The sequence below is a fragment of the Maritimimonas sp. 2304DJ26-3 genome, assembly GCF_056591635.1.
Map to the genome: position 1 here is coordinate 1 of NZ_JBWQOK010000003.1, position 57,671 is coordinate 57,671.

Below are 57,671 nucleotides of genomic sequence, written 5' to 3' on the forward strand. Positions count from 1 at the left end.
TATGCAAAAAAGTTGCTAATTTGTTCATTGATTTTTTTTAATTTAGGAAGGAATAATCAAAACCTTCATCATGAAAACTAAAAAATCAAGAAGAACCTTCATCAAAAAATCTGCTATTGTATCTGCAGGAATTGGGTTGGCACCTAGCCTTACCTATGGTATGCATTCGAAGCAAAATGATAAAGTTAACATTGGTTTGATTGGAGTTGGCCTACGAGGTACAAATCATTTAAATAATTTACTTCAAAGAGATGATGTACTCATTACTGCTGTTTGCGATATAGATAATAAAAGAATAGATTTTGTGAAAGATATATTTAATAAGAAGAATATTCCACTACCAAAATTTTATTATAAGGATGAGCATGACTATAAAAATATGCTAGAATATAAAAATATAGATGCAGTGATTATCTCAACCCCTTGGTTGTGGCATGCTCGAATGGCAAAAGACGCAATGAAAGCTGGAAAGTATACTGGTGTTGAAGTTTCCGCTGCAAATACTATGGAAGAATGTTGGGATTTGGTAAACACACATGAAGAAACGGGGACTCATTTAATGATTTTAGAGAATGTAAATTATAGACGCGATATCCTTGCGATACTGAATATGATTCGACAAAATATTTTTGGAGAGTTGGTGCATTTTAGATGTGGATATCAACATGATTTACGTTTTGTGAAGCTAAATGATGGTAAGTCTGCTTATGGAAAAGGTGTAGAATTTGGAGACAAAGGAATATCTGAGTCGAAATGGAGAACACAACATTCAGTGTTAAGAAATGCTGATGTATATCCAACTCATGGTGTTGGGCCAATTGCCACTATGTGTAATATCAATAGGGGTAATCGCTTTTCCTCCATTACGTCTAATGCCACTAAAAGTATTGGATTGCACAATTATATTGTAAAGCATGGAGGGCGTGATCACCCGAACACTAAGGTAAAATTTAAACAAGGTGACGTTATAACTTCGACAATTGAAACTACAAATGGAGAAACCATTATTGTTACCCATGATTGTAATTTACCAAGACCTTATTCTCTTGGATTTAGAGTGCAGGGAAGTAATGGTCTCTGGGAAGTAGATGGAAATCGAATGTATATAGAAGGAAAGTCAAAACAACATAAATGGGATAATGCTGATGCTTGGCTCAATAAATATGATCATCCGTTATGGAAAAAATATGGAGAATATGCTGCCGGAGCAGGGCATGGTGGAATGGATTTTTTTGTATTACATGCATTTATAGAATCTGCGAAACTGAATGTTGCACCGCCACTTGACGTTTATGACGCAGCGGCTTGGAGTGCGATAACACCGCTCTCTGAAATTTCAATAGAAAATAACGGAGAACCGCAAGATTTTCCTGATTTTACAAGAGGAATGTGGATTAAAAGAAAACCCTATAACTGGATGAAAAACTCGTTTTAATAAGTGATATCTGGAAAAACCAATATTCACGTTTCTGCACCTGGTAGAATTTGCCTATTTGGCGATCATCAAGATTATTTAGGACTACCTGTAATTGCCTGTGCAATAAATAGATATATCTATTTGGAAGCATTCTTAAATAATGACACTTATTTTAAAATTAAAATGCCTGATATTCAGCAAGAACGGCATATCAATTTACAATCAGAATTTATTTCGATTGATGAGCGTGACTATTTTATTTCTTCATTAATAGTGTTGAAAAAGCATGGAGTTATTCCTGATAAAGGGTATGACATTATCATCAGTGGTGATATACCGGTGAATGCTGGATTATCAAGTTCTTCGGCGATAGTAGTCGCTTGGATTCGATTTTTACTAGAAGCCTTTGGAAGCTATGAAATGACCACTCCGTCATATGTCGCCAGATTAGCGTATGAAGCTGAAGTTTTAGAATACGGATCTCCTGGTGGATTGATGGATCAATACTCAATAAGTCTCGGAAATCTATTGTATCTAAATACGGTTACGGGAAGTCATAAAACGATTGATAAAACGGTGCAATCACTTATCATAGGAGAATCTGGTATTCCAAAAGAGACCCTCGGTGTTTTGTCGAAACTTAGAGGGAAGGCCTTAGAATCAATAGCACAAGTTTCAAAGAAAGCAGATTCTTTCGCGATTGAAGATACGACGTTGGAAGACTATTATTTACATGAGAATCTTGTTTCTCATGACTTAAGACCTATATTTTATGCCGCGATTAAGAATTACGATATTACTAAACGAGCTTTGCTTGCTTTTTCACAAGACGAATTAGATGTGTATTCTATAGGTAGTTTAATGACTGAACATCATGATGTTCTTAAAAATATATTGAAAATTACAGTTCCTAATATTGACCGTATGATTGATGCTTCTCTTAAGGCAGATGCACTCGGTGCAAAAATTGTAGGCTCAGGCGGTGGCGGATGTATTGTAGCCCTTACTAAACCAGAGAATGAAGAGAAAATAATTAATGGGATGCTCACCGCAGGGGCGAAAAGCGCTTATAAAATTAATATTGTAAATGGAGTTAAGGCTAAGAAGGATTTAGTATGACAGATAGTTTAATCATTTTGGCTGCAGGAATGTCTTCAAGAATGAAGAAAGACCTTAGTAGCGATATTATATTGTCAGAAAGAGAGAAAACTGAAGCCAATCAACGTACAAAGGGATTGATTACTATCGAATCTTCGGGCAGACCATTATTAGATTATATTTTGTTTAATGCTAAACATGCAGGTTTAAAAAACGTCTATATTGTAACTAGAGAAGAAAACAGCTTATTCAAAAAGTTCTATGGGAAAAAGTTATCAGGTAATATGTATAAAGGTGTTATGATAAACTATGCAATACAATATATTCCAAATAATAGAATGAAACCTTTTGGTACTGCTGATGCTGTATTTCAGACCTTAGAACAATACCCCGAATTAAAGCAATCTTCTTTTATCGTCTGTAATAGTGATAATTTGTATTCTATCAATTCATTCGAGCTTCTTAAGAATTCAGAGCAGAATATTTGTAGCCTTATTGCCTATGACAGAGCAGGATTGAGATTTTCTCAAGATCGAATTACCAGATTTGCAATTTTACATTTAGATGATAATCGGTTCTTAATAGATATTAAAGAAAAACCCTCCGATAAAGAAATGCAACAATTAAGAGATACTTTAGGAAAACAAAGAGTAAGCATGAATATTTTTAAGTTTAATGGGGCTCTATTTTTTAACTATGTAAAAGATTGCCCGGTAAACATCGAGAGAAATGAAAAAGAATTGCCAACAGCATTAATGAATATGATAAAAGATAACCCCGAGAGTGTTATTGGAATTCCATTGTCTGAACATGTGCCTGACTTAACTTCAAAAGAAGATATACCTATTCTTAAAGAGTATATAAATAAGATAAACCTAAAAGTATGGTAATTTCAAATGAATTATAATAGAACTTATCTGGTAAGATTACAGTTTTTAGGTTTTAGACTGCATGGGTGGCAAAAGCAACCTAATTTAAAGACGGTACATTTTATTTTAGATAAAACATTAAAGTTTGTTCTTGGTGACATTGATTTTAAAAGTATTGGGGCTAGTAGAACTGACGCAAAAGTTTCTTCGACAGATTATATTTTTCAATTATTTGTAGAAGCAGAGATAAATGAGCAAACATTTTTAGAAAATTTTAATAGAAATTCACCTAATGATGTAAGAGTTTTATCGGTTAAAGAAATTAATGATGATAACTTTAATATTATTCAGCATCCTAAAACAAAGGAGTATCGCTATTATTTTTCTTTTGGGGAAAAGAATCATCCTTATAGTGCAGCTTTTTTGGCTGGATTTTTAGAGGATTTAGATTTAGAATTGATGAAAGAAGGAGCAAAATTATTTGAAGGTAAACATAATTTTAAAACATACTGCACAAAACCATCTAAGCAAACTAAAACTATAAGGACTATCGAATATTGTCAAATAGAAAATAATATAGATTTTAAAGCATCTTTTTTTCCTAAAACTAGCTATATGTTAAAAATTAAGAGTAACGGATTTTTAAGAAATCAGATACGTCTAATTATGGGTGCTTTAGTCGAGCTAGGTAAAGGTAGTTACGATTTAGATTTTGTAAGAGAAAGTTTAAAAGGAAATAATAACAGTAAACTTATTAGAAATATTGCTCCAGCTTCTGGACTACATTTATATAAAGTAGATCTTATTACTCCTTTAAAACAGATCTAGAAATTACAATTTTTTGAATTTCTGAAGTTCCCTCGTAAATCTGTGTGATTTTTGCGTCACGCATTAATCGCTCTACATGATATTCTTTTACAAAACCATTTCCACCATGAATTTGAACTGCTTCAACAGATTGTTCCATTGCAACTTTTGAAGCATATAATTTTGCCATAGCACTAGATCTATCATAGTTATTACCTTGATCTTTATCCCATGCAGATTTCATTACCAAGTGACGTGCAGCTTCAATTTCTGTAGCCATATCTGCTAGTTTAAAAGCAATAGCTTGATGATTGCAAATTTCAGTACCAAATGCTTTACGTTCTTTAGAATACTTTAATGCTAGCTCATAGGCACCTGAAGCAATGCCTAATGCTTGTGATGCAATACCAATTCGTCCTCCTGATAGAGTCTTCATAGCAAATTTAAAACCAAAACCATCTTCACCAATTCTGTTTTCTTTAGGAACCTTAACATCATTAAATTGCAACGTATGTGTGTCACTACCACGTATCCCTAATTTATCTTCTTTAGGACCAATGTCAAACCCAGGTGCACCTTTTTCAACTATAAACGCATTGATTCCTCTATGTCCTTTATCTCGATCAGTTTGCGCAATAACTAAATAAACATCAGATCGACCGCCATTAGTAATCCAGTTTTTTGTTCCATTAAGTAAATAATGATCACCTTTATCTATTGCAGTAGTTGCTTGAGATGTGGCATCTGAACCAGCTTCGGGTTCACTTAAACAAAAAGCTCCAATAAATTCACCAGCAGCTAATTTTGTTAAATATTTTTGTTTTTGTTCTTCGGTACCGAAAGCTTCTAAACCATAACAAACTAGAGAATTATTTACAGAAACCATAACAGAGGCAGAAGCATCAATCTTAGATAGTTCTTCCATAATTAATACATACGAAATGGCATCCATTCCACTTCCGCCGTATTTAGGATCTACCATGATTCCCATAAAACCAAGTTCTGCCATCTTCTTTACTAATTCATCTGGGAATTGCTGTTTTTCATCACGCTCTATAACGCCTGGTAATAATTCAGTTTGAGCAAAATCGCGAGCAGCATCTCTAATCATTATATGCTCTTCGGTAAGGCTAAAATCCATTCTATATTCGTTATTATTATATTCGTAAAAAAATGTGCTCAAAGATACTTTTTTACTAGCATATTTTCAATAGAGTTTTCCTATTTTTACCAATATGCTAAAAGATAATTTTTACGCTATAGGATTAATGTCTGGTACTTCACTTGATGGAGTTGATGTAGTTTATGTAGAATTTGACTGTTACAAAGATTATCTTTTTAAAATTATTCATTCAACAACTCTGCCTTATTCAAATCTTTGGAAACAGAAACTCAAGGATGCTTTTACTTCTAAAGAGGAAAATTTAGAAAAACTAAATGTAGAATTAGGTCATTATTTAGGGAGTATACTAAACGACTTTATTAAGAAAAATCAAATAGATAAAATTGATTTTATTGCTTCACATGGACATACCATTTTTCACAATCCAAAAGAAGGGTATACCTTGCAAATTGGTGATGGTCAACAAATTGCAAACATCACTAACTCTAAAATTATATGTGATTTTAGAACTCAAGATGTAAAATTGGGAGGACAAGGAGCACCATTAGTACCTATAGGCGATCTATTGTTATTTAACGATTATGATTACTGTTTGAATTTAGGGGGTTTCGCAAATATCTCTTTCCAGGACAATCATAAAAGAATAGCTTATGATGTTTGTCCGGTAAATATTGTACTAAACCATTATGTCAATAAATTAGGTTTTGCATTTGATGATAAGGGACGGTTAGCATCTGAAGGAAATATTAATGATTCATTATTACAACAATTAGAACAGCTATCTTTTTATAAAAAAGAACCACCGAAATCATTGGGTTATGAATGGGTCGAAGCTCAAATTTTTCCTTTGATAGATTCTTATCATTTAGATGCGAAAGATATATTGAGAACTTTTGTAGAACATGTTGCTTTGCAAATAGCTAATCAATTTTATGCTCAAAAAAAATCAGTTTTAGTAACAGGTGGTGGCGTTTTTAATGATTTTCTAATTTCAAGAATGACAGAACTTAGTAAATCTAATATTGTAATTCCTGAAAAAGAAATAATAGAATACAAAGAAGCATTGATCTTTGCCTTTTTAGGATTGTTAAAAATACAAAGCAAAGTAAACGTATTGAGCTCTGTTACCGGTGCTGAAAAAGATCATTCTTCGGGGAAAATTTTCATTCCTGAGCTTTGCTAAAAACTTTATATTTGTTCGGTTTAATTCAAATAATTTTAAAATGAATCAGCTTTAACTTCGCTTAAGAAATATTATACAAAGAGAAAAGAAAACACAAACTAAAGTTAGAACAAGTTATAAAATTAGAAATGAAAGAACTATTACAGAAATACGAAAATAAACAACCAGAAATAGTTTTTAATTGGAAAGACCCAGAAACAGAAGCAGAAGGCTGGACAGTTATTAACTCACTTAGAGGAGGAGCAGCAGGTGGAGGTACTCGAATGCGTAAAGGTTTGGATATGAATGAGGTATTGTCTTTAGCTAAGACAATGGAGGTAAAGTTTACAGTATCTGGCCCTGCAATTGGAGGCGCAAAATCTGGAATAAATTTTGACCCTAGAGACCCTAGAAAACAAGATGTTTTAGAACGTTGGTACAAGGCAGTTGCTCCACTATTAAAAAATTATTACGGTACAGGTGGAGATCTTAATGTTGATGAAATACATGAGGTAATTCCTATTACTGAAGAAAGTGGTGTTTGGCATCCACAAGAAGGAGTTTTTAATGGACACTTTAGACCTACTGAGGCTGATAAGATTAACAGAATTGGTCAATTACGTCATGGAGTTATAAAAGTTATTGAGAGTGAACAATATACGCCAGATGTTTCTAAGAAATACACTGTAGCAGATATGATTACTGGTTTTGGGGTTGCAGAGGCAGTAAAACATTATTATTCCATTTACGGTGGTGATGTAAAAGGCAAAAGAGCGGTTGTTCAGGGTTTTGGCAACGTAGGTTCAGCAGCGGCTTATTATTTGTCTCAAATGGGAGCAAAAGTTGTGGGTATAATAGATAGAGCTGGTGGTGTTATTAATGAAAAAGGATTTTCGTTTGAAGACATTAAAGAGTTTTTCTTGAATAAAAAGGGAAATACATTAATAGCAGATCAAATGATCCCTTTTGAGGAAATGAATGAACGTATCTGGAGTTTGGAAACTGAAATTTTTGCACCTTGTGCTGCTTCTAGGCTGATTACGCAATCTCAAATTGATCAAATGATCAATACAGGATTAGAGGTAATTTCTTGTGGAGCAAATGTGCCTTTTGCGGACCCAGAAATCTTCTTTGGAAATATTATGGAGCATACTGATGCTAAAGTTAGTTTAATCCCTGATTTTATTTCAAATTGTGGTATGGCACGTGTTTTCGCCTATTTTATGGAACGTAAAGTTTCTATGAATGATGAAGCTATTTTTAACGATACATCAGAAATAATTCGTACTGCATTAGAAAAAGTTTATAAAAAGAAATCTTCAAAAAATAAGATAAGCGAAACTGCTTTTGAAATAGCACTTGAACAATTACTATAATTTTATATCTTTAAACAAAAAACTAACCAAATGGAATCTATCATTATTATAATCTTCGTCTTAGGCTATTTAGCAATTACCTTAGAACATAATTTAAAAATTGACAAGTTAATTCCTGCTTTGGCAATGATGGCTATATGTTGGGCATTAATAGCATTTGGCATAGACGAATTCCCAAATTGGTTTGATTCAGCTAAAGGTGCACTGGTAGATGGGTTTTCTTCGCTTTCTCATGATGATAAAATGCACTGGATGGAAGAAACACTGTTGCATCATTTAGGTAAAACTGCGGAAATATTAGTATTTCTTTTAGGGGCAATGACTATTGTAGAAATAATTGATTATTTCAATGGTTTTGCCACAATTAAAAGTTTTGTTAGAACAAAAAGTAAGGCGAAACTTCTTTGGATTTTTGCTTTTTTAGCATTTATCCTGTCTGCTATTATTGATAATTTAACAGCTACTATTGTACTGATAACTATTCTAAGAAAAATTGTATTGCAAAGAGAAGATAGAATTTGGTTCGCAGGTCTAATTATTATTGCTGCTAATGCTGGTGGAGCTTGGTCGCCAATTGGAGACGTAACTACCACTATGCTATGGATTGGTAAAAAAGTTACAACCGGAAATTTAATTATGTACTTATTAATTCCATCATTGGTTTGTATGATTGTACCCGTATTTTTTGCTTCAAGATTAAAAGCTTTTAAAGGAAATATTGCAGATGTAGAAGACACAGAAGGAGAGGCAACAAGACATGGTAAAATAATGTTTTATTTAGGCTTAAGTGCTATTGTGTTTGTGCCTATTTTTAAAACGGTTACACATTTACCTCCTTATGTTGGTATGATGTTATCGTTGGCAGTAGTTGCTACTTTTGCAGAGATTTATAGTAAAACAAAATTTAGTATCACCAATGTTGAAACTGAACCTTCAGCTCATGATGATCATGCAACACATAGCCCTGTGCACGGAGCTTTGTCAAAAATTGAAATGCCAAGTATTTTATTCTTTTTAGGTATTTTATTGGCGGTTGCAGCTTTAGAATCTCTAGGGCAATTATTTGGTTTTGCTAATTGGTTACAAGATACTATGCCAATGATGACGACTGAATTGGCTGGTACCAGAGTTTCAGATTTAGTAGTGATGTTATTAGGTGTTGGTTCTGCTGTTATTGACAATGTTCCTTTGGTGGCGGCAAGTCTAGGTATGTTTTCTGAACCAATGGATAATCCATTATGGCACTTTATAGCCTATTCAGCTGGTACAGGTGGTAGTATGTTAATCATAGGTTCTGCCGCAGGAGTTGTTGCAATGGGTATGGAAAAAATAGACTTTTTCTGGTATTTGAAAAAGATAAGTTGGCTAGCATTTATTGGCTTTCTGGCAGGCGCTATAGTCTTTATAATAATGAGAGGATTTTTATAAAAAATAAACCCGAGAATTTTCTCGGGTTTTTTGTTTGCAACAAAACAATTTTCTACTCGTATTTTCGTTAAGAAATAGTATTCCCCTTAATTAGACAAAATTTATGTTTTTGAGTATTCAAGATGGAGCACAATCTGCTCAAGATAACCTAGAAGAAGTTGTATCAGAAGAAAAAACATTATCTATCTATCAATTGATAATGGATGGTGGTCTAGGAGGACAAATAGTTATCCTCGTTTTACTAGTCTTATTAGTAATTGGTCTGTACATTTATTTCGAACGCTTTTTTGCTATAAAAGCGGCTTCCAAAACAGATAAGAATTTTATGAATCAGATTAGAGATCATGTTTCTAACGGAAAGTTAGAGGCTGCTCAAATCTTATGCGCGCAAGCTAGTTCTCCAGCCGCAAGGTTGATTGAAAAAGGAGTTTCTCGTATAGGTAAACCTTTAGAAGATATTAATAAGGCTATTGAAAATGCAGGTAGTTTAGAAATTTATAAACTAGAAAAGAATGTAAGCGTACTTGCGACTATTGCTGGTGCAGCACCAATGATAGGTTTCTTAGGTACGGTGGTTGGTATGATTCTTGCCTTTCATGAAATGGCTACTAGTGGCGGTCAAGCCGAAATGGGTTCGTTGGCATCTGGTATTTATACAGCAATGACAACGACCGTTGCAGGATTGGTTGTAGGTATTATAGCCTATATGGCTTATAACCACTTAGTAGTTAGAACCAATAAAGTGGTTCATAACATGGAAGCTAAGGCTGTTGAGTTTTTAGACCTTTTGAATGAACCAGCTTAATTCTTAAAAAATGAATTTTAAGAATCGAAATAAAGTTAGCCCAGAATTTAGTATGTCGTCTATGACAGATATTGTGTTTTTGCTACTCATATTTTTTATGTTAACGGCAAGTACACCTAATGCATTAGATTTACTCCTGCCAAAAGCAAAAGGAAAATCTACAAATACACAGCATATAGCTGTTAGTATTAAGAAGAATGAAAACTATTATGTGAACAATAGACAAACCGCAGAGGGTAATATTGAAGGAGAGTTAAGAAAACTATTAGCTGATAGAGAAAACCCAACTGTTTTGTTAAGAGTAGAAGAAACAGTGCCCATAGAAAAAGCAGTTTTAGTGATGGATATTGCTAATAGAAATAAATTTAAAGTAATTTTGGCAGTAAGACCAAAGTAGTATGGCATTATTAGATACCAGACATAAAAGAAAATCGGCTGTAATAACAACCATTATTATGGGATTATTACTGTTTATCATTTTTACGTTTGGTATGAAATATTTAGACCCGCCAGAAGAATTAGGAATTGCTGTTAATTTCGGAACAACAGATGTCGGTAGTGGTAATATTCAACCTACGGAACCAATAAAATCTGCTCCTCAAGAAGAAGTTGTAGAAGAAACAGAAGTAGAAGAGGAAGTAATTGAAGAAACACCTATAGAAGAATCAGTATCGGAAGCTGCAACCGAAAAAGTTGTAACTCAAGAATCAGCAGAATCCATACGATTAAAACAAGAGCAAGCAGAAAAGCGTAGAGTTGAAGAAGCAGCACGAAAAGCGAAGGCCGAGGCAGAACGTAAAGAGCGAGCTCGTAAAGCAGCAGAAGCTCGTAAAAAAGCAGAACAAGATGCCAAGCGAAAAAAATTAGACGCCTTAATGGGTGGTGTAAATAATTCAGATGGAACGGCATCAGGAGGTGAAGGTAATGACAATCAAGCTGGCGACAAAGGCAATCCAAATGGAGATCCTAATGCTAGTGGTTATTACGGAACTGGAGGAACTGGTAATAGCGGAAACTACAGATTGAGTAACAGAAAAGCTGTTTCTAAACCTAAACCAACTTACGATTGTAACGAAGAAGGTAGAGTAGTGGTAAGCATTTCGGTAGATAAATCTGGTAGAGTTATCGCCGCAACACCTGGTATTAAGGGTACTACGAATTCGGCTTCTTGTTTATTGACAAGAGCAAAAGAAGCAGCGTTAAAAACACGCTTTAATTCAGATAGTAAGGCACCAACAAAACAAGTAGGTTCAATTATTTATAACTTCTCTTTATCAAATTAAATTGAATTATCAAGAAACTTTAGATTGGATGTTTTCTAAGCTTCCAATGTATCAGCGTCAAGGTAAAACCGCTTTCAAAAAAGATTTAACAAATACACTGGCTTTAGCAAAGCATCTTGGTAATCCGCATCAAAAATTTAAAAGTATACATGTAGCTGGTACCAATGGCAAAGGTTCTACAAGTCATATGTTGGCTTCTATTTTACAAGAAGCAGGTTATAAAGTAGGCTTGTATACTTCGCCTCATTTAAAAGATTTTAGAGAACGTGTTAAAATCAATGGCAGGGTCATTTCTGAGCAAAACGTGATTGATTTTATTTCTATTAACCAAGAATTTTTAGATCAACAAAAATTGTCTTTTTTTGAAATGACTGTTGGCTTGGCATTTGATTATTTCGCTTTGGCGGAAGTAGATATTGCTATTATAGAAGTTGGTTTAGGGGGTCGATTAGATTCAACTAATATTATAACACCAGAAATTTCTGTAATAACAAATATAGGATACGATCATACCCAATTTTTAGGAGAAACCTTGCCAGAAATAGCTTTTGAAAAGGCGGGAATTATAAAAGAAAGTATTCCTGTGGTTGTGGGTGAAAAGCAAGAGGAAATAAAAGATCTATTTAAAAGAATTGCTAAAGAAAGAGATACCTCAATTACTTGGGCAGAAACGATAGAAGAAGATTTTAAAACTGATCTTTTAGGAAGCTACCAAACTAAAAATGTAAGAACAGCTGTTGCTACAATTGATCAACTAAGTGGATTTGAAGTATCTAAACAGCATATTGAAACGGGACTACTGAATGTAGTTAAGGATACAGGCTTATTGGGCCGTTGGCAAGTATTGCAAGAAAGGCCTAAAGTTATATGTGATACAGCGCATAATAAAGAAGGTCTTACTTATGTGTTAGGCCAATTATTAAATGAAGATTATAAAAATTTGCATATTGTTTTAGGTGTGGTAAATGATAAAAATTTAGAGACCATTCTACCAATATTTCCTAAAGATGCTAGCTATTATTTTTGTAGACCAGATATTCCTCGTGGTTTAAACGCCTATCAGTTACAAGAAATTGCTAATAAATTTAAACTAAAAGGTTCAAAATATGCATCCGTAGATAAGGCATATAAATCTGCTTTAAAAAACGCTGTTAAAAACGACTTAATTTTTATTGGTGGCAGTACTTTTGTAGTGGCAGAAGTTTTATGATATTTTTCATTAAAATCTTTGCTATAATTAAAAACTAAATTATATTTGCATCCGCTTAGGGCAATTAGCTCAGTTGGTTCAGAGCACCTCGTTTACACCGAGGGGGTCGGGGGTTCGAATCCCTCATTGCCCACCAAAATTAAATCCACTCAATTTGAGTGGATTTTTTGTTTGAGTAATTCTTTTTATTTGTTCGCTTATCGGTTTGTATATGGTTTGTTGCGTTTGGTTTAGCGACGAATTTAGTAAATAAAACTGCCGATAGTTCTTTTGCGAGTGATTTTCCGAAGGGAAAATCCGAAGCAATGAACTATACACGTTGTTGGGCACAGTAGTTTTATTTACATTCCTTCAGTTTTACTTTTTTAATTGAGTCAAATTTCTGGTCGTACTTGAATGTATATTCTTTCGACAAGTCAGTATAATTTGAAACATAAAACTCAAGAAATTTGTATTGTTCGTCTTTATTAGTTACTTCCCCCTTTTCATTAATCATACTTCCAATACTGCCAGTTCTTCCCCAATGAAAAATTCCCAGCTTGTCTCTAGATGGCTCATTTGGATTTTTCTCCAAAGTCCATTCTTCATTAAAATCTCTGACATCCATTTTCGGAATTTCAGTTCGATTTCCACTTTCGTCAACGTAAAAGTAAGAGTGATCTATTAGTCCAAATTTTAACTCATTGTCAAGAATTAGTATTCCGTCATTTGGAACTTTGTAAACTAGGCCTTCTTCTGTTTTTTCTAGATGTTTTCCGCAGCCTGGTTTAAATATTATATTCACTTTTCCATAATAATTTTCAGGAATCAGAAATGTTTCGGGTCCAACAGTCTTTATTGCTCTCCAAATTGGCCAAAATGCTATAATCGCAACAACAAATAGTCCGATAGTTATTAATCTCTGTTTCCAGGTCCTTTTTGAAGCGATTAAAATCAAGATAATTCCAAGTAGGAAAATAGGCAAACCAATTATAGCATAAAAAGCTGCGAAAGTCAGTCCAAATGCACCTAACGAAAGTAAAATTAGTCCGCAATAAAATAAAGTGTTGCTTGAATTTTCGGTCATTTTGATATTGTGCCCAACGTTTAGATATGGTTCCGTTTTAATGAACTATATCGGCTGATAAGCGAAGTTCGTAGATTTTTATTTAAGAATCAAGCTAAATTAAAAACCCACTCAATTTGAGTGGGTTTTTTAACTCTATTTAATATAGTTTATTAATACAATCTATATTGAGGTGCTTTAATACCTTGCATACGTAAACCTACTAATGCTTGCCCTCTATGATGAATCATGTGGTCTTTAATAAAACTAAAAGCTTTTTTCTTAGAAAATTCTGGCTGCTTAGGATCAAAAGGAACTTTAAAAGTTTCCTTCATTTGCTCTTCGCTCATACCCTTATAAGTATCCTTAATGTCTTTAAAAGTTGCAGTAATGGTAGCAATTACTTTTTCTTTATCTGCACCCATTTCTTTTTCCATTTTAGCAGCTTCAGCGAAAGCCTCTCTACTTGGCATAGGTGCGCCGTTAACGAACATGTCTAATAAAAATTTAGAAGACATACCTATATGCGCCATTTGCTCGCCGAAACTTCTAATAGAATCATGTGGTCTAAACGTATATTTATCGGCTGGCATAGCCTCTGCCAATTCAATGGTATAAGATTTAGTTTCTTCTAAAAGCTCCATAAATTCAGCTTTTTCAATATCAAAACTTGTTGCAGCTTTTTTAGTGCTTATAAAAGCAACAGTACTAATTGCAATAACAGCAATTAAAAGATAGTTTGTTAATTTTTTCATCGTTTCTATTTAGTTTTAGTGAATAGTTAAATTTAAGAAATTATTCTAACAATGTGATCACTTATTTCTATTTCTACACGCTAGGTCAGATTGCACAGTTTTAGATTTCTTTGTATCATTACATTCCTTTAATTAAACCCTATGAGCGACGATAATAATATTTCTGAGATTAAAATTGAAGATCAAAAAGTAATTGAAAACAAAGAGCTCAGCATTTGGGAAGCATTGATTCCGGTGATTGCACTGGTAATCATGTTGTTTTACAATGTATTTTTTGTTTATGGAGATGACGCTTTAAGCGGAAGTAATCAGTTTATATTATTATTAGGAGCGGCAGTTGCGGCCATAGTAGGGTTTAGAAACAAAGTGTCTTATAAACGAATGATAGAAGAAGTTGCCGAAAATGTAAAATCTACAACAGGCGCTTTACTTATTTTATTGATGGTAGGTGCTTTAGCGGGTACCTGGTTAATCAGTGGTATTATTCCTTCTATGATTTATTATGGATTACAAATATTAAACCCAACAATATTTTTAGCTGCATGTGTTATTATTTGTGCCATTATTTCTATAGCTACAGGTAGCTCTTGGACAACAGCTGCTACAGTTGGTATAGCTTTAATTGGTATTGGTAATACCTTAGGGATATCACTTGGGATGACTGCTGGAGCCGTGCTTTCTGGTGCTTATTTCGGCGATAAAATGTCACCTTTAAGTGATACTACCAACCTGGCACCAGCAATGGCAGGTGGTGAATTGTTCGACCATATTAAGTATATGGCTTATACAACTGTACCAACAATTACAGTTACTCTAATTGTTTTTATTATTATTGGCTTAACCATAGAAACAACAGGTAGCCCAGATATATCTGATAAATTAATTGCAGTAGATGGAGCTTTTAATATAACGCCTTGGTTATTTATAGTACCCATTATTGTAATAGCTATGATAGTTAAAAAAACACCCCCTTTAATTGCTTTAATGATTGGCACATTGTTGGGTGGCGCGGCGGCTATTATTGCACAACCTGATATTGTAGCAAGTGTAGCAGGTGCAGATTCGTTAAATTTTACATCTGCTTATAAAGGTGTAATGAATGCTATGACAGTTGACTCTGCCGTTGTAACTTCTAGTGCAGAATTAAATGATTTATTTTCTGCCGGAGGGATGAAAGGTATGCTAGGCACAATTTGGTTGATCATTTGTGCCATGGTTTTTGGAGGTGTAATGGATGCCATTGGTGCTTTAACTAGAATTACCGACGCTTTGTTAAAATTAGCAACTACTACATTTGGATTATTTGCAAGTACAGTGGCAAGTTGTTTAGCTCTAAATGTTACGGCTAGTGATCAATATCTGGCATTGGTAGTACCTGGAAAGATGTTTAAAAAAGCTTATGAGGATAAAGGTTTAGCACCTGAAAATCTAAGTAGAACTTTAGAAGATTCTGGTACTGTAACCTCCGTTCTTGTACCTTGGAATACTTGTGGTGCATATCATAGTGGTGTACTAGGTGTTCCAGTAGTAGACTATGCTTTTTATGCAATCTTTAACTGGTTAAGCCCTTTTATGACATTGCTATTTGCAGCATTTCATATAAAAATAAAACAGCTTACTACTAAAACAGTTGTTGCTTAAATAAAGAAGTTCCAAACAATTCCGAAACGGAAAACCACATCTCTATAAGGATAATTAGGTGCAGAAAAATAATCGTTTGTATCACCAAAACTAGAATTAAAGTGTTCTAATTTAAAATATAAACGTGTACGTTGTATTTGAGCGTTGATAAAGAAATCGAAAACAGGATATCCTCCAATTTCTTGTTCATTTTGCAAATAAAATTCTGACAGTACCGGGTTGTATGCATTGGCAAAATACTTGGAAAAATAGTTGAATGTCACCCCGGTTTCTATATATACCGGATCACCTTTAAACAAATGATCGGCAAAATAAAGAGAATTCCTAGTAACAAACTCTGGTACTCTAAAAATAGATTCTCCATCGGTAACTTTTTGATACATAATTGTGTTATCGAAGCCGAATTTTCCGATCCTTAAATCTTTGGATACTTTAATCTTTAGATAATTAATAGTTTCATCAGATTGTAATGGCTCTGTTTGCCCAGTTAGTGAGGTTGCAGCATCTACAAAATAGGTGTAATTATCTAATTGAGTTATTTGTGCTGAAGCATTTAATAACTTGTCTGATCTTAGATCAAAGATAAGACTACGAGTGATTTCATTTCTAAAATCATTATTCCAGTTGTAAGCAACGTAGCTACTTTGATTTAATAAAAAATTGAAATTTGGTGACCTATTGTTATTAAAAAAAGTTCCTTTAAAAGTAAAAAGACTATCCCGTACATAGGTTGCAGATGCTTTGATATTGTTGCCTGTAAGATCACCAGAAACTATAGTAGAAACATCGGCATCAATGTTGAATTTTTTTAATTTGGTTTTCCATTCACCACCAATGGCAATTGTATTCCCGCTAAGGTTATCTGGAATGAGATTTCCTGCAATAGTAGTTACACTAGCATATTTATGCTGAAAATCATAATAATCGGCTTTAAATTTTACCTCGCCCAAAACAATAGGCGATTTTAGAGCTAAATACCCTTGAGCTTTAAAAATTGTATTCTCTAACTTATCATTTACACTGGCATTAAAGGAATCGCCAAAACCCTCATAGTTATTTGTTTGTCTATAATCGTAATGTTTACTTTCAAAATTTAGAATATTACCAACCTTTAAATATGTTTTGGTATTGTTTAAAGAATCTTTCCGTTGCCAAATTTTATAGTCATGTTCTAAGTAATAACGATTTCCACGTAAGAGATTTTCAGCATCATTAAAATTTGTGGTTAGGCGAGCGCGATCATCAAAATTTGGGTCGTTGGTTTGAAAATTGATAAGTGATTCTGGACTTAACCCTCCGTTCTCATCATTGGTTAAATCTTGAGCCGCTATATGCGTTCTAAAGTTATAGACATCATCTTTTGTGCGATAATTTGTAGTAATACGTAGATTACCATGACTACTTAAAGAAGTACGATATTTACCTAAAGAACGTAATCCTTTATAGGCAATCGAAAAATTTAAGCGTTTAGATGTATTAAAGGTAAATAGTGCATCTAGAAATTGTCCTTGTTCCAATCCAGATCGATAAGCTAATTCTGTAGTTGGTGTAGCTACACGATAATAATTAATATCTTCAGTATTATAATAATTAAAATGCTTGGCACGAGCTCCAGAAGATGGATAAAGTGATGCATCATTAAAAGTATAAGCCAAACTATTAAAAGTTTGACCTTGATTGTTAAAAGGTAACAACTCGAAATTATCTTTACGTATATAATTGAACTTATTATATTTTAATTGTGATAGAGTAGTATCCACGTAAGTGGTATCATATTTATAAGAAATGACTTTATAATCTTTATACGTTGTTTTAGCTGAAAGTTTTATTTTTTGCTCTTTAGGATTTCTAAGGGTATCGTCTTGTTGAAAGTTATTAAAATTATCATTCCCTCCAGGTTTTCTAGGAACGATCTGAGCAAATGTAAAGTAGGTGGTTAGTAAGAAAAATAATACGAAAACCGATTTTTGCATACTCCTAATTATAGGATGACAAAGGTAAACTATTTACTTTAAAAGTTTTGCCAAAAAATAAAGCCATATTTTAACATTTAGGCTATTTTTGAGAGAACGATTTAAGATGCTATTACACAATTTTTCAGGGTATAAACTTGAGGCTGGAACTGACGAAGCCGGTAGAGGTTGTCTTGCGGGTCCAGTTGTAGCTGCTGCTGTAATTTTACCTAAAGAATTTGAACATCCATTTTTAAATGATTCTAAACAATTAACCGAAAAACAACGCTTAAGCCTAAAACCTTTTATTGAAGAACATGCATTATCTTATGCAGTAAATTTTGTTTGGCAAGGTGAGGTAGATACTATTAATGTTTTAAATGCTTCAATTGCCGCAATGCATCGTTCGATTGATGATTTAAAATTAACACCAGAATACATAATTGTAGATGGTAATAGATTTAAAAAGTATAAGGAAATAGAGTATCAAACTATTATTAAAGGTGATGGTAAATATTTAAGTATTGCAGCTGCATCGGTTTTGGCGAAAACCTATCGCGATGATTATATGCAAAAGATTCACGATAAATTTCCACAATATAATTGGAAAAAAAATAAAGGATATCCTACTAAAGAGCACCGAGAAGCTATTAGGCAATTTGGTATTACAGAGCATCATAGAAAATCATTTAGATTGTTGCCAGAACAGCTTACACTAGATTTTTAAACTTCAATGTTACATATGTTTAATATTCTGTTACATATGTTTATACTCTTATTATGTTTTGAGTTTACATTTGTAGTGTCTATGAAAAAGTACATTCTATAAAATTGTTATGAAGAAGAAATAGAGGAAAAACCCTGTGCTAAAACAGGGTTTTTCCTCTTGACTTTTCTATGTCTAACGGGTTACTTTTGACTAAATTTTAAAAGCATGAAAACTTCTATTGTTTTAATAGCATTTATTTTTATAAATATGTTCGCATTAATGACTGATTCGATTGCTAACTTTTTAACAGGTGTAAATATTTGGGTATTGTTAGCTGTAGAAGCTTGTGTAGTTCTACTTTTCTACATAAGTGGTCTAAAGAAGAACTTTGTTAAAACTAAAAAATAAGTTTTAATACAGTGGTATTTGTATTATCAATTTGGTACCCATTGCATTGTCGTTATTGTCTACAAGATCTTTATAGGTAAGGGAAAAAGTATTCTTAAAATTCTTTACAAAATTTTCTAATCGTTCACGTGTTAAATCTATACCTATAGATTTTCTATGTATTACTTTTTTCGCTTTAATTTTTGCAGATTCTTTTCTGCCAATTCCATTGTCTTCTATAGAAATCTCAACAAACTCTTTGTTAGACTTGTTTACAGAGATTAACACTTTTTTAGTTCCTTTTTTAGAAGACAATCCATGCCAAATAGAATTCTCTAAAAATGGTTGTAAGACTAGTGGAGGTACTTTAATAGTTTCTAAATTTATAGATGGGTCAACATTAATTTCATGTTCGATTTCATTCGAAAAACGTATATTCTCTATACTCATGTATAGATTCATAGTTTCTAGTTCTTCGGCTAAACTAGTTTCTTTAACCGATGATGCATCTAATATTTTTCGAATTAATTTAGAGAACTTATTAAGGTAGTGAACAGCATTTTTTTGTTCATTATTTATTATATATAATTTAATGGAATTAAGCGCATTAAAAATAAAATGTGGGTTCATTTGAATCCGTAAAAGATCTTGTTCAAGAGTTAGAATTCTTTTTTCATTTTTTAGCAATCGTTGTCTGTATAAGAAGTATAGAACTGCACCTAGAAGGGTTAAAGCAATTAAGCTTATCAACCAAATATTTCTATTCTTCCTAAGGCTTAAATTGGCAATCTCATTTTGTTTACCAAGTACTTCTATCTGGTTATTTTTCTTTTCACTATCATACTTTATAATAAGATCATTTACATATTGTGTTGTGCGCTCATCAGAGATTTTTTCATCAAATTCTTCAGCTAACTTATAATAAGCAAGGCTATTCTTGTAATCATTTCTTTTTGCTGATAGTTCTGATAAATGAGTATAGGCTTCAGAAATGGAAGTAGATATTCCATACTTTTTTGCTATTTCTAATCCTTTTTTCAAGTTTTTATCAGCCATATTAAATTGACCTAATTTAGTATATGCCCAACCTAAATAGATATATTGTGTTGATAGATAGTCGTTATTACCTAAATCTATAGCTATTGGCAAACTTTTTTTGATAACATCAATGGCCTCTTTTGGTTTGTCTTGTTTAATGTAGATGCGAGCAATGCTACCATTACAAATTACTATGCCTATCTTATTATATATCTTTTCATTTATTACTATTGAGCTTTTGTAATGTACTAAAGCTTCGTCAAGCAGTCCGTGTTGCTCTTTGGCGTAACCAATGTTTTGGTTATTGATGGCTAACCCTAATCGATTATTAATACTTCTTTCAATCGCTTGAGATTTATTAAATTGTTGAATTGCTAAGTCATATTGCTTTAATAATAAGTAAATATTACCCATGCTATTATAAGAAACAGCTATGCTTCTACGAAGACCGAGATTTGGGTTTTCAACTTTTTCAGCAATCGATAAGGCTTCTTGATTATAATCTAACGCTGTTCTGTTGGCATCCATTTTACGATAATCTACACCTAACATATTTAAGCTAAATACTCTGAATTCTACACTTTTCGCTTGTTCAGCAGCTTCTAAAGCTTGTTGATGAATTTTTATTGCTTTTTGATATTCTGAAATGTTTCTATAACGAGTTCCTAATAAATTCAATACATAAGATTTACCTACCAAATAGTTGTTATCATCAAATTTTTTGATTATCGATCGTAGTTTTATAGTGTCATTTCTAAAAAACCGTAAGAGATTATTCATCTCTTTGTAAGTGCCTGGTCTAGTTATTAATAAGCTGTCGGAGTTTTTTATATAGTCTTGCTTCTTTTTTTGAGCATAACCATGTTCTAGAAAACTAAAAATTATTAATATGACACAGACAATTCTTTTCATAATTAATTAAAATTTATCTAGAAAATCGGATTTACGCTGTCTAGATACTGGTATTTTTTTATTGTCCTCGAGAATAACGTAACCATCTGTTTTTAAAAATTCTTTAACCTTATCTAAATTGACAATAAAAGAGTTGTGAATTCTAAAAAAATGATCTTTTGGTAAAATTTCACAGACTTCCTTTAGTTTTTTGGTAAGTACAATTTTCTTATTGTTTTGTAAATATAAGGTTGAATAATTACCATCAGACTCAGCATAGTAAATATCATTTGGCTCTAAGAAAACCAATTTACCATCAGTATTAATTGTTATCTTTTTATGATTTAATTTATCATTAAAGTTTAATAGTATACGTTCAAACTTATCGGCATTGGTAATCCTTGAATTGAATTTTTTAATTTTTGCAATTGCATCTTCTAAGTCATCACTATCTATTGGCTTTAACAAATAATCTATTGCTTCTTTTTTCAAAGCTTTTATGGCGTACTCATTATAAGCTGTTGTAATAATAATTGCAAAATCTTTTTTTGATAGTTTTTCTAAAAACTGAAATCCATCCATAGTTGGCATTTCAACATCCAAAAACAAACAGTCTATTGAGGTGTCTTCTATATAACGTAAAGCCTTTTCGGGCTCTGTAAAAGTAGCTATCACTTCTAACTCCTCACTAAAATTGGATAATTCCCAAGATAAGCCTTGAATTGCTTTTGGTTCATCATCAATAATTACAGCTTTTAGCATCTAGACAGGTTTTTATCAAATGTAATATAAAGAAGCACATGTTAGGTAAACCCATGTATGCTTAGTGCTAATTTAAGTATAATTGGTAAATAAGAATATAAATTTAGTGCTACATCAATTTTGTTGATATCTATACACTATTTTATACCAATTATACAATATCAGTTTGAGGGCATTGTTTCTTTTAGGACTTTTGAATTAAAATTGTTTAGAGCGAAAAAAGAAAACTATGATTTAGAGTTATTAATTGCTAAGAAGAAGACTTCAATTGCTATGAAAAGGATTATCTTCAATGCTATTATGATAAAGGGGATTATTCCCCTTTTTTTTATTACAGCTTATAGACAAGCTCTTATATGAAAATACTGAAAGTTACATTTGTGATAAGATATGTTACATATTTGATATCAAGCAACAATAGATAACAATAGTTTTGTTATTGAATTTTGAGCTGTAATATTTTTGATGATACTAGAGCTCTTACCTAAACTTTAAAGTTTTAGGGTTTATATGCCATTGGGTTGCTATTAACCTCAATTTAGATTAAATTAATATATTATGAAATTTTCAACTTTTAACTTTTTGATTCTTGCATTTTTCCTTTTTCAATACACGGTTGAAGCGCAAACAAAAAGATTAAAACGACCGTCTAGTAGAGTAGGCATTAATAGTGTTGATAGATTTGTAAGAGAATCTTTTGATCTTTATGACAAAGTCTATCGATTTGATAGTTATGCAGAACAAGGAAAACCTTTAGAAGATGATGATTTAGAACTCTTAATAGATGCTGTTGAAGATAGCGAACGAGTTCTAGCGACTGCGCCAGATGCTATCTCTGATATTGATGGTGCTGGTATTTTAAAACAAGGTAAAGCTACATTACAGATGAACCGAGCAAAGAAGGCTTTAAAATACAGTTTAAAAACCGCTAAAAAATTAATTACAGAAAAACGAAAGCAAAAGGAAGAAACAGGTGATGAAGATGTTGCTTCTAACGATACTTCCTCAAATGATAATGATTCAAGTATATCATCTCAAAGCTCTGGCACAAATGGAAATTCATCAGATAATTCAAATGCTCCAAAAGATATAAGAGTATATAGCAAATTCGATTTTGTACCAGGTGATAAGCTATTATTCTATGATGATTTTTCTAATGATTTTATAGGTGATTTTCCGTCTAAATGGAATACAAATGGTAGCGGCGAAGTAGTTACTCTTAATGAAGGAACCGAAAAGTGGCTAGAAATAAAACCAGGACATAACACTTTTTATACACCTTTGACTAATGCTTTGCCTGAAGAATATACCATTGAGTTTGATATTCTTGCTACTGGTTTAGATAAGAAAACTTCATCTAGTGCTATAATACGTTTGTTGTTAACTGACGATAGAAAATTTAAATGGGGGGTTAATCATGGTTATGTTACACTTCCATTTTGCCAATATCACCCTATTGGGATGAGGGTTAGAAATAACAAAATGGGGATTAACAATAAAGTAACGGCAGATATTAGAAAGGATGTACTTGATAAGTTAGCACATGTATCTATAGGTGTTAATAAACAGCGCTTTAGACTTTGGGTAAATGAAAAGAAATATGTAGACATTCCTCGTTTTTTTACCGAAGGTGTACAAATGAATCAGTTTAGATTTCAATTGCAACCTTATTTTAAAGACGGTAAAGAACGAGTGTTTATTAAAAATTTCAAGTTAGCTGAGGGCGGTGTAGATCTAAGACGTCAGTTGATTAATGAAGGAAAGTTTTCAACCAATGGTATTTTGTTCGATTCTGGTTCAGCTAATATACAGCCACAATCATTTGGTATCATTCGTCAAATTTCACAGGCTCTAAAACAAGTGCCAGATATGCGCTTAAATATTATAGGTCATACAGATTCTGATGGTTCTGATGATACAAATATGGCGCTGTCAAAAAATCGCTCAAATGCAGTAAAAGATGCTCTAATCAATATCTATAATGTTTCAAGTGATCGGTTGCAGACAGATGGTAAAGGTGAAACTGAGCCAGTTGGCGATAATAAAACGCCGGACGGAAAAGCACAAAACAGACGTGTAGTTTTTGTAAAAATTTAGAAAAATATATGAAAAAGAAGTACTCTTCTTCAGCCGGGGCAATTGCCTCGGTTTTTTTATTTTTTATTCTTTAATACTCCTGGTCAAAAAGCTACATTTGCAGCTTCAAAAAACTGAGTAAAATGATCAAGCGTAATAAAGCCATAATATCAAAATTTATTATACATAAAGTTGGCAATAAGTTTAACGAAGCTACAAACGTATTTTCAGAAAATGTGGTAACGTTTGATGAAGATAGTTATCGTCTGATGCAACCATTTTTACTAAAGCCTTTTGTAAATGTTACAGAAAGTTATCGTTTTAATCACCATTCAGATATTAGTATGAACGAGGTTAATAATTATGCAAAACAAGTCTTTCAAGATGCTTCCACTTTTGTAGAAATTTCTAAGAATATTGTTACGCATTTGTATGAACAATCTAATTCTGCACAGATTAAAATTGGCGATGTGATCATTGCTTTATTTGAAGGAATAGATTATCGTGACGTAGCAACACAGGCACTAGGTATCTTTAAGATCGAAAATAAAATAGATTTCTTTCAGACCTATTTAGAAGAAAATAGTTTTGACGTTTTTGTGCAAAAGGGTATAAGCACTAAAAAAATTGATAAAGGCTGTTTGATCTTAAATTCTACTGATGATGATGGTAACACCGTATTATCGATTGATAATAATAATTATGATGCACAGTATTGGATTCAAAATTTCCTAAATATTAAATATGCAAATGATAATAATCGTCATACACAGGTGTATTTAGAGATGTGTAAAGATTTTTCTGATGAAATTATCAAAGAAGAATATGGTAATCAACAACAGGGGCAGTTTTTAGCTCGTACGGTAGATTTCTTTAAGGAAAATGAAACCTTAAACATCCATGACTTTAAGGATAGCATTTTTGATGAAGATAAACATAAGGACTTATTCGAAGATTATAAAGACCAATTTCAGGAAGTCAATAATTTGGTAGTATTAAATCAATTTCCAGTTTCTGAAGTTGTTGTAAAAAAGGAAAAGCGTAAGTTTAAAAATGAGATTAAGCTAGATACAAATATTCAGATCAAACTAGACATTGACGCGCCAGATGCAGCAGAAGAATATTTAGAACGTGGTTATGACGAAGAAAAGAAAATGAAATATTATAAAGTATTTTATAACGAGGAAGATTAAATCTGAATTCTCTCAACAAATTCAGCTTCAAAAATAGAAGCAAAGCGATTCAGAATCTTTTGCTTTACCTCAGTTACATCTAATTTTTTACCCAATTCAACCTCCATTGAGGTAACAGCTTTACCTCGAATACCACATGGGATAATATGGTCAAAGTACCCTAGATCGGTATTTACATTTAAAGCAAATCCATGCATGGTAACCCAACGACTACTTCTAACACCTAAAGCACAAATTTTACGAGCAAATGGAGTACCTACATCTAGCCAAACACCGGTCTCACCTTTACTACGTTCTCCTTTTAAACCATAATCAGCCAAGACTTGAATCATGGTTTCTTCTAAAAAACGCATGTATTTATGAATGTCATTAAAGAAATTATCAAGATCTAGAATAGGATACCCAACTATTTGCCCATATCCATGATAGGTAATATCACCACCACGGTTTATTTTATGAAAGGTGATGCCTTTATCTTCTAATTGCTTTTCGTTGAGTAATAAGTTATTAAAATCACCGCTCTTACCTAATGTATATACATGCGGATGTTCAACAAATAAAAAATGATTAGGCGTATCTAGATTTAAATCTTCATTTCTATTTTTACGCTTTATTTGAACAATAGCATCAAACAATTCTTCCTGATAATCCCAGGTCTTTTTGTAGTCTTTTGTTCCTAAATCTTGTAAATAGATTTGTTTCATTATTTCAACTTCACTTCAAAATTCAATAGTAATGGATTTTTCATAACGGTATCCATTGGCATTTCGATTGTCAATGTCTTTTTATCGTCACTAATTTTAGCACCATCTATAGAAACACTTTTAATTTTCTTATCAAAATGATAAACAAGTTTATATGTACTTTCATCAAATATTTGAGCACCTTGTTTAATAGATTGATCGTATTGATTTTGCTCTTCTTCAGTTAATTTTTTTAATGTAACATTTCTTTTAAATGTATTGTTTTTAAAAGAATATTCAACATCTGAATTTGATTGAAAGTTATTTTGCTGCTTTTTCTTGTCACTCATTTCTTGAGCCTTCTGAATACGATCATTCATGTTCTTAAGCTGATTCAAATCTTTAAAGTCAAAAAGAAAATCCATATTCATTTGCTTTTTTTCTTCATCCATTTTCATGTGAATCTTTAAATCTTCTAAAGATTTCAAAGTTTCTTGTTCTTCTTTAGAAAGTTTGGCAATACTATCCTTATTTTGAGACAAAATTTCTTTGAAATACATAATCGAATCTATCTTTTCAGGTTCTTTTTTTATGGAATCGCTTTTTTGACTCATTTCTCCCATAGCTTCCATCATTTTACTCATATCCATTTTAAAGGCATACGTTCCCGAACCATCATTTTTTACATGAATTTCTTCCGTGAAAACACAGCTAGTAATAACAATACTTATAAAGGCTAAAAGAAGATTTTTGATTTTCATAGTGTAGTTTAATTTTTTGGATTATTGAGAATAATTAAAGCAGCTAGTACACCAGGTATCCACCCAAGTAATGTTAATATAAAAACAATTACTATAGAACCACAGCCTTTATCGACAACAGCTAATGGTGGACAAATAATGGATAATAGCACTCTAAAACATCCCATAAATAAACTACAAAGATAAATTAATTAAATTCAATATATACGTAGTGTAAAGCTGATAAATGTTACGTTTTTAAAGAAATCTTTTTTAGGATGAGATTTTATACTAGTTTCGTAATGATGAAAATTAAGGCTCACATCTTTCTATTAATTTTATTCTGTTCGGCTACTACTAGTAGTGCACAATATTTATTTTCTGGTACAGTAGATGATGCCAATTCTAATAGCACTGCTTATTTATCTTTAGTTGATGATTATAGAAAGATTTCTGGGGTTTATCAAGAGCAGATTATAAGTAAGGCAAAGATTGATTCTAATTATTTTGAGTTTTATGGAAATAATCTAGATGCTTCTAATAGAATGTATCGAGTTCATATTGATAATTGTGATAGTGATGAGCTCAATGTAAATCACTTTAACGGAAAATGCCCTACAAGTAGAGAAGTTATTTTTATAGCTAATAATAAAGATACGATTAACTTACCTATTTCTTTTGAAGATCAGGTTTTTTGTAGTATTCAATCGAACAGTAATCATTCAAAGGCTTTTTTTAAGATTGATTCTTTAAAAGAATTAATGACTTATGATTATAGCAGTTATCGTAGTGAAGCAAATAGAAAACTAAATGATAAAAAGTGGTTTACTGAATTACAGGAGTTTGGCAAGCAATTAAATGAGCCATTAGCAGAACTTTATATTTATAAATTTTTATCAGATAGAAGTGGCGATTTATACTCACATTATCTTAAGGATGTAGCCTCAAATGATTATTATGATGGATTGTCCGAAAGACTAAATGAAAAATATCCGAATAGTTCTTATAGAAAGCAATACCAATTAGAATTCACATCTGATAGATATGCTTTGGTAGCAATAGATAAAAGTTATTTTAAATGGAAATATTTTTGGTACTCTTTGCTAGGGTTGTCACTGTTTTTAAATCTATTTTTTTGGTTTCGACTTAAAAATGTAAAAAACCTCAAACAATCAAATCTAAAAGATCAACTAACAAATCAAGAACAGAAAATTTTAGATTTAATCCTGCAAAATAAAACGAACAAAGAAATTGCTCAAGAAATTTTTGTGAGCGTGAGTACTGTTAAAACACACATTAATAATTTATACAAGAAATTAAATGTAGATTCTAGAGAGCAAGTTAAATTACTGTTTAATAGATAATTAATAAAAATCAACCTAGGGTCTAGTACTCATTTCCACCTTTGTTTTTTATCAATGATAAGACTGTTTTTTGAAATTCGCTTCAAAAAAACAATCAATCATGCGTAACTTATTTTTTCTGTTAGTATTAACAATCTGGTCATGTACAAGTGAATCTCAAAATTTAAATAACGAAATTGTCGAGGAAGGTAAAAAGCCATACCTGTTAGGTAAAATTGATAAAGACGGATTGTCTTCCAAAAATTATCAAGATTGGTTTTTAACTGGTCAAAACGAATATAAACCTAGTCAAAATGTAATCGATAAAATTTCAAAAAAACTAAAATCATATACTATTCTTGCATTTATGGGCACTTGGTGTGGTGATAGTAGAAGAGAAGTGCCAAAATTTTATAAGGTTTTAGAGGCTGCTAATTTTCCTTTAGATCAACTAACTATGGTAGCAGTTAGTGGAAAACCAGATTTGTATAAGCAAAGCCCAGATCATGAAGAGAAAGGGCTTAATATTCATAGAGTTCCAACTTTTATCTTTTATAAAGATGGTAAAGAAGTGAATAGAATTGTAGAGCATCCCGTAACAACTTTAGAAGAAGATATTTTAAATATTCTAAACAATAACTATGAGTCTAATTATAGTATTGTAGACAAAGTGAATACTATTATTGAAGATGAAAATTTCTATAAAATAGCTTTACAACAACTCTATGAATATAAAGAAAAGGTAAAAAACATTTATGAGTTAAATACATATTCCAGAATCCTTACTTCTAGAAATGAAAACAATAAAGCAATAGAAGTATTAAAATTAAATACACAGCTTTTTCCAGATGATGCTAAAGTTTATTTGAATTTGGCAAATGCACATTATAAGTTAAATCAAAAAAATGAGGCACTATCAAATTATAATAAAGCGTTCGAAATAAACCCTACAAACAGCAATCTTAAGAATAGAATCGATCAATTAAAAAGTGATCTTTCAATTACTAGTAATTAATTAGAATTAGTGTAATTTTGCAGCTTTAAAATTACACTATGCAGTTAACAGAGCAAGAAATTGTAAGGCGCGAAAAACTTACCAAATTACGTGAGTTGGGTATCAATCCATATCCTGCAGATTTGTATCCTGTAAAAGATACATCTAACCAGATTAAGGATTCTTACGCAGAAGGTAAACAGGTAATAGTTGCTGGTAGATTGATGAGTCGTCGTATTCAAGGTAAGGCTTCTTTTGCTGAATTACAAGACAGTGAGGGAAGAGTGCAGGTGTATTTTAATCGTGACGAAATTTGCTTAGGTGAAGACAAAACTAAATACAACAAGGTATATAAAAAATTACTAGATATAGGTGATTTTATAGGTATTGAAGGAGAGTTGTTCAAAACCCAAGTTGGTGAAATAAGTGTTCGTGTAAAAGATTTTACATTACTATCTAAATCTTTAAAGCCTCTACCATTACCTAAAACGGATAGTGAAGGCAATACGTTTGATGAATTTAATGATCCTGAATTACGTTATCGTCAGCGTTACGCCGATTTAGTGGTAAACCCACAAGTAAAAGATGTATTTGTAAAAAGAACCAAATTGTTCAATGCAATGCGTCAGTTTTTTAATGAAGCAGGTTATTTTGAAGTAGAGACACCAATATTGCAACCGGTTCCTGGTGGAGCGGCAGCACGTCCGTTCATCACACATCACAATTCATTAGATATTCCATTATATATGCGTATTGCTAATGAATTGTATTTAAAACGATTGATTGTTGGTGGTTTTGATGGTGTCTATGAGTTCTCTAAGAATTTCCGCAACGAAGGGATGGACAGAACCCATAACCCAGAATTTACAGCTATGGAAATCTACGTAGCTTATAAAGATTACAACTGGATGATGGAGTTCACCGAAAAGCTTTTAGAATACTGTGCTATTGCTGTAAACGGAACAACCAAAGCTACTTTTGGTGAACATCATATAGATTTTAAAGCGCCGTATCCAAGGGTGACTATGGCAGAGTCTATCAAACACTTTACCGGATTTGATATTACCGATAAAACAGAAGATGAAATTCGTTCAGCTGCCATTAATATGGGAGTTGAGGTAGATGAAACCATGGGTAAAGGAAAATTGATTGATGAGATTTTTGGTGAAAAATGTGAAGGAAATTACATACAGCCAACGTATATTACTGACTATCCAAAAGAAATGAGCCCGTTAACTAAAGAGCATCGCGATAATCCTGAGTTAACAGAACGTTTTGAGTTAATGGTGTGTGGTAAAGAAATTGCCAATGCCTATTCTGAGCTAAATGATCCTATTGATCAACGAGAACGATTTGAAGCACAGTTAAAGCTGTCTGAAAAAGGCGATGATGAAGCCATGTTTATAGACGAAGATTTTTTACGCGCGTTAGAATATGGTATGCCACCGACATCTGGTTTGGGCATCGGTATGGATCGTTTGATTATGTTTTTAACCAATAATCAATCCATACAAGAGGTATTATTCTTCCCTCAGATGAAACCTGAGCGAAAAGCAATTGCCATGACGGACGAAGAAAAGGTTGTTTTTTCTATTCTAAAATCAAATTCACCAATTGACTTAAATTCGTTGAAGGCGGAATCTGGTTTAAGTAATAAAAAATGGGATAAGACCATTAAAGGTTTAACAAAAAATAAGTTAGCCAAAGTAAATAAAACTGAAGAAGGTTTATTTGTTGAAATGGTAGATTAATATCATTCCTACGAAAGCAGGAATCTAGATAATAAAAAAGGAATTACAATTTTGTAATTCCTTTTTTATTTGAAATCTAGTATATTCGCTTTATGCCAAACTCAAAAAAAATTGGTCTTTTTTTAGGACCTCTGCTTTTTTTACTAGCCATTAATTTACCATTCGAATTAGTTTCACAAAAGGGCGATATTGTAATCGGCGTTGCTTTATGGATGGTTATTTGGTGGATAACTGAGACTGTATCAATTTCAGTAACAGCTTTATTGCCTTTGATACTTTTCCCACTATTTAAGATAATGCCAATGGCTGAGGTTGGTGCTAACTATGGTAGCCCCATTATCTTTTTATTTTTTGGTGGTTTTGTGCTGGCTCTGGCTTTAGAAAAAGTAAATCTACATAGGCGTATTGCACTTAATATTATAAAACTTACTGGTACTACACCCAATAAAGTCGTTTTAGGTTTTATGATTGCAACAGGTTTAATGAGTATGTGGATCAGTAATACAGCCAGTACTGTTGTAATGTTACCAATAGCCTTATCGGTTATTCGATTATTAATAGATGATGAAGATGGCTTTACAAAAGATGATCAAAATTTTGCACTAGCAGTAATGTTAGGTATTGCTTTTTCAGCAAATGCTGGAGGTATAGCGACCGTTATTGGTACACCACCAAATTCAGTTTTAATAGGTTTCTTAGAAAATGAATACAACATAGAAATTTCCTTTTTAAAATGGATGACCGTTGGTTTACCATTCTCTATTATAATGATAGCTATTGTTTATTTAGTATTGGTAAAATGGATGTATCCTAATAGAAATTTACAATTTAAAGCGTCTAGAGATGTTATTGATGCTGAACTACAAAAATTAGGAAAGCTTTCAGCCAAAGAGAAACAAGTATTGATCATTTTCGGAATTACCGTCTTTTTATGGATTTTTAGAACATTGATCAATAAACTATTACCAGGTTTAAAGCTGTCAGATACCATTATTAGTATGGTAGCGGCTGTATCTATTTTTGCTGTTCCATTTAGTTTTAAAAGAGGAGAATTTATCTTGCAATGGAAAGACACAGAAAAACTAGCTTGGGGAATTCTAATACTTTTCGGTGGAGGTTTAGCACTTGCTAAAGGAATGTCGGCAAGTGGTATTGTAGACCTAGTTTCTAATACAATAGCTTCAAGTGATATCAGTATTCTATTAACGGCTTCTTTATTGATTTTATTAATGCTGTTTATGACAGAATTAATGAGCAATGTTGCATTGGTGGCAGTGTTAATTCCGGTTGTAGCGGGTATAGCTATTGGTCTAGAAATTCCAATAATTTATTTATTGATTCCAGTTACTATCGCAAGCAGTTGTGCTTTTATGCTGCCTATGGCCACACCGCCTAATGCTATAGTTTTTGCTAGCGGTTACATTAAAGTCCATCAAATGGCGAGAGCGGGTGTTATTCTAAATTTAATTGCAGTAGGCCTACTTATCTTAATGTTTCAATTTGTAATTCCTTTATTATTCTAAATGTCACTTCGAGTGATTCCGATTTTAAATCGGAATAGTGTCGGCAACAACCTCCCTCAAAATTAAACCTTTTTAAAATAGGTTAGTCATAGAACGGTGAAACCAAAAAAATGAATTATGAAAACAAAGAGAATAATTTTAATGTTAGCTATGGTGACTTTCTTATTTACTAATGAAAGCTTTGCTCAAAAGAAAAAAGTTAAAGTTGTAAAAAAGAATGGTAACACAACAGTTATTAAAAAAGGTGTAGATGCTGAAGGTAATAAAGGGGTATCTGTAAAACGTAAAGAAGCTGATGGCGATGTAAAGAAATTTGTAGGTGTAAATCAAGCAGATGGTGATAAGTATCGCGCTGCTGGAGTAAACAAGGCAGATGGTACCAAGAAGCGAGCATATGGTGTGAAAAACCCAGATGGTAGTAAGAAAATAGTGATCAAAAACGAAACTCCAAAAGGCGCTAAGAAAGCACATAAAAAAGCGAAACGTACATTCAAAAAAGGAAAAAGAGCTGGCGGAAAAAGATTATAAAATATTTCCCTCTTAACTCTGAAAAAAACATCTAAATAAAATTTATTTAGATGTTTTTTTGTTATAAAATATTAATTATTAGAATATTATTTTTTTAAGATTTAAAAAGAATAATGGGGCTCTAATATTTCATTTTTTTTATCGTTAATGTAATTGTTGAAAAATAAAAACCAATTTAATTAACCAAAAATGATAAGAAAAAACCTACAACTATTAACAATTTTATTTTTTTGTATTACTGCAATTAATGCTCAAAAAGTTGACTTAGACAGAGAGTATATAAAAGTCAAGTATACAAACTTACCAACAGAGCCCATTTTAGACGAAAACTTTAGAACCTATGCTGTTAGTTCAAATAACCCTAGAGTAGCTAATGAAATTAAAATTTATGGCTTCGAAAAATTAAATAAAGAGGGTACTTTAAATATTGATGTCAATATTGGTAATGTAATTATTGAAAATGTCGAAATATCTAAGAGAGAAAAAGTCAATAAAGATAAAGAAGGAAATGTGACTAGCACCGAAAGATATTATACTCCTGTAATTACATATTCTACAAAAGGATCTTATAAAATTGATAACTCACAAGGAAAACCTCTTTCATACGCTTTAGGAAATTCTAAAAATACCCACAAGGGTAATGAATACAATTCATACTCTAAAGCTTCAAATTATTTTAAAAACAATAGGTATACTTTAAAAAGCAAATTCAGAAATGAATTTATAGGTAGCTCAATTAAGAATATCAATAAAAACTTAAACAGACTTTATGGTTATGAGCCTTATGTGTACAATGAATTATTTTGGATCTTAGACTCTAAAAAGAACTCTGACTATGAAGGGCATAAAAAAGCTTTAGCTGATATTAAAGAGTTACTTGGGAAAGTTTCTCATGATGAACCTTTAGATGCTGTTAAACCTAACTTACAACCAATTGTTGATTATTTTATTAGTGTTGTGCCAAAGTATCCTGAAGATAAAAAGAAACATCGCAAAATGAAATATGCTAGCTATTATAATATTGGTCGCTTATATTATCATTTTGATATGCCAGATAAAGCTATTGAATTTGCAAATAAGGTAATCGAAAATGATTACGATAAAGGAGATGGTAAAAGACTAATCAAGCAAAGCGAGCGTTTAAAAGAGCTGTTTAAAATAAATAAGCTTACCACTCGTCATTTCCCAGTAGAAACTGTAGATAATTCAGATGCAATCGAAGCTAACGGAGCTGCTGTAGTTGAAGAAAAACCAAAAAACGTTTTAAAAGACAAATATTTAGAAACTGTATTTATCAATAGTGATGGTTCTAAAATGGAGGGTAAGATCAAATTAAAATTAGCTGATGATGTTGATTTATCAACTTTAGATCTTACAAACTATTTTAAAAATGCTGTTAAGATTCTAACTTTGACAGATGATGATGAAGTGAAGATTAAAAATTATTTTGCTAAAGAAAATGCTTCATTTGTTACTAATGGTATAACTTATAAAGCAGTAAAATTTAATCCAAATTCAGAAACAGGTTCTCAAGGTAATGTAGTAAGCCTCGATGGTGCGAAGTATCACTTTGTAAAAGTCCTTTATAAATCAGATAAGCTAAGCTTATATAAGTATAAAAAAGAGTTAATCTTTAAAAAGTCCAGTGATAAAAAAGGACAATCAACTTCTTCATTAGCATATACAATTGGATTTAAAAAGAAACTGTCGAAATTAGTGTCTGACTGTGCAGAATTGGCTCAGTTAGCAAAAGATGGTTCTTTTTCTAATAACGAAGAAAGTTTATTAGCTTTTGTTCAAGAATATAACGATAATTGCAAATAAATAAAACCATAAATAAATTTTAATTAACAATGAAAGTCAAAACTTTAATTTTAGTATTAGCAACCATCATTATGAGTTCTTATGCGAGCGCTCAAGATTTTCAAAAACCATTAGAGGGAAAGGCTGTAGTATATTTTTTAAGAACTTCTGGTTTGGGTGCAGCTATCAATTTCAAATTTTTTAATAATGACACCTATTTAGGGAAGTTTAAAGGAAAAAATTATGTAAAGCATGAATTTGAACCTGGTAAACATTTACTTTGGGCAAAATCTGAAAATTTAGATTTTATGGAAGCTGATTTACAAGCTGATAAAATTTACTTAGTACAAGTAAAGCCAAAAATGGGAGGGATGAAAGCGGCAGTGAGATTGAATACCGTGGATACTAGCGATGCTAAATTAATGGAGAAAATAAAGAAGCTGGTTTCAAAAAAAGCTCCAGTAGAACTCAGCATGAAAAAAGCTGAAAAAGTAACACCTAAGATAAAAGATTATCTTCAAAAATATGAGGAACTAAAAAATGGAGATGACAAGGAAAAGATAAAAACCCTATCTTCAGAAATGTTTTTCGAATAATATAATTTTCTAATTTTTATTATTAAGCCAGCTAATAGCTGGCTTTTTCTTTAACAATAGATTAAGAAATAATAAATTCATCTTTTTTTAACTTCGTGCGCTGTAACTTTACAGATAAAGTTCAGACTAACAAGAATATAAATTTGTACAAATGATTAAAAAACTAACTCAATTAATGATTGTGCTTTTTCTGTTTGGTTTTTCAGCCGACTTGGTAGCACAAAAAAAGCCTGTTTGGAAAAACAGAAAGAAAAAGAAAGGTAAAGTAGAAACTCCAGCTCCAAAACCTAAACCAAAAAAAGGAGCAATTCTACCTTATAATAAAGTTGTTACCAAAGAGGCTAAAACCGATGAAGGACTTTTTAAAGTTCATGAAATAGATGGTAAATTTTTATATGAAATACCAGATACATTATTGAATCGTGAAATGTTGATGGTTACGCGAATCGCCAAAACTGCAAATGGAATTGGTTTTGGTGGTGGTAAGGCTAATACACAAGTATTACGCTGGCAAAAGAAAGGTAAAAAAATTGTACTACGTGTAGTATCTCATCAAGTTGTAGCAGCCGATTCATTGCCAGTGCATGAGGCTGTAGTAAATTCTAATTTTGAACCAGTTTTATATACTTTTCCTATTAAGGCATTTAGTAAAGATTCTACTGCAACAGTTATAGATATAACAGACTTGTTTAATAAAGATGTTAAAGCTCTAGGGTTGCCGAATTTTAGAAGGAAGCAATATAAAATATCTCGTTTAGATGCTAATAAATCTTTTATTGAAGGAGTTAAAAGTTACCCACTTAATGTAGAAGCACGTCATGTAAAAACATATACTGCAGGTAATCCTCCTTCTAATGCTAGTACAGGTACTGTCTCTGTTGAAATAAATAATTCGATGGTTTTGTTACCTAAAGTTCCAATGAAGAAAAGATTGTTCGACGAACGTGTAGGGTGGTTTGCCAGAGGACAAGTGGATTATGGTGATGAAGCTCAAAAAAGTAAAACAACTAGATATTTAGATAGATGGCGTCTTGAGGTTAAGCCAGAGGATGTAGAAAAATTTAAAAGAGGGGAATTAGTTGAACCCAAAAAACAAATTGTTTATTATATAGATAGAGCGACTCCCGAAAAGTGGCGTAAGTATATAAAACAAGGTATTGAAGATTGGCAAGTGGCTTTTGAAGCTGCTGGTTTTAAAAATGCAATTATCGCAAAAGACCCTCCTACAAAAGAAGAAGACCCAGAGTGGAGTCCAGAAGATGTACGTTATTCAGTAGTACGTTATTTAGCTTCACCAATTCCAAATGCTAACGGTCCTCATGTTAGTGATCCGCGTTCTGGAGAAATTTTAGAATCAGATATTAATTGGTATCATAATGTAATGAGTTTGTTGAGAAATTGGTTCTTCGTTCAAACCGCAGCTATAAACCCTGATGCTCAAACAACAGAGTTTAAGGATGAGGTTATGGGGCGTTTGATCCGTTTTGTATCTGCTCATGAAGTTGGTCATACAATCGGACTACCGCATAATATGGGTAGCAGTGTTGCATACCCAGTTGATTCATTACGCTCAGCTTCTTTTACTAAAAAGTATGGTACGGCTCCTTCAATCATGGACTATGCTCGTTTTAATTATGTTGCGCAACCTGGTGATGAAGGTGTGGCTTTAATGCCAAATATTGGGGTATATGATAAACACGCAATTCGTTGGGGATATCGTCCAATTTTGGATGCTGAAACAGCCGAAGACGAAAAGAAAACTTTAAATAAATGGATTACGGATCATGCTGATGATCCAAAGTATCGTTTTGGTCACCAACAAGTAGGTGATGTAGTTGACCCAAGTTCACAGACCGAAGATTTAGGTGATGATGCTATGAAAGCAAGTGCTTATGGTATAGAAAACTTAAAACGTATAATTCCTAATCTTGAAAAATGGACAACTAAGGATGGCGAAACGTATGCCGATCTTAAAACAATGTATAATCAGGTATTGGCTCAGTTCAATCGTTATGTGAGACACGTTTCAACTAACATTGGCGGTGTTTATGAATACTATAAAACTGCTGATCAAGATGGAGCTGTTTACACATATGTTCCTAAAGAACATCAAAAGAATGCTTTGAAGTTTTTGAATGAGCAGTTATTTGCTACTCCAAAGTGGATGATTGATAAAGATTTGTTTAGCAAAACAGAATATTCCGGTTCAACCGAAAGAATAAGAAGATCTCAAGTAAATGCATTAAATAGTATTTTAAGTTTAGGGAAAATGGCTAGAATGATTGAGAACGAAACCCTTAACGGAAATGAAGCCTATTCTTTAAGAAGCATGATGAGTGATCTAAGAAATGGTATTTGGAGTGAGTTGAGAAATGACAGAAGTATAGATACTTACAGAAGAAATCTACAGCGTGCGCACATTGATAGATTAGGTTATTTAATGACTGCTAAGAATCAAGGTAAAGCTCCTGCTTTTGGAGGCTATCAAAAGTCTACCATTGTTAATACAAGTCAATCTGATATTAGAGCAATTGCAAGAGCAGAATTACAATCGTTGAAAAGATCGATAAGAGCCGCTTTGGGTAATTCTGGCGGAATGAAAAGAATACATTTACAAGATGCCTTAGAAAGAGTAGATGCTATTCTTGACCCTAAATAAAGTATCATTCTTAGCTTAAAAAAGAGTTAAAAAAACCTCATCAATTTTTGATGAGGTTTTTTATTTGTAACTTTTTTGGGTGTTTATAGTCAGATAGTTATCAATGTATTCAATTCTTAAAAATAATAAAGGCAAATTTAAAGAAGATGAGCTTCAACCAATAAGCTCATTATTAGCTGAAGTTAAAACTAATGAAGATTACCAAGACTTTTATGCTGCCTTTAAGAAAACGCAACTGCCTTTTATTCCTTGTTATGAGAAGGATGTAAAAAAAGTATATAAAGATTCTTTTAAGGTATTACATGAGTTAGGTAAGGTTTCTATCCCGGTTTCTGTAGCGCTTTCAATGCATTATTATGTATTGAATTCTATGGCATCATACCCATTTTCAAAAACAAGCAAAGAATATTGGAAACGAGAGATGCTACTTCAAAAGATAAAAAAAGAAAGATTGATTATTGCTAATACTGGTTCTGTACGCACCTTTAAAAATGTTGTAAGTGATAAAACGATTTTAATTAAACGAGAAGGAGATAATTATCATGTTAATGGCGAAACTCCTTTTATGTCTTTGTCAGGAATAGCAGATTATATGGTTTTTACAGCACCATTACCAGAAAATGATACAGCAGAAAAAGCTATCTTTTTTATACCAGCAAATAATGACAATATAGAGCACATAGATTCGACTTTTGGTGAAGTTATGGAAGGTTCTTTTACAAAATCTGTTCGGTTTAATAATGTGAAAGTGAGTGACGGAAATGTAATTAAATTAGACAATGCCGAAGATGAACGCTGTGAAATATTAGTCTACCAGCGCTCTTGGTTCCAAGGATTAGTACCTGCACCATATTTAGGTGCTTCATTGAGGGTTTTAGAAGAGCTAAAGATATTTAGTGAACAGAAGATTAAAAATGGCAAGAGATTATCTGAATCTGAAAGCTTTTTACAAAACCTTGGTGAATTAAACTTACAATATAAAACTGCTTTACAACTGTGCGATAATGCTGCTCAAAAACTAACTGGTTTTAAAAAGGATGACGATGAGGCTTTAGAACAATTATTTGATGCAACCCTTTTAGCTAAATATCACGCTACACATTTTTCTGAAGCTATTATTACCAAAGCCCGACACTTAATAGGTACCTCTTTTTTAGCACCCAATACTATTACCAATAAAATATATAAAGAAATAGTTTTTGGTGTACTACAGCCTATGGCAGATGTAGATATTAAAAAATATTTTAGCCATAAGTTGTAAGGCAATTTAGTTTGTTTATTAATTTAATTTCTTCGAACTTCGTGTTGTGAACTATAACCAGCTTGTAATGAGTCTGATAGAAGTATTAAAACAAATCCTTATCCTTATAGTTGTACCTCATTACTCAATAATCAAGTTAATTATCTTATCTTATAAGAAATAACTAGCTAATGTTAAAATTCTTTAGAAAAGTTCGCAACGATCTTATAAAAAATAAATTGATACTCTAAACTTAAAATTGATTACTAATGAACAGGAGAAATTTTATTACTAAAACTGGATATACTATTGGCGCCGTTTCTGTACTTTCTACATTAGGTTGTAGATTTTCTTCGACTGCACCTCTTGAAGGATGGGATGCGATAAGAGCTGATTTTCAACTAAATACTGATAAGATTCAAATGGCGCAATTTTTATTAGCTTCCCATCCTTCAAAAGTTAGAAAAGCTATTGAAAGTCATCGTAAAGGTTTAGATAAAAATACAGTGCAATATTTTCTATCTCAAAGTAGACGTAACGTTAATAAAGTTATTGAAGTGGCAGCTACCTACCTTGATTGTGACTCGGGTGAAATTGCTTTAACTGAGAATACTACAACGGGGTTGGCTATTTTATATTCAGGTTTAAAATTGAAACCCGGAGACGATATTCTTACCACTACTCATGATCATTATTCTACGGAAAGGTCATTAGATTTTGCGGCTCAACGCAACGGAGCTTCCATCAGGAGAATAGCGCTCTATGAAAACCCGGCGAGCACAAGTATCGAAGAAGTTATAAATAACCTTAAGAATGCCATATTACCTGAAACTCGAATTGTTGCGGTCACATTTGTTCATTCAAGTACAGGAGTTAAATTACCAATCAAAGAAATGGCAATTGTAATTAAAGAAATCAATAAAACCAGAGATGAATCAAATCGAATTTATTTTTGTGTAGACGGAGTGCATGGTTTCGGAATTGAAAATATAACTGTATCTGAATTAGGTTGTGATTTTTTTGTAGCAGGTACACATAAATGGCTTTTTGGACCAAGAGGAACTGGCATTATTTGGGCAAAAAAGGATGCATGGCATATGGTGGATGCAATCGTGCCTCCATTTGGCATACCACTCCGTATGTGGATGGGAACCATGCCGGAGGATAAGTTGACTTTTCATGAAAGGTTAACACCAGGAGGGTTTCATGCTTTTGAGCATCGTTGGGCACTGAAAGAGGCTTTTGAATTCCATCTGGAGATCGGAAAAGAGGAAATTCAAACTCGAACACACTCATTGAATACCATGCTTAAGGAGGGTATGAGAAATATAAAGCATATAGACTTACACACTCCTTTATCAAATTCACTTTCGGCTGGGATTAATAGTTTTGAGGTTAACGGAATGAAACCCAAAATTGCAATAAGCAAACTTCGTAAAGTAAATATTATTGGCAGTACTTCTCCATATAAAACGATTTATGCGCGATTATCACCATGTATTATCAATACAGAAGAAGAGGTGAAACGTTGTATTAGTGCACTTGAAAAAATTAATGAGTAAAATTATATTCTAAAAAGATAGAATCAAACTAAATGATGGATTGCTTTTAAAAAATGACAAACTAACTTAAGAGATAAATATCATAAGTGTAACGCAAATTTTACTTTAGCTTAAATTGCATTTCTATTGGCAAATGATCTGAAGCTTCTCCAAATGCTGTTAACACCTTACCATTTACATATTCTATAGAATTTTTGGTGTAAAAAATATAATCAATTCTTTTAAATGGATATTTGGTGTCAAAGGTATTTGCAATATCATCTTTATTAAAAGCTGCATTACCAACCTCTTCATTTTGGATAAGTTTTTTAATAATTGCTTCCCAATTTCTAGCTTCACTATTAAAATCACCTAATAATATGGTAGGGTATTCGGTAGCATATTTATTAAATAAATCTAATACATAATTAAACTGATTAACTCTTGTAGGTTTATCGAATGCCTCTAAATGTATATTAATGAGCACAATAGTTTTATCTTCTATTTTTGCCTTTACTACTTGAGCTAATCGCTCTAAATAAAGAGCATCTCTGTAAAAAGGGTTGTCTTTTACACGTTCTAAAACAATGCGCTCATAATCATGTAATGGGTACTTGCTTATAATAGATTGACCAGATAGCATCTTTCCAAAATGCATCGACGGTGGCCAGTAGGGGAAAGGTACATAAGTTTCATCCCAATTTACAGCTTCGGCAATATAATTGTATCCTAATTTGGCGAGTTCATCTTGCTGATTAACATTGTATGACCTCGCTGAAGCATAATCTATTTCCTGAAAGGCGATGATATCAGCATCCACTTTTTCAAAAAGAGATTTTACCTTAGAAAGATTAGTGTCGAATAATGATTTAGGTTTTTCGATGGCTTTATTGTTGGTCATGCCACTTAGGTATCCTATATTATAGGTAACAATACTGTAAATAGAATCACGATCTATATTTTGATCATAATTATTAGTGATAAGTTTACTATAATCTTTTTCCGAAAAGTTTGGTGATGATGCCCAAAAGAAGAAAAGTGTACTCGCTATTAATAATGCTACAATAAGAAAAAGGAGAAATTTAAAAAATCGTTTCATACTAGCTAAAATACATTTTAAAATTAAAATATTGAAAATTATATGGGTTATATAAATATTCTTCTTAATTTTGCAGCCCAAATATAAAAACAAATAGACAGAATATATGGAAGGAGGTGCTAACAAATGTTAATTATTCCAGTAAAAGATGGTGAGAATATCGATAGAGCGTTAAAACGTTTTAAAAGAAAATTCGATAGAACTAAAACAATGAAACAGTTGCGTGAGCGTAAGCACTTTACTAAACCTTCTGTAACTAAACGTAAGCAATTGCAAAAAGCACAATACGTTCAGGGTTTAAGAACTAGTGAAGAATAAATAAAGTTTTCACTTTTGTGAAAATTTTTCTAATAGATTACCGTTAGTATTTAATAACTACAATTTGTAGTTTTGTTTTGCTAACGGTTTTTTTATGCCCATAAAATCTTTTATAGAATATCTTTCTTTAGAGAAAAAATATTCTCCTCATACCGTTAAGGCGTATCAAGATGATCTTATTGCCTTTCAATCTTTTTGTAAAGATGATTTTGATGATGATAATTTAGCTAATGCTAATTATTCTCAAATCCGCTCTTGGATTGTCGATTTAGTAGATCAAGGAAAAAAGAATAGAACTATTAATAGAAAGATAAGTTCGCTTAAAGCTTTCTATAAATTCTTATTAAAGACCAAACAGATTACTAACGATCCGCTTATAAAATATAAGGCTTTAAAAGTAGCTAAAAGACTGCAGGTCCCTTTTACACAGAGTGAAATATCTGAAGTCATCAATAAGTTAGATGTAAATGATGATTTTGAGTCATTAAGAAATAGATTAATAGTTGAATTATTTTATTCTACCGGAATTAGAAGAACTGAACTCATTAATCTAAAAATAGGCGACATTGATTTTTCTAAAGAAACCGTTAAGGTTTTAGGTAAACGAAATAAAGAAAGATATATACCTTTATTAAAATCTATTCAAGAAACGTTGCATCTATATGTTAAAGTGCGAAATGAGTTTGAAAAGGATGAAGGAGACTTTTTATTTATTACTAAAAAGGGAAATAAAATATATGGAACACTTGTTTATAGAGTAATAAATAACTACTTTAGTACAGTCTCTTCTAAAGTGAAAAAAAGCCCGCATATAATTCGGCATTCTTTTGCTACACATTTATTGAATGAAGGGGCAGATTTAAATTCTGTTAAAGAATTATTAGGTCACTCAAGTTTAGCTTCTACTCAAGTGTATACTAATAACAGCTTGAGTGAATTGAAAAAAGTGTATAACCAGGCTCACCCGAGGAGCTCTAAAAACTAAAAGCCTATGAGAGTACATGTTCAATCTGTAAATTTTAATGTAGATAAAGGTTTAAAAGAGTTTATTGAGACTAAGATCGATAACCTAGAAAAATTTTATGATCGAATAATTGATGCTGAAGTTTATTTAAAAGTTCAGAAAACTAGTGAAAAAGAAAATAAAATAGCCGAAATTAAATTAAATGTACCTGGTGATGAGTTTATTGTAAAAAAACAATGTAAGTCATTCGAAGAATCTGTAGATTCGGCAGCTGATGCTTTGCGTAGACAGCTTCGAAGAAAGAAAGATAAGCAGCGCGCTCATTACACCTAAAGTTTCCTAAAAATAAATACAAAAAGTTTTGTAGAAAAAATAAAACTTTATACATTTGCAAACCGTTAGAAAAAGCGGTTTGTTTTTTTATGCAAAAAAACGAATAAAAAGCCGATATAGCTCAGCTGGCTAGAGCAGCTGATTTGTAATCAGCAGGTCGTGGGTTCGAGTCCCTCTATCGGCTCAAAAATAAACAAAAGTTTACATAAAAAGTAAACGATGTTCTTTGAATAAATAGTGTTGGGGAGATACCAAAGCGGCCAACTGGGGCGGACTGTAACTCCGCTGTCTTTCGACTTCGTAGGTTCGAATCCTGCTCTCCCCACATAATTTTAAAAATGAAATATCAACTCAGAAAATTTAAATTTTCTGAAAAAAATGCGAGAGTAGCTCAGTTGGTAGAGCGTCAGCCTTCCAAGCTGAATGTCGCCGGTTCGAACCCGGTCTCTCGCTCTAATTTTTCCTGCGAAGGCAGGAATCTTTTCCTATAAAAGAGACTAAACACTTTACGCCGGTGTAGCTCAGGGGTAGAGCGTTTCCTTGGTAAGGAAGAGGTCACGGGTTCAAATCCCGTCATTGGCTCAAAGTACGAATAAGTAAATACTAAATATATATAACTAAGATTTTAAATTAAATAATCATGGCAAAAGAAACTTTTGATCGTTCCAAACCACATTTAAATATTGGTACTATTGGACACGTTGACCACGGTAAAACAACTTTAACAGCAGCTATTACTAAAGTATTATCTGATAAAGGTCTTTCTGAAGTAAGAGACTTTGATCAAATTGATAATGCTCCAGAAGAGAAAGAAAGAGGTATTACAATTAATACATCTCACGTTGAGTATCAAACAGCTAATCGTCACTATGCACACGTTGACTGTCCTGGTCACGCGGATTATGTTAAGAACATGGTAACTGGTGCTGCACAAATGGACGGTGCTATCTTAGTAGTTGCGGCTACAGATGGTCCAATGCCTCAAACTCGTGAGCACATCTTATTAGGTCGTCAGGTAGGTATTCCTCGTATTGTTGTTTTCTTAAACAAAGTTGATATGGTTGATGATGAAGAATTACTAGAGCTTGTTGATATGGAAGTAAGAGAATTACTTTCTTTCTATGAGTATGATGGTGATAATGGTCCTGTAATTCAAGGTTCTGCTTTAGGTGGATTAAATGGTGAAGGAAAATGGGTTGATTCTATTATGGAATTAATGGATGCAGTTGATAGCTGGATCGAAGAGCCTGTTCGTGAAGTTGAAAAGGATTTCTTAATGCCAATCGAGGATGTATTCTCTATTACTGGTCGTGGTACTGTTGCAACTGGTAGAATTGAAACTGGTGTTGCTAACACAGGTGATGCTGTAGATATTATCGGTATGGGAGCTGAAAAATTAACTTCTACTATTACTGGAGTTGAAATGTTCCGTAAAATATTAGATAGAGGTGAAGCAGGTGATAACGTAGGTATCTTATTAAGAGGTATTGAAAAAACTGATATTAAAAGAGGTATGGTAATCTGTAAGCCAGGTTCTGTAACTCCACACGATAAATTCAAAGCTGAGGTTTATATCCTTAAGAAAGAAGAAGGTGGTCGTCACACGCCATTCCATAACAACTATCGTCCGCAGTTCTATGTAAGAACTACTGACGTAACAGGTACTATTAATTTACCTGATGGTGTTGAGATGGTAATGCCAGGTGATAACTTAACTATTACTGTAGACTTACACCAACCAATCGCAATGAATGTTGGTTTACGTTTCGCTATCCGTGAAGGAGGTAGAACTGTAGGTGCAGGTCAGGTGACTGAAATTTTATAAGACACCTAATTTTTAGTTAAATATATTATAGGATAGGTGCTTCTTTGAAAAGAGAAGCACCTTATATTCTATACGGGTGTAGCGCATTTCAATTGAAATTGAATCATAGTGTAAACCCAAAATTACGGGTTTAGCTCAGTTGGTAGAGCACTGGTCTCCAAAACCAGGTGTCGGGAGTTCGAGTCTCTCAACCCGTGCAAAAAACAAAGAAGAATAATGGGTATTGTTAATTATATAAAAGATTCTTTCAAAGAACTAAATACGCAAGTAACGTGGTTACCAATGTCTGATGCGCAAAAGTCTACTGTTGTTGTAGCTATGTTTTCAGTATTGTTTGCCTTAGCGGTATTTGCTGTAGATAAAGTTTTTCAATTAGGATTAGAGCAATATTTTAACCTATTTTAATTCAAAAAATGATTATGACTGATTCTGTAAAGAAATGGTATGTAGTGAGAGCTATTGGTGGTCAAGAAAATAAAGTAAAGACCTATATCGAAAACGAAGTTGCTCGTTTAGGTTTAGACGATTATGTTGATCAGGTATTGGTACCTACAGAAAAAGTTATTCAAATCCGTAATGGTAAGAAAATAAATAAAGAGCGTGTTTATTTTCCGGGTTATATTATGGTTGAGGCAAACTTAAGTGGAGAATTACCTCACGTAATTAAATCTGTTACTGGTGTTATAGGGTTTTTAGGAGAAACCAAAGGAGGTGATCCTGTACCATTGCGTAAGTCAGAAGTAAATAGAATGTTAGGTAAGGTAGATGAATTGGCTGTGCAAAGTGAAAATATTGCAATACCTTATATAATAGGTGAAACAGTAAAAGTAATTGATGGTCCGTTTAACGGATTTGATGGTACTATAGAAAAAATAAACGAAGAAAAGCGTAAGCTGGAAGTAATGGTTAAGATTTTCGGAAGAAAAACACCACTAGAGCTAAGCTATATGCAAGTAGAGAAAATTTCATAAATGTTACATATTTGATTTTCGCAATAGCTTCCAACATTTGCGAGATCATAACGCTAAAGTTTAAAAAATGGCAAAAGAAGTTAGTAAGGTTGTAAAATTACAAGTTCGTGGAGGTGCTGCTAACCCTTCACCACCTGTTGGACCTGCTTTAGGTGCTGCCGGAGTTAACATTATGGAGTTCTGTAAGCAATTTAATGCTAGAACTCAAGACAAGCCTGGTAAAGTTTTACCAGTTGTTATTACAGTATATTCAGATAAATCATTTGATTTTGTTGTAAAAACTCCACCAGCAGCTGTTCAGATTTTAGAAGCAGCTAAAACGAAAAAAGGTTCTGGTGAACCTAATCGTAAAAAAGTTGCTACTGTAACTTGGGATCAGCTTCGTACAATTGCAGAAGACAAAATGCAAGATTTAAATGCATTTACAGTTGAGTCTGCAATGAAAATGATGGCTGGTACTGCTCGTTCAATGGGAATAAAAGTAAAAGGAAACGCTCCTGTTTAAACTTTATAATTTTATAGAAGATGGCAAAATTAACTAAAAAGCAAAAAGAAGCTAAATCTAAAGTAGAAGCTAATAAAGCATATACTTTAAGTGAGGCATCTGCTTTGGTAAAAGAAGTGACAAACGTAAAGTTTGATGCATCTGTAGATCTAGCTGTAAGATTAGGAGTTGATCCTAGAAAAGCAGATCAAATGGTACGTGGTGTTGTAACATTACCACATGGTACCGGTAAAGATGTTAAGGTTTTAGCCTTAGTTACTCCTGATAAAGAAGCAGAAGCTAAAGAAGCTGGTGCTGATTATGTAGGTTTAGATGAATACCTCACAAAGATAAAAGGAGGTTGGACAGATGTTGACGTAATAGTAACAATGCCAAGTGTAATGGGTAAATTAGGTCCTTTAGGTAGAGTTTTAGGTCCTCGTGGTTTAATGCCAAACCCAAAAACTGGTACAGTAACTATGGACGTTGCTAAAGCTGTTAAAGATGTAAAAGGAGGTAAGATTGATTTTAAAGTTGATAAGACTGGTATCATTCATGCTTCTGTAGGTAAATCATCTTTTGATGCAGATAAAATAGAAGGTAATGCTAACGAATTGTTACAAACAATTTTAAAGCTAAAACCTAATACTGCAAAAGGAACATATGTAAAAAGTATCTATATGTCTAGTACCATGAGTCCTAGTATAGAGGTAGATGCAAAATCGTTAGTTTAAGCAAGTTAAATTTTTGAATTATGACTAGAGAAGAAAAATCGCAAGTAATAGACAATTTAACAAGCCAATTAGCTGACAGTAACACTATCTATCTTGCAGACATTTCAGGATTAGATGCTATAAGCACTTCTAATTTACGTAGAGCTTGTTTTAAAGCTGACGTTAGATTGGCAGTTGTTAAAAATACATTGCTTTCTAAGGCAATGGAAAAATCTGATAAAGACTTTGGTGAATTGCCAGAAACATTAAAAGGTAATACCTCTATAATGATTTCTGAAACAGGTAATGCGCCTGCTAAAGTTATAAAAGAATTCCGTAAAAAATCTGACAGACCTGTTCTTAAAGGAGCTTATATTGAAGAGTCTATCTATGTTGGTGATGACCAATTAGATGCTTTAGTAAATATTAAATCTAAAGAAGAATTAATCGGTGAGATTATTACAATCTTGCAGTCGCCTGCTAAGAATGTTGTTTCAGCATTACAGTCAGGTGGTGGTAAATTGTCTGGAATTTTAAAGACATTATCAGAAAAATAAAATAAACACACATTATAAACTAAATACAAAATTTTTAAAACAATAGAAAATGGCAGAGTTAAAAGATTTCGCAGAACAATTGGTTAACTTAACTGTAAAAGAAGTTAATGAATTAGCAGATATTTTAAAAGAAGAATACGGTATAGAACCTGCTGCTGCTGCAGTAGCTGTTGCTGGACCTGCTGCTGGTGGCGGAGATGCTGCTGGTGGAGACGAGCAAACTGAATTCGACGTAATACTTACTGCAGCTGGTGGTTCAAAATTAGCTGTTGTAAAATTAGTTAAAGAATTAACTGGTTTAGGTCTTAAAGAAGCTAAAGGTATCGTAGATAGTGCACCTGCTGCAGTAAAAGAAGGTGTTTCTAAAGACGAAGCTGAAGGTCTTAAAAAATCTTTAGAAGAAGCTGGAGCTGAAGTTGAGCTTAAGTAAGCTCTTCTTAGCTTAAACAACTAAGGTTTAGGTCTTTTGGGTAGATATCCAAAATGACCTAAACCATTTTGCGTATATATTCGCTCTTATAATTTAATAGGTTTTTTTAATTAAAATTTTCTCCATTGTCAACAACAAAAAGTACCGAAAGAGTAAACTTCGCATCAGCAAAATTAATTACTGATTATCCAGATTTTCTAGATATTCAAGTAAAATCATTCCAAGATTTCTTCCAACTAGAAACCAAGGCTGATGAAAGAGGTGATGAAGGATTATTTAAAACATTTTCCGACAATTTTCCAATAACTGACACTAGAAACCAATTTGTATTAGAGTTTTTAGATTACTTTGTTGACCCACCAAGATATTCGATTCAAGAATGTATTGAGAGAGGGTTAACATATAGCGTACCGTTAAAGGCACGTTTAAAATTATACTGTACTGACCCAGAACACGAAGACTTTGAAACAATTGTACAAGACGTGTATTTAGGAGTTATTCCTTACATGACACATAGTGGTACTTTTGTAATCAATGGTGCAGAGCGTGTAGTTGTATCTCAATTACACCGTTCGCCAGGAGTTTTCTTTGGTCAATCTTTCCATGCAAATGGTACTAAATTATACTCTGCAAGAGTAATACCTTTTAAAGGTTCTTGGATAGAATTTGCAACAGATATCAATAGTGTAATGTATGCATATATTGATAGAAAGAAAAAATTGCCTGTTACAACATTGTTTAGAGCAATTGGCTTTGAGCGTGATAAAGATATTCTAGAAATATTTGATTTAGCTGACGAAGTAAAGGTCTCTAAATCAGGGCTTAAAAAAGTTTTAGGACGTAAGTTAGCGGCAAGAGTATTAAAGACTTGGCACGAAGATTTCGTAGATGAAGATACTGGTGAGGTTGTGTCAATTGAGCGTAATGAGATTATCTTAGATCGCGATACAATTCTTGAAAAAGAACATATTGAAGAAATTTTAGAGGCAGGTTCTAAAACCATTCTTTTACATAAAGAGGATGATAATATGGGTGATTATGCAATTATTCATAATACCCTACAAAAAGATCCAACCAACTCAGAAAAAGAGGCTGTTGAACATATTTACCGTCAATTACGGAATGCTGAGCCGCCAGACTATGAAACGGCAAAAGGTATTATCAATAAATTATTCTTTTCAGAACAACGATACAATCTTGGAGAAGTTGGTCGTTACAGGATGAATAAAAAGTTAGAACTTGATATTGATATTGATCAAAAAGTACTAACTAAAGAAGATATTATTACTATCATCAAGAACTTAATTAAGTTAGTGAACTCTAAAGCAGAGGTAGATGATATTGATCACTTATCAAACCGTCGTGTTCGTACTGTAGGAGAGCAGTTAGCAGGTCAGTTTGGTGTTGGTCTATCGCGTATGGCTCGTACCATTCGTGAGCGTATGAATGTTCGTGATAATGAGGTATTTACACCGATTGATTTGATCAATGCTAAGACATTATCTTCAGTGATTAATTCTTTCTTTGGTACAAATCAATTATCTCAATTTATGGATCAAACAAATCCGTTAGCTGAGATTACTCACAAGCGTAGATTATCTGCATTAGGGCCTGGAGGTTTATCAAGGGAAAGAGCAGGTTTCGAGGTTCGTGACGTTCACTATACACATTATGGTCGTTTATGTCCGATTGAAACTCCTGAGGGACCAAACATTGGTTTAATTTCTTCACTTTCTGTATATGCCAAAGTGAATAATTTAGGTTTCATCGAAACTCCTTACCGTCAAGTTGAAGAAGGTAAGGTTGACACAAGTAAAGAACCAATTTATTTAAGTGCTGAAGAAGAAGAAGGTAAGAAAATTGCTCAATCTAATTTAGATCTTGATAAAGAAGGAAATATAACATTAGACAAAGTTGTTGCTCGTGAAGAAGGTGACTTCCCATTAGTAACTCCTGCTGATGTTGATTATATGGATGTATCTCCAAATCAGATTTCATCTATTTCGGCTTCATTGATTCCTTTCTTAGAGCATGATGATGCAAACCGTGCCTTAATGGGATCTAATATGATGCGTCAGGCAGTACCATTAATGAGACCTGAGTCTCCAATTGTAGGTACAGGCTTAGAACGTAGAGTAGCTACAGATTCTAGAATTTTGATAAACTCTGAAGGTAATGGCGTTGTAGAATATGTTGATTCTGATAAGATTACCATCAGATATGACCGTAGTGATGAGCAAAAGCTAGTAAGCTTTGATGAAGACGATAAGACTTACGAGTTAATCAAATTTAGAAAAACAAATCAAGGTACTTCTATTAATTTACATCCGATTGTTCAAAAGGGTGATAAAGTTAAAAAAGGACAAGTACTTTGTGAAGGATATGCTACCGAAAAAGGTGAATTAGCATTAGGTAGAAATATGAAGGTAGCTTTTATGCCTTGGAAAGGGTATAATTTTGAGGATGCGATTGTAATTTCTGAAAGAGTGGTTCGTGAAGATGTATTTACATCAATTCATATTGATGAATACTCTTTAGACGTTCGTGACACAAAGTTAGGAGCTGAAGAATTAACAGCAGACATTCCAAATGTATCAGAAGAAGCTACCAAGGATCTTGATGAGAACGGTATGATCCGCATTGGAGCTGAGGTAAAACCTGGCGATATCCTTATCGGGAAAATTACTCCTAAAGGTGAATCAGATCCTACTCCAGAAGAAAAATTATTACGAGCCATCTTTGGTGATAACGCTGGCGATGTTAAAGATGCTTCTTTAAAAGCTTCTCCTTCATTAAAAGGTGTGGTAATTGACAAGAAATTGTTCAAGAGAACTATTAAAGATAAGGCGAAACGTAGTAAAGATAAAGAAGAGTTAGAAAGATTAGAAGCAGAGTTTACTGTTAAATTTAATAATCTTAAAGATCGTTTAGTTGATAAGTTATTTACACTTGTAAATGGTAAAACGGCTCAAGGTATTCAAAATGATTTAGGTGAAGAAATTTTACCAAAAGGTAAGAAGTTTACACTTAAAATGTTGAATGCGGTAAATGATTTTGAACACTTAACTAAAGGTACTTGGACAACTGACAAGAGTATCAATAAATTAATTAGTGAATTGATTCACAATTATAAGATCAAAGTAAGTGATTTACAAGGCTCTTTACGTCGTGAGAAATTTACAATTACTGTAGGTGATGAATTGCCAGCTGGTATTGTAAAGCTTGCTAAAGTATATATCGCTAAAAAACGTAAGTTAAAAGTTGGTGATAAGATGGCAGGTCGTCATGGTAATAAGGGTATTGTTGCTCGTATTGTAAGAGCAGAAGATATGCCTTTCTTAGAAGATGGAACACCAGTAGATATTGTATTAAACCCATTAGGTGTACCATCGCGTATGAATATTGGCCAGATTTATGAAACTGTTCTTGGTTGGGCAGGTCAAAAATTAGATCAGAAATATGCTACACCAATTTTTGATGGTGCTTCAATCGATGAGATTACAGCATTAACTAATGAAGCTGGTGTGCCAGAGTTTGGTCATACGTATTTATATGATGGTGGAACTGGAGAGCGTTTTGATCAACCTGCAACCGTAGGTGTGATTTATATGATCAAATTAGGTCATATGATTGAAGATAAAATGCATGCACGTTCTATTGGACCTTATTCATTAATTACACAGCAACCGTTAGGTGGTAAAGCACAATTTGGTGGTCAACGTTTTGGTGAGATGGAGGTTTGGGCACTTGAAGCATATGGAGCATCAAGTACACTTAGAGAAATCTTAACTGTTAAATCTGATGATGTATTAGGTAGAGCTAAAACTTACGAAAGTATTGTTAAAGGTGAACCAATGCCAGAACCAGGATTACCAGAATCATTTAATGTATTAATGCACGAGTTAAAAGGACTTGGCTTAGACGTTAGATTAGAAGAATAATAATTTAAAGCAGCAAGCATTAATTGCTTGTTGCTTTTACCATATACATTTTTACATTTTAATTCGATTGCATATATCATGGCAAAACAAAGAGAAAAGTACACTGTAAAAAAATTCAATAAAATATCAATTGGTTTAGCATCACCAGAATCTATTTTAGAAAAATCTAGAGGTGAAGTATTAAAACCAGAAACGATCAATTATCGCACACATAAACCAGAAAGAGATGGTTTGTTTTGTGAGCGTATTTTTGGTCCTATAAAAGATTACGAATGTGCTTGTGGTAAGTACAAACGTATTCGCTATAAAGGAATTATCTGTGACCGTTGTGGAGTAGAAGTTACTGAAAAGAAAGTACGTAGAGATAGAGTAGGGCACATTAACTTAGTAGTTCCTGTTGCACATATCTGGTATTTTAGGTCATTACCTAACAAGATGGGTTACCTTTTAGGATTGCCTTCTAAGAAGTTAGATATGATCATTTACTACGAACGTTATGTTGTAATTCAACCAGCTGGAGCAACTAATGCTGAAGGTGAGCCGTTACAAAAAATGGATTTCCTTACGGAGGAAGAGTATTTAGATATACTTGAGACATTCCCAGTAGAAAATCAATATTTAGAAGATTCAGATCCAAACAAATTCATAGCTAAAATGGGTGCAGAATGTTTGATTGAATTATTGAATCGTATTGATTTAGATGAATTGTCTTATGAGTTAAGACATAAGGCAAATACTGAAACATCTAAGCAACGTAAAATGGAAGCCTTAAAACGTTTAAACGTTGTTGAAGCTTTCCGTGATGCAAATAAAAATAGAGAAAACAAACCTGCATGGATGATTATGAAGGTTGTACCAGTTACGCCTCCAGAATTACGTCCATTAGTACCATTAGATGGTGGTCGTTTTGCAACTTCAGATTTAAATGATTTATATCGTAGAGTAATTATCCGTAATAATCGTTTAAAACGATTGATGGAGATTAAAGCTCCTGAAGTGATCTTGCGTAACGAAAAACGTATGTTACAAGAATCTGTAGATTCATTATTTGATAACACACGTAAATCATCAGCAGTAAAAACAGAATCTAATAGACCTTTAAAATCGTTATCTGATTCATTAAAAGGTAAACAAGGACGTTTCCGTCAGAACTTATTAGGTAAACGTGTCGATTATTCTGCACGTTCAGTTATTGTTGTTGGTCCAGAATTAAAATTATACGAATGTGGATTGCCAAAAGATATGGCAGCAGAATTATACAAGCCTTTTGTAATTAGAAAGCTAATTGAAAGAGGTATTGTAAAAACTGTAAAATCTGCAAAGAAAATTATAGATAAGCGTGAGCCAGTAGTATGGGATATTTTAGAAAATGTTCTTAAAGGACATCCTGTATTACTAAACCGTGCTCCAACGCTTCACCGTTTAGGTATTCAAGCATTTCAACCTAAATTAATTGAAGGTAAGGCTATTCAATTACACCCATTAGTATGTACAGCATTTAATGCGGATTTTGATGGTGACCAGATGGCGGTTCACTTACCATTAGGCCCAGAAGCAATACTTGAAGCTCAATTATTAATGTTAGCTTCTCATAGTATCTTGAATCCTGCTAACGGTTCCCCAATTACAGTACCTTCTCAAGATATGGTTCTTGGTTTATATTATATGACTAAAGAGCGTAAGTCTACTAAAGAACATAAAGTAAAAGGTGAAGGAGCAACTTTTTATTCTCCAGAAGAAGTAACAATCGCTTTTAACGAAAAGCAAGTTGATCTAAACGCTGGTATAAAAGTTCGTACAAAAGATTTTAATGAAGAAGGAGAATTAACTACTCAAATAATTGAAACTACGGTTGGTAGAGTATTATTTAATGAAGTAGTTCCTGAAGAGGCTGGTTATATTAATGAGGTATTGACTAAGAAGTCTTTGAGAGATATTATTGGTGATATTTTAAAAGCTACCGATGTACCATCAACTGGTAAATTCTTAGATGCTATTAAAGGGATGGGATATAAATTTGCATTCCAAGGAGGTCTTTCATTTAGTTTAGGAGATATTATTATTCCTGAAGAGAAGTACAAGATGATCGATGCTGCTAACGAGCAAGTTGACACTATCATTGCGAGTTATAACATGGGTATGTTGACGAACAAAGAACGTTACAATCAGGTAATTGATATTTGGGGATCAACAAACAATAAGTTGACTGAGCTTTCTATGAAGCGTTTACGCGAAGATCAGCAAGGTTTCAACTCAGTGTATATGATGCTTGACTCTGGTGCAAGGGGTTCTAAAGAACAGATTCGTCAGTTAACAGGTATGCGTGGTTTGATGGCTAAACCTAAAAAATCTACAGCAGGTGGTGGAGAAATTATTGAGAATCCAATTCTTTCTAACTTTAAAGAAGGTTTATCAATTCTTGAATATTTTATTTCTACTCACGGTGCTCGTAAAGGTCTTGCCGATACAGCATTAAAGACTGCCGATGCAGGTTATTTAACACGTCGTTTAGTTGATGTATCTCAAGATGTGATTATTAATGAAGAAGATTGTGGTACTTTAAGAGGATTAGAAATTACTCCTTTAAAGAAAAACGAAGAAGTTGTTGAAACACTAGGGGAAAGAGTATTTGGTAGAGTTTCTTTAGAAGATGTTTATGATCCTATTAGTCAAGAATTAGTAGTTTCTGCAGGCGAAGAGATAGATGAAGATGCTGTTAAGAAAGTTAATAAGTCGTCTTTAGAGTCATTAGAAGTTCGCTCTGCATTAACTTGTGAATCTTCTAGAGGTATTTGTGCTAAATGTTATGGGCACAGTTTATCAACTAGAAAGAAAGTTCAAATTGGTGAGGCTGTAGGTGTAATTGCAGCACAATCAATTGGTGAACCTGGTACTCAGTTAACACTTCGTACTTTCCACGTAGGTGGTATTGCAGGAAACATTTCAGAAGAAAATTCATTAACTGCTAAGTTCGATGGTAAGATTGAAATTGATGATCTACGTACTGTAGAAGGTTTAGATAACGATGGCAATAAAGTTGATATCGTAATCTCTAGAACTTCTGAAATTAAAGTTATTGATAAGAATACGGGTATTACGTTAAGTACTAATAATATTCCTTATGGCTCTCATATTGCTGTAAAAGGTGCTAGAACTATTAAGAAAGGTGATGTTATTTGTAAATGGGATCCATATAATGGTGTAATTGTTTCAGAATTTGAAGGTAAAGTTGCGTTTGAAAATATTGAACAGGGTATTACTTATCAAGTAGAGATTGATGAGCAAACTGGTTTCCAAGAAAAGGTAATTTCAGAATCAAAGAATAAGAAAGTTGTACCTACTTTAATTATCGAGGATAAGAAAGGTGAAACACTACGTTCATACAGTTTACCTGTAGGAGCTCACTTAATTGTTGAAGATGGTGATAAGATTGAAGCAGGTAAGATTTTAGTTAAGATTCCACGTAAATCTGGTAAAGCAGGTGATATTACTGGTGGTTTACCACGTGTAACTGAGTTATTTGAAGCTCGTGACCCTTCGAATCCAGCTGTAACTTCTGAGATTGATGGTGTAGTATCTTTTGGTAAGATAAAAAGAGGTAATCGTGAGATCATAGTTGAATCTAAAACTGGAGATATCAGAAAATATTTGGTGAAGCTTTCGAATCAGATTCTAGTTCAAGAAAATGACTTTATAAAAGCAGGTATGCCATTATCAGACGGAGCAATTACTCCATCAGATATCCTAAATATTAAAGGCCCATCGGCAGTACAAGAATACTTAGTGAATGAAATTCAAGAAGTATATCGCCTGCAAGGCGTGAAAATTAATGATAAGCATTTCGAAGTAGTTGTAAGACAGATGATGCGTAAAGTGAAGATTGTCGACTCTGGTGATACTATTTTCTTAGAAAGTCAATTAGTTCATAAAAATGACTTTATGGAAGTAAATGATGCTATCTACGGAATGAAAGTCGTTGAGAATATAGGAGATTCAGAAAACCTTAAAGCTGGTCAGATTATTTCTGCACGTAAGCTAAGAGACGAAAATTCTATATTACGTAGGGCTGATAAAGTATTGGTTGAAGCTAGAGATGCAGTTCCTGCAACGGCAGAGCCAATTTTACAAGGTATAACAAGAGCGTCGTTACAAACTAAGTCGTTTATCTCTGCTGCATCATTCCAAGAGACAACAAAAGTATTAAACCAAGCAGCTGTAAGTGGTAAGGTAGATTACTTAGAAGGTCTTAAAGAAAATGTAATTGTTGGTAAGAAAATACCAGCAGGTACAGGTATGCGTTTTTATGATCACTTAATTGTAGGTTCTAAAGAAGAGATCGAAGCAAATTAGATTATGGCAGAGCAAGATAAAAACAAGCAGAATCAGTTGAATATTGAATTAGATGAAGCTGTTGCGGATGGAACCTATTCTAATCTTGCAATTATCAATCATTCAGTATCTGAGTTTGTTGTAGATTTTGTGAATGTAATGCCAGGTACGCCTAAAGCAAAAGTAAAATCTAGAATTATATTAACGCCACAACATGCTAAACGTTTAACGAAGGCATTGGCAGAGAATGTAGCTAGATTCGAAAAAGCCCATGGTGAAATAAAGGATTATGAGCAACCACCGATTCCGTTAAATTTCGGACCGGCAGGTCAAGCATAAATAAGTAAACGTCGAACGAAAGTTCGGCGTTTTTTTTATTTTCACATATCAATTTTTAATTGATTTCAATTCTACTTTAAGCTCTTGAAATAAGTTTACAATATTACTTAACTTTAATTCATCTTTATCATACTCTTGCGTGTTAATACAACACTTAAATTTCCAGAGTTCTAAAACATTTTCAATTTTCACCTCGTAAGGTGCATAAGTTTTATTATCAGAATAGAGTAAAAGACTTTTTCTATCTTTTATTCTATTATAAACACGTTTATATACTAAGCCATCATCTTTGGTAAGCACTACATATGTTCTTCCATCCTCAACGTCGCGAATATCTTCTACATACTTTCCTATTATAAAAGAACCATCTTTAACTGGTAGCATGGAGTCACCTTTTATAGGGAATGCTCTATGTGTTCCGGTAGGTAAAAAAGGTAAGTTAAATCGTTGTAAATGCTCAATATACTCTGGATCTGCGTAGCCTTTTAAATAACCAGCAGAAGCTTCTATGGGTACAACCTCAATAAGCTCTTCATTATATTGGTTAACACTTATGGGAAACAAAACTCTTTTATTTCCTATATCTATAAAAGATAAATCTTTAGACTTTCTTAGATCAACTTTGATGAGTGCATCAATAGGTATTTTAATATATTTAGACAACTCAAGCAACTTGTCTATTGAGGGTTCTGATCTTCCTAGTTCTATATTAACAATAGTATTTCTCGTCCACTTTAATTCTTCTGCAAAATATTCTTGAGAAAATTTCTTTAACTCTCGACAGTGTTTAATATTGGTTGCGATATAATTTTTATTCATTGTGTTAAAATTACACAATAAATGTGTATTTAATGCAATATTTTTGTAAAAACTTTATCCCTAATAATTGTATTTAAATAGTCATACATATTTTAGCCTTAGATATGGTACAATAAAACCT

51 protein-coding genes and 6 tRNA genes (1 of these 57 running past the window's edge) are annotated in these 57,671 nt (G+C 32.8%); 46 read left to right on the top strand and 11 right to left on the bottom strand.

Annotated elements, in window-relative coordinates:
- Positions 1-70: 70 nt before the first annotated feature.
- Genes AC1EUV_RS08595 through AC1EUV_RS08610 form a run of 4 tightly spaced genes read left to right on the top strand, consistent with a single transcriptional unit; the run spans position 71 to position 4,212 of the window.
- Positions 71-1,435 (top strand): Gfo/Idh/MocA family protein, encoded by a 1,365-nt coding sequence (locus tag AC1EUV_RS08595; protein WP_480198292.1) that lies wholly within the window; start codon positions 71-73, stop codon positions 1,433-1,435.
- 3 nt (positions 1,436-1,438) lie between these two features.
- Positions 1,439-2,536 carry a mevalonate kinase family protein gene (locus tag AC1EUV_RS08600; RefSeq protein WP_480198293.1) on the top strand — a complete coding sequence of 366 codons (1,098 nt, stop codon included), beginning with the start codon at positions 1,439-1,441 and terminating at the stop codon, positions 2,534-2,536.
- A complete protein-coding gene (locus tag AC1EUV_RS08605) occupies positions 2,533-3,405 on the top strand; it encodes a sugar phosphate nucleotidyltransferase (protein WP_480198294.1) in 873 nt (290 codons plus the stop codon). Before AC1EUV_RS08600 ends, AC1EUV_RS08605 begins: the two co-directional genes overlap by 4 nt.
- 6 nt (positions 3,406-3,411) lie before the next feature.
- A complete protein-coding gene (locus AC1EUV_RS08610; protein WP_480198295.1) occupies positions 3,412-4,212 on the top strand; it encodes a tRNA pseudouridine synthase A in 801 nt (266 codons plus the stop codon).
- Here the strand turns inward: AC1EUV_RS08610 and AC1EUV_RS08615 are convergent.
- On the bottom strand, positions 4,190-5,332 hold the full coding sequence (locus tag AC1EUV_RS08615) for an acyl-CoA dehydrogenase (protein WP_480198889.1): 1,143 nt from the start codon (positions 5,330-5,332) through the stop codon (positions 4,190-4,192). The genes AC1EUV_RS08610 and AC1EUV_RS08615 overlap by 23 nt on opposite strands.
- A gap of 94 nt (positions 5,333-5,426) precedes the next feature.
- On the opposite strand from AC1EUV_RS08615, the gene AC1EUV_RS08620 reads away from it, so the two are divergent.
- The 8 genes from AC1EUV_RS08620 to AC1EUV_RS08655 all read left to right on the top strand — a co-directional run bounded on the left by AC1EUV_RS08620 (position 5,427) and on the right by AC1EUV_RS08655 (position 12,714).
- Positions 5,427-6,497 carry an anhydro-N-acetylmuramic acid kinase gene (locus AC1EUV_RS08620; protein ID WP_480198296.1) on the top strand — a complete coding sequence of 357 codons (1,071 nt, stop codon included), beginning with the start codon at positions 5,427-5,429 and terminating at the stop codon, positions 6,495-6,497.
- 128 nt (positions 6,498-6,625) lie between these two features.
- Complete coding sequence (locus tag AC1EUV_RS08625) at positions 6,626-7,852, top strand: Glu/Leu/Phe/Val dehydrogenase dimerization domain-containing protein (RefSeq protein WP_480198297.1); 1,227 nt, start codon at positions 6,626-6,628, stop codon at positions 7,850-7,852.
- Positions 7,853-7,882: 30 nt separating this feature from the next.
- A complete protein-coding gene (gene nhaD, locus AC1EUV_RS08630) occupies positions 7,883-9,280 on the top strand; it encodes a sodium:proton antiporter NhaD (RefSeq protein ID WP_480198298.1) in 1,398 nt (465 codons plus the stop codon).
- A 103-nt stretch (positions 9,281-9,383) separates the two neighbouring features.
- The gene (locus AC1EUV_RS08635; RefSeq protein ID WP_480198299.1) at positions 9,384-10,085 is read left to right on the top strand and encodes a MotA/TolQ/ExbB proton channel family protein; all 702 of its coding nucleotides are present in this window, start codon (positions 9,384-9,386) and stop codon (positions 10,083-10,085) included.
- 10 nt (positions 10,086-10,095) lie between these two features.
- Positions 10,096-10,482: an ExbD/TolR family protein gene (locus tag AC1EUV_RS08640; RefSeq protein ID WP_480198300.1), complete on the top strand. Its 387-nt coding sequence runs from the start codon at positions 10,096-10,098 to the stop codon at positions 10,480-10,482.
- 1 nt (position 10,483) lies between these two features.
- Positions 10,484-11,368: an energy transducer TonB gene (locus tag AC1EUV_RS08645; protein WP_480198301.1), complete on the top strand. Its 885-nt coding sequence runs from the start codon at positions 10,484-10,486 to the stop codon at positions 11,366-11,368.
- A gap of 1 nt (position 11,369) precedes the next feature.
- The gene (locus tag AC1EUV_RS08650; protein WP_480198302.1) at positions 11,370-12,578 is read left to right on the top strand and encodes a bifunctional folylpolyglutamate synthase/dihydrofolate synthase; all 1,209 of its coding nucleotides are present in this window, start codon (positions 11,370-11,372) and stop codon (positions 12,576-12,578) included.
- A 58-nt stretch (positions 12,579-12,636) separates the two neighbouring features.
- Positions 12,637-12,714: transfer RNA gene (locus AC1EUV_RS08655), tRNA-Val, on the top strand.
- 201 nt (positions 12,715-12,915) lie between these two features.
- On the opposite strand, the gene AC1EUV_RS08660 is transcribed toward AC1EUV_RS08655, so the two are convergent.
- A complete protein-coding gene (locus tag AC1EUV_RS08660) occupies positions 12,916-13,644 on the bottom strand; it encodes a DUF6843 domain-containing protein (RefSeq protein WP_480198303.1) in 729 nt (242 codons plus the stop codon).
- A gap of 152 nt (positions 13,645-13,796) precedes the next feature.
- The gene (locus AC1EUV_RS08665) at positions 13,797-14,378 is read right to left on the bottom strand and encodes a DinB family protein (protein WP_480198304.1); all 582 of its coding nucleotides are present in this window, start codon (positions 14,376-14,378) and stop codon (positions 13,797-13,799) included.
- Positions 14,379-14,519: 141 nt separating this feature from the next.
- Here AC1EUV_RS08665 and nhaC point away from each other — a divergent pair, with 141 nt between their 5' ends.
- A complete protein-coding gene (nhaC, locus tag AC1EUV_RS08670; RefSeq protein ID WP_480198305.1) occupies positions 14,520-16,019 on the top strand; it encodes a Na+/H+ antiporter NhaC in 1,500 nt (499 codons plus the stop codon).
- On the opposite strand, the gene AC1EUV_RS08675 is transcribed toward nhaC, so the two are convergent.
- Complete coding sequence (locus AC1EUV_RS08675; protein WP_480198306.1) at positions 16,016-17,992, bottom strand: putative porin; 1,977 nt, start codon at positions 17,990-17,992, stop codon at positions 16,016-16,018. The genes nhaC and AC1EUV_RS08675 overlap by 4 nt on opposite strands.
- Positions 17,993-18,098: 106 nt before the next feature.
- On the opposite strand from AC1EUV_RS08675, the gene AC1EUV_RS08680 reads away from it, so the two are divergent.
- A complete protein-coding gene (locus AC1EUV_RS08680) occupies positions 18,099-18,698 on the top strand; it encodes a ribonuclease HII (protein WP_480198307.1) in 600 nt (199 codons plus the stop codon).
- 207 nt (positions 18,699-18,905) lie between these two features.
- Positions 18,906-19,088 (top strand): hypothetical protein, encoded by a 183-nt coding sequence (locus AC1EUV_RS08685; RefSeq protein WP_480198308.1) that lies wholly within the window; start codon positions 18,906-18,908, stop codon positions 19,086-19,088.
- A gap of 3 nt (positions 19,089-19,091) precedes the next feature.
- On the opposite strand, the gene AC1EUV_RS08690 is transcribed toward AC1EUV_RS08685, so the two are convergent.
- Together AC1EUV_RS08690 and AC1EUV_RS08695 are read right to left on the bottom strand one after the other, a co-directional pair.
- Positions 19,092-21,017, bottom strand: a complete 1,926-nt coding sequence (locus AC1EUV_RS08690; protein WP_480198309.1) for a tetratricopeptide repeat-containing sensor histidine kinase — start codon at positions 21,015-21,017, stop codon at positions 19,092-19,094.
- A 6-nt stretch (positions 21,018-21,023) separates the two neighbouring features.
- Positions 21,024-21,758, bottom strand: a complete 735-nt coding sequence (locus AC1EUV_RS08695) for a LytR/AlgR family response regulator transcription factor (protein WP_480198310.1) — start codon at positions 21,756-21,758, stop codon at positions 21,024-21,026.
- Between the two features lie 558 nt (positions 21,759-22,316).
- Here AC1EUV_RS08695 and AC1EUV_RS08700 point away from each other — a divergent pair.
- Together AC1EUV_RS08700 and AC1EUV_RS08705 are read left to right on the top strand one after the other, a co-directional pair.
- Complete coding sequence (locus tag AC1EUV_RS08700; protein ID WP_480198311.1) at positions 22,317-23,855, top strand: OmpA family protein; 1,539 nt, start codon at positions 22,317-22,319, stop codon at positions 23,853-23,855.
- A gap of 122 nt (positions 23,856-23,977) precedes the next feature.
- On the top strand, positions 23,978-25,027 hold the full coding sequence (locus tag AC1EUV_RS08705) for a nucleoid-associated protein (protein ID WP_480198312.1): 1,050 nt from the start codon (positions 23,978-23,980) through the stop codon (positions 25,025-25,027).
- Here the strand turns inward: AC1EUV_RS08705 and lipB are convergent.
- Genes lipB through AC1EUV_RS08720 form a run of 3 tightly spaced genes read right to left on the bottom strand, consistent with a single transcriptional unit; the run spans position 25,024 to position 26,638 of the window.
- Positions 25,024-25,734, bottom strand: coding sequence for a lipoyl(octanoyl) transferase LipB (gene lipB, locus AC1EUV_RS08710; protein WP_480198890.1), 711 nt, complete (start codon positions 25,732-25,734; stop codon positions 25,024-25,026). The genes AC1EUV_RS08705 and lipB overlap by 4 nt on opposite strands.
- Positions 25,731-26,471, bottom strand: a complete 741-nt coding sequence (locus tag AC1EUV_RS08715) for a hypothetical protein (protein WP_480198313.1) — start codon at positions 26,469-26,471, stop codon at positions 25,731-25,733. Before AC1EUV_RS08715 ends, lipB begins: the two co-directional genes overlap by 4 nt.
- An 8-nt stretch (positions 26,472-26,479) precedes the next feature.
- A complete protein-coding gene (locus AC1EUV_RS08720; protein ID WP_480198314.1) occupies positions 26,480-26,638 on the bottom strand; it encodes a YqaE/Pmp3 family membrane protein in 159 nt (52 codons plus the stop codon).
- A 114-nt stretch (positions 26,639-26,752) separates the two neighbouring features.
- On the opposite strand from AC1EUV_RS08720, the gene AC1EUV_RS08725 reads away from it, so the two are divergent.
- From AC1EUV_RS08725 to AC1EUV_RS08770, 10 genes are all read left to right on the top strand, one after another.
- Positions 26,753-27,814: a response regulator transcription factor gene (locus AC1EUV_RS08725; RefSeq protein ID WP_480198315.1), complete on the top strand. Its 1,062-nt coding sequence runs from the start codon at positions 26,753-26,755 to the stop codon at positions 27,812-27,814.
- Positions 27,815-27,914: 100 nt separating this feature from the next.
- Positions 27,915-28,808 (top strand): tetratricopeptide repeat protein, encoded by an 894-nt coding sequence (locus tag AC1EUV_RS08730; RefSeq protein ID WP_480198316.1) that lies wholly within the window; start codon positions 27,915-27,917, stop codon positions 28,806-28,808.
- Between the two features lie 38 nt (positions 28,809-28,846).
- Positions 28,847-30,538: a lysine--tRNA ligase gene (gene lysS, locus AC1EUV_RS08735; RefSeq protein ID WP_480198317.1), complete on the top strand. Its 1,692-nt coding sequence runs from the start codon at positions 28,847-28,849 to the stop codon at positions 30,536-30,538.
- Between the two features lie 92 nt (positions 30,539-30,630).
- Positions 30,631-32,061 (top strand): SLC13 family permease, encoded by a 1,431-nt coding sequence (locus AC1EUV_RS08740; RefSeq protein WP_480198318.1) that lies wholly within the window; start codon positions 30,631-30,633, stop codon positions 32,059-32,061.
- A 117-nt stretch (positions 32,062-32,178) separates the two neighbouring features.
- On the top strand, positions 32,179-32,589 hold the full coding sequence (locus tag AC1EUV_RS08745) for a hypothetical protein (RefSeq protein ID WP_480198319.1): 411 nt from the start codon (positions 32,179-32,181) through the stop codon (positions 32,587-32,589).
- Between the two features lie 189 nt (positions 32,590-32,778).
- A complete protein-coding gene (locus AC1EUV_RS08750; protein ID WP_480198320.1) occupies positions 32,779-34,413 on the top strand; it encodes a hypothetical protein in 1,635 nt (544 codons plus the stop codon).
- Positions 34,414-34,442: 29 nt separating this feature from the next.
- The gene (locus AC1EUV_RS08755) at positions 34,443-34,988 is read left to right on the top strand and encodes a hypothetical protein (RefSeq protein WP_480198321.1); all 546 of its coding nucleotides are present in this window, start codon (positions 34,443-34,445) and stop codon (positions 34,986-34,988) included.
- Between the two features lie 151 nt (positions 34,989-35,139).
- Entirely contained in the window at positions 35,140-37,647 is a 2,508-nt protein-coding gene (locus AC1EUV_RS08760) for a zinc-dependent metalloprotease (protein WP_480198322.1), read from the top strand.
- A 103-nt stretch (positions 37,648-37,750) separates the two neighbouring features.
- Positions 37,751-38,908, top strand: a complete 1,158-nt coding sequence (locus AC1EUV_RS08765) for a hypothetical protein (RefSeq protein WP_480198323.1) — start codon at positions 37,751-37,753, stop codon at positions 38,906-38,908.
- Positions 38,909-39,156: 248 nt separating this feature from the next.
- The gene (locus AC1EUV_RS08770) at positions 39,157-40,449 is read left to right on the top strand and encodes an aminotransferase class V-fold PLP-dependent enzyme (protein ID WP_480198324.1); all 1,293 of its coding nucleotides are present in this window, start codon (positions 39,157-39,159) and stop codon (positions 40,447-40,449) included.
- Positions 40,450-40,549: 100 nt separating this feature from the next.
- On the opposite strand, the gene AC1EUV_RS08775 is transcribed toward AC1EUV_RS08770, so the two are convergent.
- The gene (locus AC1EUV_RS08775) at positions 40,550-41,527 is read right to left on the bottom strand and encodes an endonuclease/exonuclease/phosphatase family protein (RefSeq protein ID WP_480198325.1); all 978 of its coding nucleotides are present in this window, start codon (positions 41,525-41,527) and stop codon (positions 40,550-40,552) included.
- 126 nt (positions 41,528-41,653) lie between these two features.
- Here AC1EUV_RS08775 and rpsU point away from each other — a divergent pair, with 126 nt between their 5' ends.
- The 18 genes from rpsU to AC1EUV_RS08865 all read left to right on the top strand — a co-directional run bounded on the left by rpsU (position 41,654) and on the right by AC1EUV_RS08865 (position 56,731).
- On the top strand, positions 41,654-41,845 hold the full coding sequence (rpsU, locus tag AC1EUV_RS08780; RefSeq protein ID WP_480198326.1) for a 30S ribosomal protein S21: 192 nt from the start codon (positions 41,654-41,656) through the stop codon (positions 41,843-41,845).
- A gap of 94 nt (positions 41,846-41,939) precedes the next feature.
- Complete coding sequence (locus AC1EUV_RS08785) at positions 41,940-42,830, top strand: tyrosine-type recombinase/integrase (RefSeq protein ID WP_480198327.1); 891 nt, start codon at positions 41,940-41,942, stop codon at positions 42,828-42,830.
- Between the two features lie 6 nt (positions 42,831-42,836).
- Positions 42,837-43,142, top strand: coding sequence for a ribosome hibernation-promoting factor, HPF/YfiA family (hpf, locus tag AC1EUV_RS08790; RefSeq protein WP_480198328.1), 306 nt, complete (start codon positions 42,837-42,839; stop codon positions 43,140-43,142).
- A 110-nt stretch (positions 43,143-43,252) separates the two neighbouring features.
- A tRNA-Thr gene (locus AC1EUV_RS08795) sits at positions 43,253-43,326 on the top strand.
- A gap of 58 nt (positions 43,327-43,384) precedes the next feature.
- Positions 43,385-43,467 (top strand) — tRNA-Tyr (locus AC1EUV_RS08800).
- A 55-nt stretch (positions 43,468-43,522) separates the two neighbouring features.
- Positions 43,523-43,595: transfer RNA gene (locus tag AC1EUV_RS08805), tRNA-Gly, on the top strand.
- Positions 43,596-43,652: 57 nt separating this feature from the next.
- Positions 43,653-43,724 (top strand) — tRNA-Thr (locus tag AC1EUV_RS08810).
- Between the two features lie 58 nt (positions 43,725-43,782).
- On the top strand, positions 43,783-44,967 hold the full coding sequence (gene tuf / locus AC1EUV_RS08815; protein WP_480198329.1) for an elongation factor Tu: 1,185 nt from the start codon (positions 43,783-43,785) through the stop codon (positions 44,965-44,967).
- Positions 44,968-45,091: 124 nt separating this feature from the next.
- Positions 45,092-45,164 (top strand) — tRNA-Trp (locus AC1EUV_RS08820).
- Positions 45,165-45,183: 19 nt separating this feature from the next.
- Positions 45,184-45,372 (top strand): preprotein translocase subunit SecE, encoded by a 189-nt coding sequence (secE, locus tag AC1EUV_RS08825; RefSeq protein ID WP_480198330.1) that lies wholly within the window; start codon positions 45,184-45,186, stop codon positions 45,370-45,372.
- Between the two features lie 14 nt (positions 45,373-45,386).
- On the top strand, positions 45,387-45,938 hold the full coding sequence (nusG, locus tag AC1EUV_RS08830; RefSeq protein ID WP_480198331.1) for a transcription termination/antitermination protein NusG: 552 nt from the start codon (positions 45,387-45,389) through the stop codon (positions 45,936-45,938).
- A gap of 67 nt (positions 45,939-46,005) precedes the next feature.
- The gene (rplK, locus tag AC1EUV_RS08835) at positions 46,006-46,443 is read left to right on the top strand and encodes a 50S ribosomal protein L11 (RefSeq protein ID WP_480198332.1); all 438 of its coding nucleotides are present in this window, start codon (positions 46,006-46,008) and stop codon (positions 46,441-46,443) included.
- 20 nt (positions 46,444-46,463) lie between these two features.
- Positions 46,464-47,156, top strand: a complete 693-nt coding sequence (gene rplA, locus AC1EUV_RS08840; protein ID WP_480198333.1) for a 50S ribosomal protein L1 — start codon at positions 46,464-46,466, stop codon at positions 47,154-47,156.
- A gap of 20 nt (positions 47,157-47,176) precedes the next feature.
- Entirely contained in the window at positions 47,177-47,692 is a 516-nt protein-coding gene (gene rplJ / locus AC1EUV_RS08845) for a 50S ribosomal protein L10 (RefSeq protein ID WP_480198334.1), read from the top strand.
- Positions 47,693-47,741: 49 nt separating this feature from the next.
- Complete coding sequence (rplL, locus tag AC1EUV_RS08850; protein WP_480198335.1) at positions 47,742-48,122, top strand: 50S ribosomal protein L7/L12; 381 nt, start codon at positions 47,742-47,744, stop codon at positions 48,120-48,122.
- A 125-nt stretch (positions 48,123-48,247) separates the two neighbouring features.
- Positions 48,248-52,063, top strand: coding sequence for a DNA-directed RNA polymerase subunit beta (gene rpoB / locus AC1EUV_RS08855; RefSeq protein WP_480198336.1), 3,816 nt, complete (start codon positions 48,248-48,250; stop codon positions 52,061-52,063).
- A gap of 78 nt (positions 52,064-52,141) precedes the next feature.
- The gene (rpoC, locus tag AC1EUV_RS08860; protein ID WP_480198337.1) at positions 52,142-56,413 is read left to right on the top strand and encodes a DNA-directed RNA polymerase subunit beta'; all 4,272 of its coding nucleotides are present in this window, start codon (positions 52,142-52,144) and stop codon (positions 56,411-56,413) included.
- Positions 56,414-56,416: 3 nt separating this feature from the next.
- Positions 56,417-56,731, top strand: coding sequence for a DUF3467 domain-containing protein (locus tag AC1EUV_RS08865; RefSeq protein WP_480198338.1), 315 nt, complete (start codon positions 56,417-56,419; stop codon positions 56,729-56,731).
- A gap of 48 nt (positions 56,732-56,779) precedes the next feature.
- On the opposite strand, the gene AC1EUV_RS08870 is transcribed toward AC1EUV_RS08865, so the two are convergent.
- Entirely contained in the window at positions 56,780-57,550 is a 771-nt protein-coding gene (locus tag AC1EUV_RS08870) for an XRE family transcriptional regulator (RefSeq protein ID WP_480198339.1), read from the bottom strand.
- A 67-nt stretch (positions 57,551-57,617) separates the two neighbouring features.
- On the opposite strand from AC1EUV_RS08870, the gene AC1EUV_RS08875 reads away from it, so the two are divergent.
- Positions 57,618-57,671 carry the start of a DNA polymerase III subunit alpha gene (locus tag AC1EUV_RS08875; RefSeq protein WP_480198340.1) on the top strand. The gene runs 2,919 nt beyond the window's last position, so only the first 54 of its 2,973 coding nucleotides appear in the window; its start codon is at positions 57,618-57,620; its stop codon lies off the right edge, out of view.

Excerpts from the sequence above, each read along its gene's own strand:
- AC1EUV_RS08595 (WP_480198292.1), top strand. The coding sequence starts at position 71 with ATGAAAACTAAAAAATCAAGAAGAACCTTCATCAAAAAATCTGCTATT.
- AC1EUV_RS08605 (WP_480198294.1), top strand. The coding sequence starts at position 2,533 with ATGACAGATAGTTTAATCATTTTGGCTGCAGGAATGTCTTCAAGAATG.
- AC1EUV_RS08610 (WP_480198295.1), top strand. The coding sequence starts at position 3,412 with ATGAATTATAATAGAACTTATCTGGTAAGATTACAGTTTTTAGGTTTT.
- AC1EUV_RS08615 (WP_480198889.1), bottom strand. The coding sequence starts at position 5,332 with ATGGATTTTAGCCTTACCGAAGAGCATATAATGATTAGAGATGCTGCT.
- AC1EUV_RS08620 (WP_480198296.1), top strand. The coding sequence starts at position 5,427 with ATGCTAAAAGATAATTTTTACGCTATAGGATTAATGTCTGGTACTTCA.
- AC1EUV_RS08625 (WP_480198297.1), top strand. The coding sequence starts at position 6,626 with ATGAAAGAACTATTACAGAAATACGAAAATAAACAACCAGAAATAGTT.
- nhaD (WP_480198298.1), top strand. The coding sequence starts at position 7,883 with ATGGAATCTATCATTATTATAATCTTCGTCTTAGGCTATTTAGCAATT.
- AC1EUV_RS08635 (WP_480198299.1), top strand. The coding sequence starts at position 9,384 with ATGTTTTTGAGTATTCAAGATGGAGCACAATCTGCTCAAGATAACCTA.
- AC1EUV_RS08640 (WP_480198300.1), top strand. The coding sequence starts at position 10,096 with ATGAATTTTAAGAATCGAAATAAAGTTAGCCCAGAATTTAGTATGTCG.
- AC1EUV_RS08645 (WP_480198301.1), top strand. The coding sequence starts at position 10,484 with ATGGCATTATTAGATACCAGACATAAAAGAAAATCGGCTGTAATAACA.
- AC1EUV_RS08660 (WP_480198303.1), bottom strand. The coding sequence starts at position 13,644 with ATGACCGAAAATTCAAGCAACACTTTATTTTATTGCGGACTAATTTTA.
- AC1EUV_RS08665 (WP_480198304.1), bottom strand. The coding sequence starts at position 14,378 with ATGAAAAAATTAACAAACTATCTTTTAATTGCTGTTATTGCAATTAGT.
- nhaC (WP_480198305.1), top strand. The coding sequence starts at position 14,520 with ATGAGCGACGATAATAATATTTCTGAGATTAAAATTGAAGATCAAAAA.
- AC1EUV_RS08675 (WP_480198306.1), bottom strand. The coding sequence starts at position 17,992 with ATGCAAAAATCGGTTTTCGTATTATTTTTCTTACTAACCACCTACTTT.
- AC1EUV_RS08680 (WP_480198307.1), top strand. The coding sequence starts at position 18,099 with ATGCTATTACACAATTTTTCAGGGTATAAACTTGAGGCTGGAACTGAC.
- AC1EUV_RS08685 (WP_480198308.1), top strand. The coding sequence starts at position 18,906 with ATGAAAACTTCTATTGTTTTAATAGCATTTATTTTTATAAATATGTTC.
- AC1EUV_RS08690 (WP_480198309.1), bottom strand. The coding sequence starts at position 21,017 with ATGAAAAGAATTGTCTGTGTCATATTAATAATTTTTAGTTTTCTAGAA.
- AC1EUV_RS08695 (WP_480198310.1), bottom strand. The coding sequence starts at position 21,758 with ATGCTAAAAGCTGTAATTATTGATGATGAACCAAAAGCAATTCAAGGC.
- AC1EUV_RS08700 (WP_480198311.1), top strand. The coding sequence starts at position 22,317 with ATGAAATTTTCAACTTTTAACTTTTTGATTCTTGCATTTTTCCTTTTT.
- AC1EUV_RS08705 (WP_480198312.1), top strand. The coding sequence starts at position 23,978 with ATGATCAAGCGTAATAAAGCCATAATATCAAAATTTATTATACATAAA.
- AC1EUV_RS08715 (WP_480198313.1), bottom strand. The coding sequence starts at position 26,471 with ATGAAAATCAAAAATCTTCTTTTAGCCTTTATAAGTATTGTTATTACT.
- AC1EUV_RS08720 (WP_480198314.1), bottom strand. The coding sequence starts at position 26,638 with ATGGGATGTTTTAGAGTGCTATTATCCATTATTTGTCCACCATTAGCT.
- AC1EUV_RS08725 (WP_480198315.1), top strand. The coding sequence starts at position 26,753 with ATGATGAAAATTAAGGCTCACATCTTTCTATTAATTTTATTCTGTTCG.
- AC1EUV_RS08730 (WP_480198316.1), top strand. The coding sequence starts at position 27,915 with ATGCGTAACTTATTTTTTCTGTTAGTATTAACAATCTGGTCATGTACA.
- lysS (WP_480198317.1), top strand. The coding sequence starts at position 28,847 with ATGCAGTTAACAGAGCAAGAAATTGTAAGGCGCGAAAAACTTACCAAA.
- AC1EUV_RS08740 (WP_480198318.1), top strand. The coding sequence starts at position 30,631 with ATGCCAAACTCAAAAAAAATTGGTCTTTTTTTAGGACCTCTGCTTTTT.
- AC1EUV_RS08745 (WP_480198319.1), top strand. The coding sequence starts at position 32,179 with ATGAAAACAAAGAGAATAATTTTAATGTTAGCTATGGTGACTTTCTTA.
- AC1EUV_RS08750 (WP_480198320.1), top strand. The coding sequence starts at position 32,779 with ATGATAAGAAAAAACCTACAACTATTAACAATTTTATTTTTTTGTATT.
- AC1EUV_RS08755 (WP_480198321.1), top strand. The coding sequence starts at position 34,443 with ATGAAAGTCAAAACTTTAATTTTAGTATTAGCAACCATCATTATGAGT.
- AC1EUV_RS08760 (WP_480198322.1), top strand. The coding sequence starts at position 35,140 with ATGATTAAAAAACTAACTCAATTAATGATTGTGCTTTTTCTGTTTGGT.
- AC1EUV_RS08765 (WP_480198323.1), top strand. The coding sequence starts at position 37,751 with ATGTATTCAATTCTTAAAAATAATAAAGGCAAATTTAAAGAAGATGAG.
- AC1EUV_RS08770 (WP_480198324.1), top strand. The coding sequence starts at position 39,157 with ATGAACAGGAGAAATTTTATTACTAAAACTGGATATACTATTGGCGCC.
- AC1EUV_RS08775 (WP_480198325.1), bottom strand. The coding sequence starts at position 41,527 with ATGAAACGATTTTTTAAATTTCTCCTTTTTCTTATTGTAGCATTATTA.
- rpsU (WP_480198326.1), top strand. The coding sequence starts at position 41,654 with ATGTTAATTATTCCAGTAAAAGATGGTGAGAATATCGATAGAGCGTTA.
- AC1EUV_RS08785 (WP_480198327.1), top strand. The coding sequence starts at position 41,940 with ATGCCCATAAAATCTTTTATAGAATATCTTTCTTTAGAGAAAAAATAT.
- hpf (WP_480198328.1), top strand. The coding sequence starts at position 42,837 with ATGAGAGTACATGTTCAATCTGTAAATTTTAATGTAGATAAAGGTTTA.
- tuf (WP_480198329.1), top strand. The coding sequence starts at position 43,783 with ATGGCAAAAGAAACTTTTGATCGTTCCAAACCACATTTAAATATTGGT.
- secE (WP_480198330.1), top strand. The coding sequence starts at position 45,184 with ATGGGTATTGTTAATTATATAAAAGATTCTTTCAAAGAACTAAATACG.
- nusG (WP_480198331.1), top strand. The coding sequence starts at position 45,387 with ATGACTGATTCTGTAAAGAAATGGTATGTAGTGAGAGCTATTGGTGGT.
- rplK (WP_480198332.1), top strand. The coding sequence starts at position 46,006 with ATGGCAAAAGAAGTTAGTAAGGTTGTAAAATTACAAGTTCGTGGAGGT.
- rplA (WP_480198333.1), top strand. The coding sequence starts at position 46,464 with ATGGCAAAATTAACTAAAAAGCAAAAAGAAGCTAAATCTAAAGTAGAA.
- rplJ (WP_480198334.1), top strand. The coding sequence starts at position 47,177 with ATGACTAGAGAAGAAAAATCGCAAGTAATAGACAATTTAACAAGCCAA.
- rplL (WP_480198335.1), top strand. The coding sequence starts at position 47,742 with ATGGCAGAGTTAAAAGATTTCGCAGAACAATTGGTTAACTTAACTGTA.
- rpoC (WP_480198337.1), top strand. The coding sequence starts at position 52,142 with ATGGCAAAACAAAGAGAAAAGTACACTGTAAAAAAATTCAATAAAATA.
- AC1EUV_RS08865 (WP_480198338.1), top strand. The coding sequence starts at position 56,417 with ATGGCAGAGCAAGATAAAAACAAGCAGAATCAGTTGAATATTGAATTA.
- AC1EUV_RS08870 (WP_480198339.1), bottom strand. The coding sequence starts at position 57,550 with ATGAATAAAAATTATATCGCAACCAATATTAAACACTGTCGAGAGTTA.